56 protein-coding genes (1 of these 56 cut by a window edge) are annotated in these 54994 nt (G+C 66.4%); 29 read left to right on the top strand and 27 right to left on the bottom strand.

What is annotated here, in order from left to right:
* The 3 genes in view from ybaK to HV681_RS25460 are tightly spaced (at most 32 nt apart) and all read right to left on the bottom strand, a layout consistent with a single transcriptional unit that may run on beyond the window.
* Nucleotides 1-314 carry the 5' portion of a Cys-tRNA(Pro) deacylase gene (gene ybaK / locus HV681_RS25470; protein WP_175125901.1) on the bottom strand. Its footprint begins 175 nt before the window's first position, so only the first 314 of its 489 coding nucleotides appear in the window; the start codon lies at nucleotides 312-314; its stop codon lies off the left edge, out of view.
* A gap of 32 nt (nucleotides 315-346) precedes the next feature.
* Nucleotides 347-1330 (bottom strand): site-specific tyrosine recombinase XerD, encoded by a 984-nt coding sequence (xerD, locus tag HV681_RS25465; RefSeq protein WP_175125900.1) that lies wholly within the window; start codon nucleotides 1328-1330, stop codon nucleotides 347-349.
* A gap of 9 nt (nucleotides 1331-1339) precedes the next feature.
* Nucleotides 1340-2266 carry a LysR substrate-binding domain-containing protein gene (locus tag HV681_RS25460; RefSeq protein WP_175125899.1) on the bottom strand — a complete coding sequence of 309 codons (927 nt, stop codon included), beginning with the start codon at nucleotides 2264-2266 and terminating at the stop codon, nucleotides 1340-1342.
* 165 nt (nucleotides 2267-2431) lie between these two features.
* On the opposite strand from HV681_RS25460, the gene HV681_RS25455 reads away from it, so the two are divergent.
* From HV681_RS25455 to HV681_RS25445, 3 genes are all read left to right on the top strand, one after another.
* Nucleotides 2432-4114, top strand: coding sequence for a thiamine pyrophosphate-binding protein (locus tag HV681_RS25455; RefSeq protein ID WP_175125898.1), 1683 nt, complete (start codon nucleotides 2432-2434; stop codon nucleotides 4112-4114).
* Nucleotides 4115-4257: 143 nt separating this feature from the next.
* Nucleotides 4258-5451, top strand: coding sequence for an acyl-CoA dehydrogenase (locus HV681_RS25450; protein ID WP_056570859.1), 1194 nt, complete (start codon nucleotides 4258-4260; stop codon nucleotides 5449-5451).
* Nucleotides 5452-5621: 170 nt separating this feature from the next.
* The gene (locus tag HV681_RS25445; RefSeq protein WP_175125897.1) at nucleotides 5622-6608 is read left to right on the top strand and encodes a TRAP transporter substrate-binding protein; all 987 of its coding nucleotides are present in this window, start codon (nucleotides 5622-5624) and stop codon (nucleotides 6606-6608) included.
* Nucleotides 6609-6621: 13 nt separating this feature from the next.
* Here the strand turns inward: HV681_RS25445 and HV681_RS25440 are convergent, their stop codons facing one another.
* The 5 genes from HV681_RS25440 to HV681_RS25420 form a co-directional block, all read right to left on the bottom strand.
* Entirely contained in the window at nucleotides 6622-7065 is a 444-nt protein-coding gene (locus HV681_RS25440; RefSeq protein WP_175125896.1) for a MaoC family dehydratase, read from the bottom strand.
* Between the two features lie 70 nt (nucleotides 7066-7135).
* A complete protein-coding gene (gene boxA, locus HV681_RS25435) occupies nucleotides 7136-8386 on the bottom strand; it encodes a benzoyl-CoA 2,3-epoxidase subunit BoxA (RefSeq protein ID WP_175125895.1) in 1251 nt (416 codons plus the stop codon).
* A gap of 42 nt (nucleotides 8387-8428) precedes the next feature.
* Complete coding sequence (boxB, locus tag HV681_RS25430) at nucleotides 8429-9856, bottom strand: benzoyl-CoA 2,3-epoxidase subunit BoxB (protein WP_056570867.1); 1428 nt, start codon at nucleotides 9854-9856, stop codon at nucleotides 8429-8431.
* A gap of 111 nt (nucleotides 9857-9967) precedes the next feature.
* A complete protein-coding gene (gene boxC, locus HV681_RS25425; protein WP_175125894.1) occupies nucleotides 9968-11638 on the bottom strand; it encodes a 2,3-epoxybenzoyl-CoA dihydrolase in 1671 nt (556 codons plus the stop codon).
* A 206-nt stretch (nucleotides 11639-11844) separates the two neighbouring features.
* On the bottom strand, nucleotides 11845-12753 hold the full coding sequence (locus tag HV681_RS25420; protein WP_175125893.1) for a helix-turn-helix transcriptional regulator: 909 nt from the start codon (nucleotides 12751-12753) through the stop codon (nucleotides 11845-11847).
* Nucleotides 12754-12925: 172 nt separating this feature from the next.
* Here HV681_RS25420 and HV681_RS25415 point away from each other — a divergent pair, with 172 nt between their 5' ends.
* The 8 genes from HV681_RS25415 to HV681_RS25380 all read left to right on the top strand — a co-directional run bounded on the left by HV681_RS25415 (nucleotide 12926) and on the right by HV681_RS25380 (nucleotide 20598).
* Nucleotides 12926-13399 carry a DUF4863 family protein gene (locus HV681_RS25415; RefSeq protein ID WP_056570873.1) on the top strand — a complete coding sequence of 158 codons (474 nt, stop codon included), beginning with the start codon at nucleotides 12926-12928 and terminating at the stop codon, nucleotides 13397-13399.
* 80 nt (nucleotides 13400-13479) lie between these two features.
* The gene (locus tag HV681_RS25410) at nucleotides 13480-15039 is read left to right on the top strand and encodes a benzoate-CoA ligase family protein (RefSeq protein WP_175125892.1); all 1560 of its coding nucleotides are present in this window, start codon (nucleotides 13480-13482) and stop codon (nucleotides 15037-15039) included.
* A complete protein-coding gene (locus tag HV681_RS25405) occupies nucleotides 15036-15857 on the top strand; it encodes an alpha/beta fold hydrolase (RefSeq protein WP_175125891.1) in 822 nt (273 codons plus the stop codon). The genes HV681_RS25410 and HV681_RS25405 overlap by 4 nt, the downstream gene beginning before the upstream one ends.
* Before the next feature lie 55 nt (nucleotides 15858-15912).
* Complete coding sequence (locus HV681_RS25400) at nucleotides 15913-17073, top strand: ABC transporter substrate-binding protein (protein ID WP_175125890.1); 1161 nt, start codon at nucleotides 15913-15915, stop codon at nucleotides 17071-17073.
* A gap of 33 nt (nucleotides 17074-17106) precedes the next feature.
* A complete protein-coding gene (locus tag HV681_RS25395) occupies nucleotides 17107-17988 on the top strand; it encodes a branched-chain amino acid ABC transporter permease (RefSeq protein ID WP_175125889.1) in 882 nt (293 codons plus the stop codon).
* Nucleotides 17989-18018: 30 nt separating this feature from the next.
* Nucleotides 18019-19137 carry a branched-chain amino acid ABC transporter permease gene (locus HV681_RS25390; RefSeq protein ID WP_175125888.1) on the top strand — a complete coding sequence of 373 codons (1119 nt, stop codon included), beginning with the start codon at nucleotides 18019-18021 and terminating at the stop codon, nucleotides 19135-19137.
* Complete coding sequence (locus tag HV681_RS25385; protein WP_175125887.1) at nucleotides 19130-19888, top strand: ABC transporter ATP-binding protein; 759 nt, start codon at nucleotides 19130-19132, stop codon at nucleotides 19886-19888. The genes HV681_RS25390 and HV681_RS25385 overlap by 8 nt, the downstream gene beginning before the upstream one ends.
* Nucleotides 19888-20598 (top strand): ABC transporter ATP-binding protein, encoded by a 711-nt coding sequence (locus HV681_RS25380; RefSeq protein ID WP_175125886.1) that lies wholly within the window; start codon nucleotides 19888-19890, stop codon nucleotides 20596-20598. Before HV681_RS25385 ends, HV681_RS25380 begins: the two co-directional genes overlap by 1 nt.
* 55 nt (nucleotides 20599-20653) lie before the next feature.
* Here the strand turns inward: HV681_RS25380 and HV681_RS25375 are convergent, their stop codons facing one another.
* From HV681_RS25375 to HV681_RS25355, 5 genes are all read right to left on the bottom strand, one after another.
* The gene (locus tag HV681_RS25375) at nucleotides 20654-22213 is read right to left on the bottom strand and encodes an acetolactate synthase large subunit (RefSeq protein ID WP_175125885.1); all 1560 of its coding nucleotides are present in this window, start codon (nucleotides 22211-22213) and stop codon (nucleotides 20654-20656) included.
* A gap of 200 nt (nucleotides 22214-22413) precedes the next feature.
* Nucleotides 22414-24819 (bottom strand): TonB-dependent siderophore receptor, encoded by a 2406-nt coding sequence (locus HV681_RS25370; RefSeq protein ID WP_175125884.1) that lies wholly within the window; start codon nucleotides 24817-24819, stop codon nucleotides 22414-22416.
* Between the two features lie 97 nt (nucleotides 24820-24916).
* On the bottom strand, nucleotides 24917-25879 hold the full coding sequence (locus tag HV681_RS25365; RefSeq protein ID WP_056570890.1) for a FecR domain-containing protein: 963 nt from the start codon (nucleotides 25877-25879) through the stop codon (nucleotides 24917-24919).
* Nucleotides 25876-26394: a sigma-70 family RNA polymerase sigma factor gene (locus HV681_RS25360; RefSeq protein WP_056570892.1), complete on the bottom strand. Its 519-nt coding sequence runs from the start codon at nucleotides 26392-26394 to the stop codon at nucleotides 25876-25878. Before HV681_RS25360 ends, HV681_RS25365 begins: the two co-directional genes overlap by 4 nt.
* A gap of 187 nt (nucleotides 26395-26581) precedes the next feature.
* Nucleotides 26582-27604 (bottom strand): amino acid ABC transporter substrate-binding protein, encoded by a 1023-nt coding sequence (locus HV681_RS25355; protein ID WP_175125883.1) that lies wholly within the window; start codon nucleotides 27602-27604, stop codon nucleotides 26582-26584.
* Nucleotides 27605-27957: 353 nt separating this feature from the next.
* On the opposite strand from HV681_RS25355, the gene HV681_RS25350 reads away from it, so the two are divergent.
* From HV681_RS25350 to HV681_RS25335, 4 genes are read left to right on the top strand one after another with little or no spacing between them, the layout of a single operon-like run.
* Nucleotides 27958-28977 (top strand): Bug family tripartite tricarboxylate transporter substrate binding protein, encoded by a 1020-nt coding sequence (locus HV681_RS25350; protein ID WP_175125882.1) that lies wholly within the window; start codon nucleotides 27958-27960, stop codon nucleotides 28975-28977.
* Between the two features lie 43 nt (nucleotides 28978-29020).
* Nucleotides 29021-29701 carry a 3-oxoacid CoA-transferase subunit A gene (locus HV681_RS25345; RefSeq protein ID WP_175125881.1) on the top strand — a complete coding sequence of 227 codons (681 nt, stop codon included), beginning with the start codon at nucleotides 29021-29023 and terminating at the stop codon, nucleotides 29699-29701.
* Nucleotides 29702-29726: 25 nt separating this feature from the next.
* Entirely contained in the window at nucleotides 29727-30368 is a 642-nt protein-coding gene (locus HV681_RS25340) for a 3-oxoacid CoA-transferase subunit B (RefSeq protein WP_175125880.1), read from the top strand.
* Nucleotides 30368-31195 (top strand): IclR family transcriptional regulator domain-containing protein, encoded by an 828-nt coding sequence (locus HV681_RS25335; RefSeq protein ID WP_175125879.1) that lies wholly within the window; start codon nucleotides 30368-30370, stop codon nucleotides 31193-31195. Before HV681_RS25340 ends, HV681_RS25335 begins: the two co-directional genes overlap by 1 nt.
* A 12-nt stretch (nucleotides 31196-31207) precedes the next feature.
* On the opposite strand, the gene HV681_RS25330 is transcribed toward HV681_RS25335, so the two are convergent.
* The 6 genes from HV681_RS25330 to HV681_RS25305 all read right to left on the bottom strand — a co-directional run bounded on the left by HV681_RS25330 (nucleotide 31208) and on the right by HV681_RS25305 (nucleotide 35908).
* Nucleotides 31208-32257: an L-threonylcarbamoyladenylate synthase gene (locus HV681_RS25330; RefSeq protein ID WP_175125878.1), complete on the bottom strand. Its 1050-nt coding sequence runs from the start codon at nucleotides 32255-32257 to the stop codon at nucleotides 31208-31210.
* Between the two features lie 11 nt (nucleotides 32258-32268).
* Nucleotides 32269-33459, bottom strand: coding sequence for a 5-(carboxyamino)imidazole ribonucleotide synthase (locus tag HV681_RS25325; RefSeq protein ID WP_175125877.1), 1191 nt, complete (start codon nucleotides 33457-33459; stop codon nucleotides 32269-32271).
* Nucleotides 33460-33464: 5 nt separating this feature from the next.
* On the bottom strand, nucleotides 33465-33986 hold the full coding sequence (purE, locus tag HV681_RS25320; RefSeq protein ID WP_175125876.1) for a 5-(carboxyamino)imidazole ribonucleotide mutase: 522 nt from the start codon (nucleotides 33984-33986) through the stop codon (nucleotides 33465-33467).
* 103 nt (nucleotides 33987-34089) lie between these two features.
* The gene (locus HV681_RS25315; RefSeq protein WP_175125875.1) at nucleotides 34090-34662 is read right to left on the bottom strand and encodes a disulfide bond formation protein B; all 573 of its coding nucleotides are present in this window, start codon (nucleotides 34660-34662) and stop codon (nucleotides 34090-34092) included.
* Nucleotides 34663-34672: 10 nt separating this feature from the next.
* A complete protein-coding gene (locus HV681_RS25310) occupies nucleotides 34673-34831 on the bottom strand; it encodes a DUF5993 family protein (protein WP_175125874.1) in 159 nt (52 codons plus the stop codon).
* 195 nt (nucleotides 34832-35026) lie between these two features.
* Nucleotides 35027-35908, bottom strand: a complete 882-nt coding sequence (locus HV681_RS25305) for a phosphoribosylaminoimidazolesuccinocarboxamide synthase (protein ID WP_175125873.1) — start codon at nucleotides 35906-35908, stop codon at nucleotides 35027-35029.
* Between the two features lie 243 nt (nucleotides 35909-36151).
* Here HV681_RS25305 and HV681_RS25300 point away from each other — a divergent pair, with 243 nt between their 5' ends.
* A complete protein-coding gene (locus HV681_RS25300; protein ID WP_175125872.1) occupies nucleotides 36152-36604 on the top strand; it encodes a GFA family protein in 453 nt (150 codons plus the stop codon).
* A 105-nt stretch (nucleotides 36605-36709) separates the two neighbouring features.
* On the opposite strand, the gene fba is transcribed toward HV681_RS25300, so the two are convergent.
* A complete protein-coding gene (gene fba / locus HV681_RS25295; protein WP_056326713.1) occupies nucleotides 36710-37774 on the bottom strand; it encodes a class II fructose-bisphosphate aldolase in 1065 nt (354 codons plus the stop codon).
* Between the two features lie 216 nt (nucleotides 37775-37990).
* On the bottom strand, nucleotides 37991-38890 hold the full coding sequence (locus HV681_RS25290) for an SMP-30/gluconolactonase/LRE family protein (protein ID WP_175125871.1): 900 nt from the start codon (nucleotides 38888-38890) through the stop codon (nucleotides 37991-37993).
* A 271-nt stretch (nucleotides 38891-39161) separates the two neighbouring features.
* Between HV681_RS25290 and HV681_RS25285 the strand changes: the two genes are divergently transcribed.
* Together HV681_RS25285 and HV681_RS25280 are read left to right on the top strand one after the other, a co-directional pair.
* Nucleotides 39162-40475, top strand: coding sequence for a dicarboxylate/amino acid:cation symporter (locus tag HV681_RS25285; protein ID WP_175125870.1), 1314 nt, complete (start codon nucleotides 39162-39164; stop codon nucleotides 40473-40475).
* A 137-nt stretch (nucleotides 40476-40612) separates the two neighbouring features.
* Nucleotides 40613-40999, top strand: a complete 387-nt coding sequence (locus HV681_RS25280; RefSeq protein WP_175125869.1) for a hypothetical protein — start codon at nucleotides 40613-40615, stop codon at nucleotides 40997-40999.
* Between the two features lie 45 nt (nucleotides 41000-41044).
* Here HV681_RS25280 and HV681_RS25275 read toward each other — a convergent pair whose 3' ends face one another.
* Entirely contained in the window at nucleotides 41045-41479 is a 435-nt protein-coding gene (locus HV681_RS25275) for a hypothetical protein (RefSeq protein ID WP_175125868.1), read from the bottom strand.
* A 186-nt stretch (nucleotides 41480-41665) separates the two neighbouring features.
* On the bottom strand, nucleotides 41666-42634 hold the full coding sequence (locus tag HV681_RS25270) for a LysR family transcriptional regulator (protein WP_175125867.1): 969 nt from the start codon (nucleotides 42632-42634) through the stop codon (nucleotides 41666-41668).
* 112 nt (nucleotides 42635-42746) lie between these two features.
* Here HV681_RS25270 and HV681_RS25265 point away from each other — a divergent pair, with 112 nt between their 5' ends.
* From HV681_RS25265 to HV681_RS25235, 7 genes are all read left to right on the top strand, one after another.
* Entirely contained in the window at nucleotides 42747-44582 is a 1836-nt protein-coding gene (locus HV681_RS25265; protein ID WP_175125866.1) for a gamma-glutamyltransferase family protein, read from the top strand.
* 57 nt (nucleotides 44583-44639) lie between these two features.
* The gene (locus tag HV681_RS25260; protein ID WP_175125865.1) at nucleotides 44640-45614 is read left to right on the top strand and encodes a Bug family tripartite tricarboxylate transporter substrate binding protein; all 975 of its coding nucleotides are present in this window, start codon (nucleotides 44640-44642) and stop codon (nucleotides 45612-45614) included.
* The gene (locus HV681_RS25255; RefSeq protein WP_175125864.1) at nucleotides 45611-46117 is read left to right on the top strand and encodes a GAF domain-containing protein; all 507 of its coding nucleotides are present in this window, start codon (nucleotides 45611-45613) and stop codon (nucleotides 46115-46117) included. The genes HV681_RS25260 and HV681_RS25255 overlap by 4 nt, the downstream gene beginning before the upstream one ends.
* Nucleotides 46118-46393: 276 nt before the next feature.
* Nucleotides 46394-46846: a GFA family protein gene (locus HV681_RS25250; RefSeq protein ID WP_175125863.1), complete on the top strand. Its 453-nt coding sequence runs from the start codon at nucleotides 46394-46396 to the stop codon at nucleotides 46844-46846.
* Between the two features lie 36 nt (nucleotides 46847-46882).
* Nucleotides 46883-47422: an SRPBCC family protein gene (locus tag HV681_RS25245; protein WP_175125862.1), complete on the top strand. Its 540-nt coding sequence runs from the start codon at nucleotides 46883-46885 to the stop codon at nucleotides 47420-47422.
* Nucleotides 47423-47956: 534 nt separating this feature from the next.
* Nucleotides 47957-48220, top strand: coding sequence for a translation initiation factor IF-1 (infA, locus tag HV681_RS25240; RefSeq protein WP_056570934.1), 264 nt, complete (start codon nucleotides 47957-47959; stop codon nucleotides 48218-48220).
* A 159-nt stretch (nucleotides 48221-48379) separates the two neighbouring features.
* The gene (locus HV681_RS25235; RefSeq protein WP_175125861.1) at nucleotides 48380-48667 is read left to right on the top strand and encodes a hypothetical protein; all 288 of its coding nucleotides are present in this window, start codon (nucleotides 48380-48382) and stop codon (nucleotides 48665-48667) included.
* 77 nt (nucleotides 48668-48744) lie between these two features.
* Here the strand turns inward: HV681_RS25235 and HV681_RS25230 are convergent, their stop codons facing one another.
* The 3 genes from HV681_RS25230 to mog all read right to left on the bottom strand — a co-directional run bounded on the left by HV681_RS25230 (nucleotide 48745) and on the right by mog (nucleotide 50724).
* Complete coding sequence (locus HV681_RS25230; RefSeq protein WP_175125860.1) at nucleotides 48745-49611, bottom strand: peptidoglycan DD-metalloendopeptidase family protein; 867 nt, start codon at nucleotides 49609-49611, stop codon at nucleotides 48745-48747.
* A gap of 5 nt (nucleotides 49612-49616) precedes the next feature.
* Nucleotides 49617-49955 carry a hypothetical protein gene (locus tag HV681_RS25225; protein WP_175125859.1) on the bottom strand — a complete coding sequence of 113 codons (339 nt, stop codon included), beginning with the start codon at nucleotides 49953-49955 and terminating at the stop codon, nucleotides 49617-49619.
* A gap of 136 nt (nucleotides 49956-50091) precedes the next feature.
* Nucleotides 50092-50724 (bottom strand): molybdopterin adenylyltransferase, encoded by a 633-nt coding sequence (mog, locus tag HV681_RS25220; RefSeq protein WP_175125858.1) that lies wholly within the window; start codon nucleotides 50722-50724, stop codon nucleotides 50092-50094.
* 362 nt (nucleotides 50725-51086) lie between these two features.
* Between mog and HV681_RS25215 the strand changes: the two genes are divergently transcribed.
* The 4 genes from HV681_RS25215 to HV681_RS25205 all read left to right on the top strand — a co-directional run bounded on the left by HV681_RS25215 (nucleotide 51087) and on the right by HV681_RS25205 (nucleotide 54657).
* On the top strand, nucleotides 51087-52211 hold the full coding sequence (locus HV681_RS25215) for a D-alanyl-lipoteichoic acid biosynthesis protein DltD (RefSeq protein WP_175125857.1): 1125 nt from the start codon (nucleotides 51087-51089) through the stop codon (nucleotides 52209-52211).
* Entirely contained in the window at nucleotides 52208-52333 is a 126-nt protein-coding gene (locus tag HV681_RS28060) for a hypothetical protein (protein ID WP_255595213.1), read from the top strand. Before HV681_RS25215 ends, HV681_RS28060 begins: the two co-directional genes overlap by 4 nt.
* Before the next feature lie 83 nt (nucleotides 52334-52416).
* The gene (locus HV681_RS25210) at nucleotides 52417-53892 is read left to right on the top strand and encodes an inorganic phosphate transporter (protein WP_175125856.1); all 1476 of its coding nucleotides are present in this window, start codon (nucleotides 52417-52419) and stop codon (nucleotides 53890-53892) included.
* 108 nt (nucleotides 53893-54000) lie between these two features.
* Complete coding sequence (locus HV681_RS25205) at nucleotides 54001-54657, top strand: DsbA family protein (RefSeq protein ID WP_175125855.1); 657 nt, start codon at nucleotides 54001-54003, stop codon at nucleotides 54655-54657.
* A gap of 9 nt (nucleotides 54658-54666) precedes the next feature.
* On the opposite strand, the gene HV681_RS25200 is transcribed toward HV681_RS25205, so the two are convergent.
* Entirely contained in the window at nucleotides 54667-54876 is a 210-nt protein-coding gene (locus HV681_RS25200) for a glutathione S-transferase C-terminal domain-containing protein (RefSeq protein ID WP_254595067.1), read from the bottom strand.
* Nucleotides 54877-54994: the final 118 nt, after the last annotated feature.

The raw sequence follows: 54994 nt of genomic DNA, 5'->3' as shown, positions 1-54994 counted from the left end.
CCCACCTGATAGCCGGAATGGCGCTGCGCAACCTCGGGCTTGCAGGGCTCGACCTTTTTCAGGCCGGCCTGGCGCGCAAGGTTCTTGGTGGAGACCTCGCGGTCGCCGTGCATGACCACGATCAGCGGCTTGGCCGATTCGTCCTCCATCACAAGCGTCTTCACGACAGCGTGCGGGTCCAGACCGAGCTGGCGCGCGGCTTCGCCGGCGCCGCCGTGATCGACGTAGTCATACGTGTGTTCGGAATAGGCCACCTTGTGCTGCTTGAGGAATTGGGTGGCGGGCGTTTCGGAGACGTGGCGGGCTTTGCTCATTTTTGTGCCGGTGGGTAGGGAGATGGCGGCGGTCAGCCGCGTGGGTGATGGGCCGCGTGCAGCGCCTTCAGGCGTTCGCGCGCCACATGGGTGTAGATCTGCGTGGTGGAAATGTCCGCGTGGCCCAGCAGCATCTGCACGACGCGCAGGTCGGCGCCATGGTTCAGCAGATGCGTGGCGAAGGCGTGGCGCAGCACATGGGGCGACAAGGGCGCATTGACGCCGGCGAGCACAGCGTACTTCTTGACGAGTTGCCAGAACGCCTGCCGCGACATCGCCTCGGCGCGGCTGGTGATGAAAAGCGCATCGCTGACGCGGCCGGCGGCCAATTCGGGGCGTGCCGTGGCCAGGTACTGCGAAATCCAGTGCGCGGCTTCGGCGCCCAGCGGCACGAGGCGGTCCTTGCCGCCCTTGCCCAGGACCACGCGCACCACGCCTTCGTTCAGGCTGACGTCCAAGGCACGCACGCCGACCAGCTCGGACACACGCAGGCCCGTGGCGTACAGGGTCTCGAGCATGGCGCGGTCGCGCAGCCCGCGCGGCTGGCTGACGTCGGGCGCGCGCAGCAGCGCGTCCACCTGTTGCTCGGACAGCGTCTTGGGCATGCGCGGCGGCTGCTTGGCGGCGACCAGCGTCAGGCAGGGATCACGCTCGGCGCGGTGTTCGCGCAGCGCCCAGGCGTAGAAGCGGCGCAGCGCGGCCAGCCGGCGGTTGGCGGTGGTGGCGCGGGTTTCTTCGTGACGGAAGGCAAACCAGGCCTCGATATCGGCCTTCTGCGCATCGCGGATCGGCTTGGCCGGGCCGGCGGGCAGCATCTGGGCACGCGCCGGCTCGCCGTGCCGGTCGGCCAGTTCCCGGGCGTAGGCGTCGGGGTCTTCAAGCCAGCGGGCGAACCCGGTCAGGTCGCGCCGGTAGGCGGCCAGGGTGTTGGCGGACAGGCCGTCTTCGAGCCACACGGCGTCGATGAAGGCGTCGATATCGGCCTGGGAGGCAAGCGGCTGGCGGGCGGTGGACATGGCGGGATTCTACGGCGCGGCGCGGCCGGGCAGGCGCTCGCCCACGCCTGCGGCGGCGGACTTGAGCCAGGCCTCGAATACCTTCAGCGCATCGGACCGTTCGCTGCGTTGCGGATAGCCGAAGTAATACCCCTGGCTGACCGCCAGCGACTGCGGCACCGGCATGGCAAGCGCGCCCTGGTCCAGCGCGGGCTGCGCCAGAAAGCGCGGCATCAGCCCGACGCCAAGCCCGGCCTGCACTGCCGCCATCACCATGGTGAAGAGCTCGTAGCGCGGGCCGCCAGCCGCCTGCGGTCCATACAGATATCCATTGGCCGTGTACCACTGGCGCCAGGCGTCGGGCCGCGAGGCCAGATGCAGATGTGTCATCCCGGTCAGCGCGCCGCCGCCCTGCTCCGCCACGCGCGCCGCCAATTCGGGGGCGCAGACCGGCACCAGTTCGCGTTCCGGAAACAGCAGCCCACCCTGCGTGCCGGGCCAGAGTCCGTCCCCGTGATACAGCGCGCCGTCGAACGGCTGGTCCTTGAATTGAAACGGCAGGGTGCGCACGGACAAGCTGACGGTGATGTCGCCGTGCTCGCGCTGGAAGTCGGCCAGACGCGGGATCAGCCAGGTGGTGGCCAGCGTGGGCACGACGGCGATGTGGATGCTGCGCCCCATGCCGGTCCGGCTGACGAGACCAAAGGTGTCCTTTTCGATCTGATCAAGATGGTGACGGATCCGGCCGGCGTATTCGGCGCCGTGATCGGTCAGCACGATGCGGCGGCGCACCCGCGTGAACAGTTGCACGCCCAGCCGCGCTTCCAGGCTGGCCACCTGACGGTAGACGGCGCTGTGCGTCAGCGACAGTTCTTCGGCGGCGCGCGAAAAGCTGCCCAGCCGGGCCGAGGCCTCGAACGCCTGCAGGGCCGTCAGATTGGGGATGCCGTTTCTCATGGAAATACCGCCGGAAGTCCGGCCCGCCGCCGTGCGCCCGCATGCTGCGGCGCACCAGCCGCCACGTGCCGGGGGATCAACAGAATGTGCAATTTTATCAATTGCGTTGTGCGCCCAGGGAACATATGCTCGGGAGTTCTACCCTAGGCTAACCACGACACCACCATGCCCCAGCAAGATTCCCGCCTTGGCGGTCACATTCTGGTCGACCAACTGGTCGCCCATGGCGTCAAACATGTCTTTTGTGTCCCCGGCGAAAGCTATCTGGCGGTGCTGGACGGCCTGCACGATGCCGACATCAAGGTCACGGTGTGCCGTCAGGAAGGCGGCGCGGCCATGATGGCCGACGCGCACGGCAAGCTGACCGGCGAGCCCGGCATCTGCATGGTGACGCGCGGTCCGGGCGCCTCCAATGCGCTGGCCGGTGTGCACATTTCCAAGCAGGACTCGTCGCCGATGATCCTGTTCGTGGGCCAGATCGAGCGCGGCATGCGCGAGCGCGAAGCCTTCCAGGAAATGGACTACCGCGCCGTGTTCGGCACGCAGGCCAAGTGGGTAACCGAGATCGATCAGGTCGAACGCATTCCCGAACTGATCTCGCGCGCCTTCCACATCGCCACGTCCGGCCGCCCCGGCCCGGTGGTGATCGCGCTGCCGGAAGACATGCTGGTCGAGGCCGCCAAGGTGGCCGACGCGCCGCGCTACGAAGTGATTGAATCCGCCCCCACCGCCGGCCAGCTGGCCGACCTGGAAAAACTGCTGGCCGATGCGAAGAACCCGGTCGCCATTCTGGGCGGCACGCGCTGGGACGCGCGCGCCGTGCAGGAGTTTGCCGACTTCGCACAACGCCATGCGCTGCCGACCGCCGTGTCGTTCCGCCGCCAGATGCTGTTCCCGGCCGATCATCCGTGCTTCATCGGCGACGTGGGCCTGGGCATCAATCCCGCCCTGCTCAAGCGCGTGGCCGACGCCGACCTGATCCTGCTGGTGGGCGGCCGCATGTCGGAAAACCCCAGCCAGGCGTACACGCTGCTGGATATTCCGGTGCCCAAGCAAAAGCTGGTGCACGTGCATCCCGATGCCGCCGAGCTGGGCCGGGTGTACCGCCCTACCCTGGCCATCAACACATCGCCGTCCGCCTTTGCCGCGTCGCTGGCGGACCTGAAGGCGCCCGCCACTCCGGTCTGGGCCGATGGCACCAAGGCCATGCGCGAGTCGTACCTGAAATGGAGCGACCCCGAAACCGTTACCACGCCCGGTGCGCTGCAGTTGGGCCAAGTGATGGCGTACCTGGAAAAGACGTTGCCGGCCGATGCCATCATGACCAACGGCGCGGGCAACTACGCCACCTGGCTGCATCGCTTCCACCGCTTCACGCGCTTTGGCACTCAACTGGCCCCCACATCCGGATCCATGGGCTACGGCCTGCCGGCGGCCGTGGGCGCCAAGCGCGTGTGGCCCGACAAGACCGTCGTGTGCTTTGCGGGCGACGGCTGCTTCCTGATGCATGGCCAGGAATTCGCCACGGCGGTGCAGTATGACCTGCCCATCGTCGTGATCCTGGTGGACAACGGGATGTACGGCACGATCCGCATGCACCAGGAAAAGCACTATCCGGGCCGCATTTCCGCGACCGAGCTCAAGAACCCCGATTTCGCCGACTACGCGCGCGCCTTTGGCGGCCACGGCGAACGCGTGGAAACCACCGAACAGTTCGGTCCGGCCTTTGAACGGGCATTGGCCAGCGGCAAGCCCGCGATCCTGCACTGCTTCATCGACCCGGAAACCATCAGCCCGTCCACGACCCTCGAGAAGATCCGCGAGGCGGCGCTGAAGGCCCAACACTGAACCCTGCACGGGCGGAATAGCCGGCAACCCCACCGGCGGGGCGCCCAGGCGCACCGCCGTGCAAACCCCAACTTGCCGCCCGAATTATTTTAAGTTTAAACTTTCCAGATTCCGATCACGGAAATCCATAGCGGAGACCCAGCATGTCCTCGAACCCCTCATTCCACTGGCAAGATCCTCTGTTGCTGGACCAGCAACTGACCGACGAAGAGCGTATGGTGCGCGATGCCGCCTACGCCTACTCGCAGGACAAGCTGGCTCCCCGCGTGCTCAACGCCTTCCGCAACGAGAAGACCGATCCCGAGATCTTCTCCGAAATGGGCGAACTGGGCCTCCTGGGCGCCACGATCCCCGTCGAATACGGTGGCGCCGGCCTGAACTACGTCAGCTACGGCCTGATCGCCCGTGAAGTCGAACGCGTCGACTCCGGCTACCGCTCGATGATGAGCGTGCAGTCCTCGCTGGTGATGGTGCCGATCAACGAATTCGGCTCCGAAGAACAAAAGAAGAAGTACCTGCCCAAGCTGGCGCGCGGTGAATGGATCGGCTGCTTCGGCCTGACCGAACCCAACCACGGCTCCGACCCCAACGGCATGGAAACTCGCGCCGTCAAGACGGCCGACGGCTACAAGGTCAGCGGCAACAAGATGTGGATCACCAACTCGCCCATCGCGGACGTGTTCGTGGTGTGGGCCAAGTGCGTCGGCGGCGACTTCGACGGCAAGATCCGCGGCTTCATCCTTGAAAAGGGCATGAAGGGCCTGTCGGCCCCCGCCATCCACGGCAAGGTCGGCCTGCGCGCGTCGATCACCGGCGAAATCGTCATGGACGAAGTGGAAGTGTCCGCCGACCAGATGATGCCCGGCGTGTCCGGCCTGAAGGGTCCGTTCACCTGCCTGAACTCCGCCCGCTACGGCATCGCCTGGGGCGCTGTCGGCGCCGCCGAGGCCTGCTGGCACACCGCCCGCCAGTACACCCTGGACCGCAAACAGTTCGGCCGCCCCCTGGCCGCCAACCAGCTCATCCAGAAGAAGCTGGCTGACATGCAAACCGAAATCACGCTGGCCCTGCAAGGCTGCCTGCGTCTGGGCCGCATGAAGGACGAAGGCACCGCCGCCGTCGAAATCACCTCGATCATGAAGCGCAACTCGTGCGGCAAGGCGCTGGACATCGCCCGCCTGGCGCGCGACATGCTCGGCGGCAACGGCATCTCCGACGAGTTCGGCGTCGCCCGCCACCTGGTGAACCTGGAAGTGGTCAACACCTACGAAGGCACCCACGACGTGCACGCCCTCATCCTGGGCCGTGCGCAGACGGGCATCCAGGCGTTTTATTGATCGCCTGCCTCATGTAGCGAAGAAAGCCGCCTGCTTAGGCGGCTTTTTTATGTCCGAATGCAATAAGCCATACGCCCGATCCCGCCCCGCCTGCCCATTGCCGTAAGCCCGACTAGGCGTACGCCTGTACACCTCGTACGCTTTACCGGTCCCTTTCCGAGGAGTCGCGCATGCAAGGCATCACCCCCCTGCGCCTGGCGGCAGTCATCGCCATGGCTTTCGTCGCCCACGGCGCTCAGGCCGCCACGACGCTCACCATGACCACCGAGTACCCGGCGACTTCCATGCCGGGCCAAGGCGTGTCCACGTTTGCCGAGCTGGTGCGCGCCAAGTCGGCGGGCAACGTCATCATCGACACGAGTTTCGACGCGGCCAAGGGCATCAAGTCCGGCGACATGATTGACGCGGTTCAAACGCGCAAGGTGGATGCGGGCGACGCCTTCGCCGGCGCGCTGGCCACGAAGTATCCGCTGTTCGGCGTGTCGTCCCTGCCCTTCCTGGCGGACTCGCTGTCCAAGGCGCGCAACCTCAACAAGGCCGCCCGTCCGGCGTACGAGAAGCTGCTGGCTGCGCATGGCCAGAAGCTGCTCTACACCACGCCGTGGCCGGCGTCGGGCATCTGGTCCAAGCAGAAGGTGGACAGCGTGGCGGCGCTGAAGCGCCTGACCATCCGCACCTATGACGCCACGTCGCAGGACGTCATGCAGCGCGCCGGCGCGCGCGCGGAGAACATCTCGTTTGCGGACGCCATGCCACGCATCGCGTCGGGCGAGGTCAATGCGGTGCTGTCCTCCGGCGACGGCGGCGCGGGCCGCAAGTTGTGGGAGTACCTGCCCCACTTCGCGGAGATCAACTACGCCATGCCGATCTCGGTAGCGACAATGAATCTGAAGGCGTACGAGGCGCTGGATGCGCGGTCGCGCAAGGCCATCGACCAGGCGGCCGCGCAGACCGAGACCGAGCAGTGGAAACGCATCGAAGGCCGCCTGCAGCAGAACTACGCCAACATGCGCAAGAACGGCGTGGCCATCAACACTGCCGTGCCGCCCGCGGTGCGCAAGGCGTTGCAGGACGCATCCAAGGAATCCATCAATGCCTGGAAAGCGGCGGCCGGCCCGGAAGGGGCCGCCATTCTCAAGCAGGCGAGCAAGCGGTAGACGAAAGCCGCGCCTAGTTGTTGCCGGACAGGTCGAACAGGCTGGTCGCGTCCATTTCCAGCACGCTTTCGTCGTGCTGGTTCACGACCGTCCACGCCCAGTTGATGATGCCCAGATCCGGGCGCGAGGACGAGTGGCGCGCGCCTTGCACGCGCGCGTGCAAGTGCAGGGTGTCGCCAGGACGGACCGGCGTGCGCCAGCGGACTTCGCCCAGGCCGGGCGAACCGAAGGACTCGGAATCATGCAGGGCGGCGTCGACCGCCATGCGCATGGCCAGCGCGCAGGTGTGCCATCCGCTGGCGATGAGGCCGCCCCACCGGCCTTCCGCGGCGCGCTGCGGATCGGTGTGAAACCACTGGGGATCGAATTGGCGGGCAAACGCCAGGATCTCCGCTTCCGTCACGGTGACCGGCCCGCCTTTGATCACCATGCCGTCCTTGAATTCCGCGAACTTCATGTTGTTTTTCCCCGTGCAAACGAAACCGGCGCGCCCAGGCGCGCCGATCGTCACGCAACTGTTGTTGTGGTCAGTAAGTCTCGAAGTGCAGCCGGCCTTCACGGCGCAGCGCTTCATGCAGGATAGACCAATCCTCGCCCGACTGCACCACCACTTCGCGCAACGCGTCCAGCACGCCGACCTCCATGCCCTTCAGGCCGCAGACGTAGATGCAGGTGTTGCGGTCCGTCAGCAATCCACGGACCTGCGCGGCGCGCTCGCGGATCAGATCCTGCACGTAGCGCTTGGGCTGGCCGGGTTCGCGCGAGAGCGCCAGGTTGATGTCGATGAAATCACGCGGCAGCTTCATCAACGGCCCAAAGTACGGCAGTTCGCGTTCAGTGCGCGCGCCGAAGAAAAGCATGAGCTTGCCGATGTCCGCCGTGCCGATCAGGCGGCGGCTGCGCTCCGTCATGGCGCGCATCGGCGCAGAACCCGTGCCCGTGCAGATCATGATGAGGTTGGCCTTCGGATGATTCGGCATCAGGAAGGTGTGGCCGAACGGGCCAATCACTTGCACCGTGTCGTTCTTCGCCAGGTCGCACAGATAGTTTGAGCAGACGCCGTGCGCGGCCTCTCCACCGTGATCCTGCGTGACGCGCTTTACCGTCAGCGACAGGTTGTTGTAGCCCGCGCGTTCGCCATCGCGCGGGCTGGCCAGCGAATACTGGCGCGCGTGATGCGGCCGGCCCATCGCGTCCACGCCCGGCGGCAGGATGCCGATCGACTGCCCTTCCAGCACCGGAAACGGCTGCTCGCCGAAATCCAGCACGATGTGGTGGATGTCGCTTTCCGTGTCGGCGCCGGTGACGCGGTAGTTGCCCACCACCGTCGCGGTAATCGGCGTCTTGTGCGTGTAGAGATTCACATAGGGGTGCGCGGCAGACCACGGGGGGACGGCCGCGCCGGGCGTCACAAGCGTCGCCGGCGGCGTTGCCGGTTCAGCCTGCGGGTCCGCGGCGACCTGCTGCGCGGCATCGTCGGCACCAGCAGCATCCAGCGGCAACGACTTTTCCTGCGGCAGCTCTTCCCAGCCAAACTGGTCCTGCACGGAATAGGCCTCGGCGCGCACCACCAGCCGCCAGTTGTCGATGGAACCCGTCGGGCACGGCGGCACGCAGGCCATGCAGCCGTTGCAGATCTCCGGATCCACCACGTAGTTGTTCGAATCGTGCGTGATCGCATCGACCGGACAGGTCTCTTCGCAGGTATTGCAGCGGATGCAGATCTCGGGATCGATCAGATGCTGCTTCAGGACTTCCACCGGTAATGGGGCGTTCATCGCCGTCCTCCCAAACGCGCGGGCGCGCGGCCCGCGCGGCTATCAGTTGAAACGCACGTACTCGAAATTCACCGGCTGGCGGTTGACGCCCATGACGGGCGGCGCGATCCAGTTGGCGAATTTGCCCGGTTCCGTGACCCGGCCCATCAGCGACGCGACGAACGCGCGATCTTCCGGCGTGGGCAGCCACTTGTGCTGGTTGGCCTGCCATTGCGATTCGGACACGATCTCGCCTTCGGGCGACATGCGGATGCCGGCCAGCGTGCCGATCTGGCGGTTGAACGCCTTGTGCGGCACCTGCAGGCGAAAGGCCAGGCCGCTCTTTTCGATGACCTTGTTCCAGCGGCCGATGCCGGCCACCGAGTCGCGGATGAAGTCATCGCGCAGCACTTCGTTCAGCGCGTTCAGCATCGGCACCTCGATCTCCGTCAGCTTGCCGTTGCTGACGTTCAGCACGCGGTACGTGTCGTTCTTGAGCTGATGGTCGTCGTTGCGCTTGGTCTCTTCGTAGCGGCCCTTCAGGCCCGATCCGTAGAAGATGGCGGCGTTGGACGACTGGTCCGCGCCGAAGAGGTCAATGGTGACGCTGTAGTGGAAGTTCAGGTAGCGCTGGATGGTGGGCAGGTCGATCACGCCGGCCGCGCGCACAGCTTGCGGATCGTCGGTCTTCAGTTCCTTCATCACTTCGCAGGTGCGCTGGATGACGCGCGAGATGCCGGACTCGCCGACGAACATGTGGTGCGCTTCCTCGGTCAGCATGAACTTGGTCGTGCGGGCCAGCGGATCGAAGCTGGATTCGGCCAGCGCGCACAACTGGAACTTGCCGTCGCGGTCGGTGAAGTACGTGAACATGTAGAACGCCAGCCAGTCGGGCGTCTTCTCGTTGAAGGCGCCCAGGATGCGCGGGTTGTCGGAATCGCCCGAGCTGCGCTGCAGCAGCGCATCGGCTTCCTCGCGTCCGTCGCGTCCAAAGTAACGGTGCAGCAGGTACACCATCGCCCACAGATGCCGCCCTTCTTCGACATTGATCTGGAACAGGTTGCGCAGGTCGTACTGCGACGGCGCGGTCAGGCCCAAATGACGCTGCTGCTCGATCGACGCCGGTTCCGTGTCGCCCTGCGTGACGATGATGCGGCGCAGGTTGGCGCGGTGCTCGCCCGGCACGTCCTGCCACACGTCGCGGCCGATGTTCTCGCCAAAATGGATCTTGCGCTGCCCGTCCTGCGGCGCCAGGAAGATGCCCCAGCGGTAATCCGGCATGCGCACATGGTTGAAGTGCGCCCAACCGTCGGGCTCGACGCTGACCGCCGTGCGCAGATAGACGTCGAAACCATGCGAGCCATCAGGCCCCATGTCCTGCCACCATTGCAGGTAATTGGGCTGCCAGTGCTCCAGCGCACGCTGCAACGTACGGTCGCCGGACAGATTGACGTTGTTGGGAATCTTGTCGGTGTAGTTGATGCCGGACATGTCTCTCTCCTGATTCTTGGAATGGGGCGCCAGCCGCGCGGCGCTTGAGTCTCAGGACCAACGGGCCGGCGCGCATGACGCCTGGCCGCCCGTTGGCCGAACGCTTGCCGCCTAGACGCGGTTCCAGTCGAATGCCGCCTGCTCGCCCTTGCCGTACAGCTTGAGCGCGCCCTTGTCGCCCGCTGCATTGGGGCGGTTGAAGATCCAGTTCTGCCAAGCGGTCAGCCGGCCGAAGATGCGGGTTTCCATGGTTTCCTGCCCGCCGAAGCGCAAGTTGGCTTCCAGGCCGGTCAAGGCATCCGGCGACAGCGCGCGGCGCTCTTCCAGCGCCAGCCGCACTTCGTCGTCCCAATCGATGCTGTCGGGCGCGTAGGTAATGAGGCCCAGCTCCAGCGCGGCAGATGCCGGCAGACTGCGGCCGGCCTGCGCGCGCACCGCTTCCAGCGGCTGCGCCTCGCCGTAAAAGCGCCGTTGCAAGCGGCTCTGGCCGTTCACCATGGGGTACGCGCCAAAATTGCGCTCGCCCACCACGATCTGCGGCGGCGGGGCGTCGATGGCTTCGTCGTCCTCCACGTCCAGCATGTAGCTGCGGTCCGCAGCCAGCGCCAGTTCCAGCAGCGTGCCCGCAAAGCACGAGCCCGGTTCGATCAGCGCGAACATGCTGCGCGACGTCACGTCCAGCCGCGCCAGCGTGCGGCGCAGCATGCCGGCGGTCTCGCGCACGAACCAGTGGTCGGCGTGCCGTTCCAGCGCCGCGTCGGCCGCAAGCACCGCCTCGGCATCGCCCTCCGTCTTTAGGATCCAGGTGCCGATGTCCAGCTCGTTGGTGCGCATCGACAGGATGGCGTCATCCAGTTCGCGCGCCATCTGCAGCGGCCACCAGGCGGCGCCCGCGGCAACGATGTCCTGCAGTTCCGTTTCGACGCGGCCTTGCGGCGCGCGAACCGTCCACGTCGCCTGACGCTTTTCGCGATCGAGCTGCACGTCGACGTAGCGATAGGACAGGCTGGTCTCGGTCTCGGTGCGTTGCAGCGGCGTCAGCGACACGCCCTGCTCGTCCGCCGGGCGGTGGCTGTCCTGCGCCAGCGCCAGGGCGCGGGCGCGGACTTCTTCCTCGAAGCGTGCGGGCTTGACCACGTCGTCCACCAGCCGCCAGTCCTTGGCGCGTTGCCCGCGCACGCCCTCGACCAGCGTGCAGAAGATATCGGCATGATCGTGCCGCACGCGGCGCTTGTCGGTGACGCGGGTCAGACCGCCCGTGCCGGGCAGCACGCCCAGCAGCGGCACTTCGGGCAGGGCCACGGACGACGAACGGTCGTCGATCAGCAGGATTTCGTCGCAGGCCAGGGCCAGTTCGTACCCGCCGCCCGCGCACGCGCCGTTCAGCGCGGCAATGAACTTCAAGCCGCCGTGGCGGCTGGAGTCTTCAATGCCGTTACGGGTTTCGTTGGTGAACTTGCAGAAGTTCACCTTCCAGGCGTGGGTGGACAAGCCCAGCATGAAGATGTTGGCGCCGGAACAGAAGATCCGGTCCTTCATGCTGGTGACGACCACGCTGCGCACTTCGGGGTGTTCGAAACGAATGCGCTGCAGGGCGTCATGCAGTTCGATGTCGACGCCCAGGTCGTACGAATTGAGCTTGAGCTTGTAGCCGGGGCGCAGGCCGCCGTCTTCGGCGACATCCATGGCCAATGTCGCGACCGCACCGTCGAAGGCCAGGCGCCAATGCCGGTACTGGGCGGGATCGGTTCGAAAGTCGACCCGGCTGATGGGGCTGCTCATAGTGTGTCTCCTCATACGCCCTGTGCTCGGACAGGAAAAATACTGCACCACATGAATTATTATGCAGATTAGTGCAGGCGATTTGGAGCGTCAAGCGGAATATGCAGAAAAGTGCAGGTCGCGAAGGACGGGAGGCGGAAAGCAAAAAGCCGCCCTCGAAGGGGAGGCCTTATCGCACATCAACCGCGCGAGCGGGCGGTGCAGCCCTATAGCGGCAGCCCGCAAGCTTTGCGCACCTGCGTACGCAGACCGGCAAAGCTTTCGGGCACTTCCAGATTGCTGGTCACCCAGGTCAGATCGGCCTTGGCATAGAACGCTTCGCGTCCAGCCAGGATGCGCTTCAAGTCAGCCATCGCTTCGTTGTTGCCCGACATCGGGCGGAAGTCGCCCTGCGCCATGACGCGGCTCATGTGCTCTTCGGGCGTGGCGCGCAGCCAGACCGTATAGCAATGCGTCAGCAGCAGGTTCAAGGTTGCGGGTTCGGACACGAGACCGCCAGGCGTCGCCAGCACCATTTCCGGGTAGATCTGCACGGCCTCTTCCAGCGCGCGCCGTTCGTAGCGGCGATAGGCATTGGGACCGTAAAGGTTGTGGATCTCCAGGATGCCGCAGCCGGCCACCCGCTCGATCTCGCGGTTCAGTTCCACGAAGGGGTAGCCAAGATCGTCGGCCAGCATCTGACCCAGCGTCGACTTGCCCGCACCGCGCAGGCCGATGAGCGCCACGCGCTGCGTGCGATTCGGGCGCTGGGCTCCGGCGCCCACGCCAAACAATTGCGTCAGCGCCTCGCGCGCACGCTGCAGATCGGATTCGGTGCGCCCGCTGAGCAATTCCCGGATCAGCAGCCAATCGGGCGATTCCGTGGTCACGTCGCCGACCAGTTCGGCCAGCGCGCAATTGAAGGCGCGCGCAATCTGCAGCAGCACCAGGATCGACGCATTGCCGACGCCGTGCTCCAGATTGGCCAGGTGGCGTTCGGACACGCCGGTCGCCTGGGACAGCCCCTTGCGCGTCATGCCGCGGATGGCGCGCAGGCGGCGCACGCGCTCGCCCAGGGCGATCAGAAAGGGCTCGCGCCGGGGTTCGATGGGCGCCGTGTCTAGCGCTTGATTCATGGTTCGACTGACTCCGCAAAAACCCTGATTACCGCTCTTTTATGCACTATAGTGCTTGACCCACATCAACGGAAGCACTATTTTTCCATCCAACGAGTCACAGCCGATCCGGTGCAAAAAAACAGCAGTCCAACAGGACTGCCGAGCGCCGACAGTGTAAAGGAGCCGCCTGGTGAGTACGCCTGACCAATTCCATGCCCTGATGCGCGACGTGACGCGTCTGACGGCCGGCCAGCCGCTGGATGCAGCGCTGCAGGCCCGGCTCAATGACGCGGCCGGTCCGGACAGCGCGCTGTTCCAGGACATCTTTGCCACCTGTAGGCAGGGCGTGGCCGACGGCTGGATGTGCAACCGCGAAGGCGGCGGCATCAAGTACGGCCGGGTCATCAAGCCCGCCGATGACCTGGGCGGCTGCTCGGTGGACGTCGTCGACATGATCGACCTGGCCGGCCCGCACCACGCGCATCCCAATGGCGAGATCGACATGATCATGCCGCTCACCGAAGACGCCCGCTTTGATGGCCACGGCGCCGGCTGGCTGGTCTACGGCCCGGGGTCGGCGCACCGTCCCACCGTGACGCAGGGCCGCGCCCTGGTGCTGTATCTGCTGCCCGGCGGGGCCATCGAATTCACGCGCCCCGGCTGACAGCCGGTCCGGACACCCGCCCTGCCGCCAACAACAACCACAGGCACGGCGTCCGCCCACCAGGACATCAGGAGACAACCGTGAACACCTGCCCCGCCGAACTGAATTTCGCCAGCCACCTTGCCGCGCTGAACGCGCCGCGCGCCGCCAAGCTGGCCTACATCGACGACACCCGCCAGCTCACGTACGGAGATCTGGCCGAGCGCGTGGCCCGCATGGCCGGTGCGCTGCGCAATCTGGGCCTGCGCCGCGAGGAACGCATCCTGCTGCTGATGCAGGACACGGCCGACTGGCCGGTGGTGTTCCTGGGCGCGCTGCACGCCGGCGTGGTGCCGGTGGCCGTGAACACGCTGCTCACCGCCGACGACTACGCCTACATCATTGCGCACAGCCGCGTTCGGGCCGTGTTCGTGTCGGGCGCATTGCTGCCGGTCCTGCAATCGGCGCTGGCCCAGGCCCCGGCGGATATCGAACACCTGGTCGTTTCGCAGCCGGGCGCAAACCTGCCGGACGGCGCCCACGAATTCGAATCCCTGCTGGCGGCCGCCCCGCTCGCGCCCGCCGCGCGGACGCTGTCCGACGAGATTGCGTTCTGGCTGTACTCGTCCGGGTCCACGGGCAAGCCCAAGGGCGTGGTGCACACGCACGGCAATCTCTGGCACACGGCCGAACTCTATGCCAAACCCGTGCTCGGCATCCGCGAAGACGACGTGGCGTTCTCGGCCGCGAAGCTGTTCTTTGCGTACGGCCTGGGCAATGGCCTGACGTTTCCGCTGTCGGTGGGCGCCACCGTCGTGCTGATGGCCGAGCGCCCCACGCCGCAGGCCGTGTTCCAGCGTCTGGTCCGGCATCGTCCCACGGTGTTCTATGGCGTGCCGACACTGTACGCCAGCATGCTGGCCTCGCCCGACCTGCCCGCCCGCGAACAGGTGGCCATGCGCGTCTGCACGTCCGCCGGCGAAGCCCTGCCGCGCGACATCGGCGAGCGCTTCACGCGCCATTTCGGCTGTGAAATCCTGGACGGCATCGGTTCGACCGAGATGCTGCACATCTTCATTTCGAACCGCGCGGGCCAGTTGCGCTACGGCACCACGGGCAAGCCCGTGCCCGGCTACGAGGTGCAATTGCGCGACGACAATGGCGCGCCGGTCGCGCCGGGCGCCATCGGCGATCTCTACATCAAGGGCCCTAGCGCCGCGCTGATGTACTGGAACAACCGCGACAAGACGCGCCAGTGCTTTCTGGGCGACTGGCTGAAAAGCGGCGACAAGTACGTGTGCGATCCAGACGGCTACTACACCTATGCCGGCCGCAGCGACGACATGATCAAGGTCAGCGGCCAGTACGTGTCGCCGGTGGAAGTCGAGAACATCCTGATCCAGCACGAGGCGGTGCTGGAAGCCGCAGTGATCGGCGTGCCGGATCACGACGGCCTGGTCAAGACGAAGGCCTACGTGGTGCTGCGCGCCGGCTTCGAACCCGACGCGCAGACCGGCGCCGCCTTGCAGCATTACGTGAAGCAGCATCTGGCGCCGTTCAAGTACCCGCGCCAGATCGATTTCCTGGAAGAACTGCCCAAGACCGCCACCGGCAAGATCCAGCGGTTCCGCTTGCGCGCGCTGGAAGAGGCCGCGCTATGACTGCCGCCGAGGCCGCCACAGTCTTTGCCACCCTCCACGCGCGCGGCCGAGACATGCGGCTGGAATGCGCGTGGATCGCCCCGGAACGCGCCGATGCGCCGCTTATCGTGTTCCTGCACGAGGGGCTGGGATCGGTGTCGATGTGGAAGGACTTTCCGCAACGCGTCTGCGCGGCGGCCGGCTGCCGCGGCCTGGTGTATTCGCGCTACGGCTATGGCCAGTCCACCGCGCGCCCGCTGCGCGAAGCCTGGGCTGTGGACTTCATGCATCGCGAGGCGCACGAGGTGCTGCCCGCCCTGCTTGAAGTCCTGGGCGTGAACGCGCACCACGACAAGCCCGTGTTGTTCGGCCATAGCGACGGCGGCTCGATCGCATTGCTGTACGCCGCGCGGTATCCGGATAAGGTCGCCGGCGTGGTCGCGGCCGCGCCCCACATCTTTGTCGAGGACATCTCGGTGGCCAGCATCGCGCAGGCGCGGCAGGCCTATCTGGAATCGGACCTGCATGCGCGGCTGGGGCGTCATCACCGGGATGTGGACTCGGCATTCTGGGGCTGGAACGACATCTGGCTGAAGCCCGAATTCCGCGGCTGGAACATCGAAGACGAGCTCGCCCGTATCACCTGTCCCGTGCTGGCCATCCAAGGCACGGACGACGAATACGGCACGCTCGAGCAGGTGCGCGGCATCCGTCGGCGCGCGCCGCAAACCGAATTGCTGGAGATACCGGACTGTGGGCATTCGCCGCACCGGGATCAGCCCGCCACCGTTGTCCAGGCCGCCGCACGCTTTGTGGGCGCGCTGGAAAAACCCGGTTGACCCTGGCCCTGCTACCGGCCCAGGCGTCCGCCCATAACAAGCACGGAGACAAACCATGAACCACGTCCTGACCCGGGCCGCGCTGGCCGCCGCCCTGACGATCGCCGCAAGCGGCGCGCATGCCGACGACAAGCTCAAGGTCGGCTTCATGCTGCCCTACAGCGGCACCTTCGCCGCGCTGGGCAACGCCATCGAGAACGGCTTCAAGCTCTACGTTGCCGAGCAAGGCGGCAAGCTGGGCGGGCGCGAGATCGAATACTTCAAGGTGGACGACGAATCCAACCCGGCCAAGGCCGCTGAAAACGCCAACCGCCTCATCAAGCGCGACCAGGTGGACGTGCTGATCGGCACGGTGCATTCGGGCGTGGCGATGGCGCTGGCCAAAGCCGCCAAGGATGCCGACACCACGCTGATCGTGACCAACGCCGGCGCCAACGCAATCACCGGCCCGCTGTGCGGCCCCGGCATCTTCCGCACCTCGTTCACGAACTGGCAACCGGCCTATGCGATGGGACCGGTGGCCTATGCCAAGGGCCACAAGACGGCCGTGACCATCACGTGGAAATACGCGGCGGGCGACGAAGCCATCGGCGGCTTCAAGGAAGGCTTCGAGAAGGCCGGCGGCAAGGTCGTGCGCGAACTGAGCCTGCCGTTTCCCAACGTGGAATTCCAGTCGCTGCTGACGGAGATTGCCGCGCTCAAGCCGGACATGGTCTTCACCTTCTTTGCGGGCGGCGGCGCGGTGAAGTTCGTGCAGGACTATCACGCCGCCGGCCTGGACAAGACGATTCCGCTGTACGGCTCGGGCTTCCTGACGGACGGCACGCTGCAGGCGCAGGGCGCGTCCGCGCAGGGGCTGCTGACCACCCTGCACTACGCCGACGGGCTGAACACGCCGCGCGACAACGCGTTCCGCGCCGACTATTCCAAGGCGTACAAGATGCAGCCGGACGTCTATGCGGTGCAAGGCTATGACGCCGCGCAGCTCATGCAGTCGGGCCTCACGGCCGTGAAGGGCGATTTCTCGAAGAAGGAAGCCTTCCGCAGCGCCATGCGCACGGCAACCGTGGACAGCCCGCGCGGCTCGTTCACGCTGTCCAAGGCGGGCAACCCCGTGCAGGACATCTACCTGCGCCGCGTCGACGGCCTGGAGAACAAGGTCGTCGAAGTCGCGGTTCAGAAGCTGGCCGACCCCGCGCGCGGCTGCAAGCTGTAACGCCACGCACCGCGTCCGCCACAGGGAGGCCCCATGGACATCAGCATCCTGCTCATTCAGAGCCTGAACGCATTCCAGTACGGCTTGCTGCTGTTCCTGGTGGCCAGCGGACTCACGCTGATCTTCGGGATCATGGGCATCATCAATCTGGCCCACGGCAGTTTCTACATGATCGGCGCGTACATGGCGTTTGCGCTGGGTCCGGTGGTGGACCGCTGGCTGGGCGGCGGCTTTCTCACGACGCTGGCGGTCTGCGTGCTGGCCGCCGCCGTACTGGGCTACCTGCTTGAAGCCGCGTTCTTCAGCTACCTGTACAAGCGCAATCACTTGCAGCAGGTGCTGATGACCTACGGCCTGATCCTGGTGTTCGAGGAGCTGCGCAGCATTCTTGTTGGCAACGACGTGCACGGGGTGCCGCTGCCATCGTGGCTGCAGGGCAGCATTGCGCTGGGCGACGTGATGACATATCCCGTCTACCGGCTCTTCATCTCGGCCGTGGGCATTGCGGTGGCGATGCTGCTGTACTGGGTCATATCGCGCACCCGGCTGGGCATGATGCTGCGTGCCGGGGCCAGCAACCGCGAGATGATCAGCTCGCTGGGCATCGACATCAACAAGCTGTACCGCGTGGTGTTCGCGGCGGGCGTGGCGCTGGCGGCGCTGGCCGGCAGCATTGCCGCGCCCGTGTCGTCGGTCTATCCCGGCATGGGCAACGGCGTGCTCATCATCTGCTTCGTGGTGGTGGTGATCGGCGGCATCGGGTCGATCCGCGGCGCCTTCCTGGCCGCGATGCTGGTGGGCTTTGCCGAGACCTTCGGCCAGGTGCTGTTCCCTTCCGCGGCGGGCGTGCTGGTCTATCTGCTGATGGCCTTCATCCTGCTATGCAAGCCCGAAGGGCTGTTCAAACAGGGCTAGGTCCTGTCGACATCAAAAGGACCCTCTCGCATGCGCACGCCTCTGCTCAACCGACTTCTACCCTTCGCCGCGCTGCTGGCGCTGGCCGCCTTTTCGTTCAGCGGCAGTGATTACTACACCGGCCTTGCGGTGAAGATCATGATCTACGCGATCTTCGCGCTGAGCCTGCAACTGCTGGTCGGCGGCGCCGGGCTGGTCAGCCTGGGACACGCCGCGTTCTTCGGCATCGGCGCGTACGTGGCGGCGCTGCTGTCGCCGGAGTCTGAAGCGGCCGGGCTGTGGTGGCTGCTGCCAGCCGCCCTGTTCGCGGCCGCCGCCTATGCGCTGGTCACCGGCGCGCTCGCGCTGCGCACGCGCGGCGTGTACTTCATCATGGTCACGCTGGCCTTCTCGCAGATGGCCTACTACGTCTTTCACGACACCAAGATCGGCGGCGGCAGCGACGGCATCTATCTGTACTTCCGGCCCGAACTCTCGCTGGGCGGCTGGATGCCGTTCGATTTAAGCAATGGCAGCACGTTCTACTTCTTCGTCCTGGCGTGCCTGGCGCTGGCGTGGGGGTTTCTGGCGCTGCTGCGGCGCTCGCCCTTCGGCGCGGCGCTGGCCGGCATTCGCATCAACGAACAGCGCATGCGCGCGGCGGGCTATTCGACCTATCCGTACAAGCTGGCCGCGTACGTCGTCGGGGCCACGTTGGCGGCGCTGGCGGGCTTTCTGTTTGCGTTGAAGGACGGCTTCGTCACGCCCGAATTGCTGGCGTGGGAACAGTCCGGCTTGGTGCTGCTGATGGTCATCCTGGGCGGCATGGGCAGTCTGGGCGGCGCGGTGCTGGGCACGGTGACGATGGTGCTGCTGCAGGAACTGTTCCAGTCGCAGGAGTTGTTTGGCGACTACGCGCGCCACTGGCATCTGCCGCTGGGCATCGCGATCATTGCGCTGGTGGCGTTGCTGCCGAACGGGCTGGCAGGATTGCCGGCGCAATGGCGCGAGCGCCGGCAGGCGCGCTTGGCGGATGCCGGAAAGGGCGCAGGCAAGGACACCCGAATCGACTCCCGAATCGACTCCAGCCGGGACGCCATCACGCCGTCACGCGCGCCATCCAAGACGCCCGCCCCCCGCCTGCCGATTCAGGGAGAACGCCATGTCTGATGTCCTGCTTGCCGCCACCGCGGTCACGCGCCGTTTCGGCGGTCTCACGGCGGTCAACGGCGTGTCGCTGCAATTGCAGCGCGGCCAGGTGCACGCCGTCATCGGCACCAATGGGGCGGGCAAGTCTACGCTCATCAACATCCTGTCGGGCGAACTGGCGGCCAGCAGCGGGCAGGTCACGCTGGCGGGCCGCGACATCACCGCCTGGCCGCAGCCCGAACGGGCACGCGCCGGGCTGGGCCGCAGCTACCAGCGATCCACGATCTTTCCGGAACTCAGCGTGTTCGAGAACTGCCGGCTTGCGGCGCAGGCCAGCCGGCAGCGCTTCTGGCACTGGTGCCGTGACGCCGCGAGCTGCCGCCGCAGCGCCGACCTGGCCGGCGAGGCGCTGGACCGCACGGGCCTGACGGGCGACGCGATGCAACCCGCCGGTCTGCTGGCCCACGGCCGCAAGCGCCAGCTGGAGATCGCGATGTGCCTGGCGGGCGAACCGCAGGTGCTGCTGCTGGACGAACCGCTGGCGGGCATGGGCCCCGAAGAAACCGACCGCATCCTGGACCTGCTGCAAACGCTCAAGACCGGCCATGCGATCCTGCTGGTCGAGCACGACATGGACGCCGTGTTCCGCATCGCCGAAACCATCACCGTGATGGTCAACGGCAGCGCAATCGCCAGCGGCGCGCCCGCGCAGATCCGCGCCAATCCCGAGGTGCGCACCGCCTACCTGGGCGAAGACGAAGGAGCGCATTGATGCACACGCTGATCGAAGCCGGCGGCCTGCACGTGTACTACGGCGCCAGCCATGTGCTGCGCGGCGTGGACATGCACATCGCGCCAGGAGAATCCGTGGGTCTGGTGGGCCGCAACGGCATGGGCAAGACCACGCTCATCCGCAGCCTGATGGGCCACGTGAAAAGCGCGCAGGGCAACGTGCGGGTGCGGGGCAGCGACTGCACGCACGCGCAGCCGCACGCGATTGCTCGCATGGGCGTGGCCTACGTGCCCGAGGGGCGCGGCATCTTTCCCAACCTGAACGTGCGCGAGAACCTGCAGGTCGCCGCAAGGCCGGGCAAGCGCGCCGGCCAGGACTGGACGTATGCGCGCGTGCTGGACACGTTTCCGCGCCTGCGCGAGCGCCTGGGTCACGGCGGCCAGCAGTTGTCGGGCGGCGAGCAGCAGATGCTGGCCATCGGCCGGGCGTTGATGACCAATCCCGACCTCTTGATCCTGGACGAGGCCACCGAAGGCCTTGCGCCGCTGATCGTGGCAGAGATCTGGCGCATCATCCGCGACATCCGCGCGACCGGCATGTCCACGCTGATCGTGGACCGCAACTACCGCGCGGTGCTGGAACACACCGATCGGTGTCTGGTCATGGAGAAGGGATTGATCGTGCAGGATGGCGATAGCGCGTCGCTGGCCCGGCAGCCGGAGCAGTTGACGCGCTATCTGGGGGTGTAGCAGCGGGGCGCGTGCGAAGACTGTTCGCCAAGCGCCCGCGCCAATGCGGCAATCGTCAGATCACCGCTTCGATCAGGAACGGGCCGCGGCGCTTCAAGCCTTCGGCCAGCGCGCGCGCAAAGCCTTCGACCGTATCCACGCTGACCGCTTCAACGCCCATGCCGCGCGCCAGATGCGTCCATTCCAGATGCGGATCCTGCAGGTCCAGCATGCGGCGCGCGTTGCGGCCCGGTTCCTGCACGCCCACGTTCTTCATCTCGCCGTGCAGCGTGGCGTAGGAACGGTTGGCCAGGATGATGGTCAGGCAATCCAGATTCTCGCGCGCCTGCGTCCACAAGGCCTGCAAGGTGTACATGCCGCTGCCGTCCGCCTGCAGGGTCACGACCTTGCGATCGGGGCACGCCACCGCCGCGCCCGTCGCCATCGGCAGGCCGATGCCGATGGCGCCGCCGGTCAGCATCAGCCAGTCGTGCGGCGCGCTGTTGACGCTGTAGAGCGGAAATTCGCGGCCCTGCGTGATGGACTCGTCGCAGACGATGGCCTGTTCGGGCAGGTGGTGCGCGACCAGGATGTTGACCGCGGCGCCGGTCAGCTTGCCGGACGCAGGCACTTCGTAGCTGGGCGCGGGCGCCACCAGCCGCGGCGCGTCGGCGGCGATGCCCAGTTCGTCGGCCAGCCATTCCAGCGCGTGCGGCAGGTCCTGGTCGGCCGTGGCCAGCACGAGCTGGTTGCTGTCCTGCGGGGCCAGCAGGCTGGGCTTGCCGGGATAGGCAAAAAAGCCGACCGGGGATTTGGCGCCCGCCAGCACCAGATGCTTCACGTCCTTCAGCTTGGCCACGGCCATGTCGATCGGATACGGCAGGCGGTCCACGGGGGTGCGCGAGCCGCCGCGTTCGATGCGGCGGTTAGACGTTTCCGACACCAGGCGCACGCCGGTGGCGCGCGCGATGCGGCCGGCCGCGTTCAGGGCGCGCTCGCGCAGCGCGGCGCCGCCCAGCATCAGCACGGTGACTTCGCCGGAACGGATGGCGGCGGCGGCGGCGCGCACGGCGTCGGCGGTGGTCTGCACCAGCGGCTCGTCCTTGGCCACGATGGGCGCGGGCGCGTTATCGGGCAGCTCGGTCCAGGCCGTGTCGGCCGGCAGGATCAGCGTGGCGATGTTGCCCGGCGAACGGCGCGCCACGGCCACGGCCTCGGCGGCATCCGCGGACAAGGCCGATGCCGTCATCGTGCGCTTGACCCAGTGCGACATCGGCCGCGCCACGCCTTCCACGTCGCTGGTCAGCGGCGCGTCGTACTGCACGTGATAGGTGGCGTGGTCGCCCACGATGTTGACCATCGGCGTGCGCGCACGCTTGGCGTTGTGCAGATTGGCAAGGCCATTGCCCAGGCCCGGGCCCAGGTGCAGCAGCGTGGCTGCCGGCTTGTCGGCCATGCGCGCGTAGCCGTCGGCCGCGCCCGTCACCACGCCTTCGAACAGGCCCAGCACGCAGCGCATCTTGGGCTTGCGATCCAGGGCCGCCACAAAGTGCATCTCGGATGTGCCCGGATTTGCAAAGCAAACGTCCACATCATTGGCAAGCAAGGTGTCGCAAAGGCTATCGGCGCCGTTCATCGTTGTTTCCCTGGTAGTTATCAATGGCAGTAGCGGGTGGCAAGGCCACCCGCGCAACGGACATCATAGGGAGCCTGGCGGATTCGCGATAGTGCCATTTCCGCTTGCGCGCATGGAACCATTCCGGGCAGTGTTCCGCCTGGCGGAACATAACAGGGCGGCGCCCGGGAAGCAGACGGTCGCCCCCGGTTCGCATGCCGTCAGAACGTGGCGCGCAGCGCGAGGCGGAAAGTGCGCGGCTGGCCGAAGTAATTGAAGTAGTCGGTGTTGCCCACCGACTGGTAGTAATTCCGGTCGAAGAGATTGTCCACATTGAACTGCACCGCCAGGTTCTTGTTGACGTCGTAGACCGCATGCAGGCCGACCAGCGTGTAGGCGCCCTGCGAAATCCTGTAGTCGACTCCACCCGTCGTGCCGGTGTTGAAGATGCCGCTCTGCGCATAGACCGAGCCGCCCACGCGCAGCTTGTTCCATTGGTCCGGCAGTCGGTAGTCGGTGGACACCTTCAGCAGGTGACGCGGAAAGGTGCTGGCAAATGTCTGGCCGGCGAGCGGACCCTGCGCATATTTGGACTGCGTGTACGTGTAGCCCAGGCTGACATTCCAGGCCGGCGTGATGGCGCCGTTGATCTCGAAGTCCACGCCCCGGTTGCGCACCTTCTCGGCAGCGCGAAAGCACGAAAGGACGCCCGGCGGGCACAGGTCCATGTCGTAGATCCGGTCGGCCCGGCCCTTCTGGTCCGTCTGGAACAGCGCCAGCGCGGCGTTCACCCGGCGGTCCATGAACTCGCCCTTCAGACCAATCTCGTAGTTCTGCCCCGTCATCGGCGGCAGCACGCTGCCGTCGACGCCAATGTTTTCCTGCGGCTTGAAGATTTCGGTATAGCTGGCGTACGCCGACAGGTTCTCGTTCAGGTCCTGCACCACACCAGCGTACGGCGTGACCTTGCCGCGCTGCTCATAGCGGCTTCCTGTGCGCACGGTGGTCTGCGCAAAGCGGTCGAATTCGAACCAGCTCATGCGCGCACCGACGAGGAAGGTCGTGCTGTCGGTCAGGCTGAAGCGGCCGGCGGTGTAAATCCCTTGCTGCTTCTGCGTGATGTTGTACTGCCACATGTCCACGTCCAGCCCGGTCGGCACGGGCGGATCGAAGGCGCTCAGGTCGTTCATGTCGACCACGTAGCGATAGCTGGCGTCGCGCCCACCGTGATAGTCGAAGTCGTCCTTGCGCGTGGAGGCGCCCACCACCAGCTCATGCTGGCGGCCCAGCAATTGGAACGGGCCCGATGCATACGCGTCCACGCCCCACTGCGTATCGTTGAAATGGAAGAGGCGCGGGTTCAGTGTGAAAAGGTCGCCGGTGGTGCGCTGCGTGTAATTTCCCAGGAAGTCCGACTTGGCGGACAGCCAGTTCCCGGCCAGGGTGAACTTCCAGCCGTTGTCGAATTCATGCCTGATGTCGGCGAACAGGTTGGTGTTGCGCTTGTTCACGTAGTTCCAGTCGCCGACCAGGCTCGTCTTGCGCGACATCGGGTAGAACGAACCGTCGGTCCGCGTCGGCAGGCCGGACCAGTCATAGCCCTGGTTGCGGTCCTTCTGGTAGGTCAGGCCCGCCGTCACCGTGGTGGCGGGCGTGATGTCGGCCTCCAGGATGCCGTAGAAGAGCGTGTTCTCCTTGCCCGCATGTTGCTGGAAGTCGCCTGAATTGGTGTAAGCCATCACGGCGCGTCCGCGCAGCGTCTTGGCGTCGTTCAAAGGCGAGGACACGTCGAGCATGGTGCGGTAGTCGTCCCACGATCCCGCCGACACCGTCATGACCCCCGTCGTCTCGTAGCCGGGCCGCTTGCGCACCAGGTTGATGGCGGCCGCCGGGTTGCCGGCCCCTTCCAGCAGGCCCGTGGCGCCGCGCACGACCTCGACCCGGTCATAGATCTCGGTGGTGGGTTTGTTGATGGCGTCGAACGAATACGGGTTGGTGATGTTGACCGGCACGCCGTCGATTTGCAGGTTGTCGATCTGTTGGCCACGCGCCTGGTAGGTCGAGCGCTCCGAACCGCTCTGAACCACCGAAATGCCGGTGGTCGCCTGCAACACGTCGTCCAGGTTCCGCATGGACTGGTCATCCATGCGCTGGCGCGTCACCACCGTTACCGATTGCGGCGTCTCGCGCTGCGACAGGTTCAGGCGCGTGGCGCTGTTCGTCACCTGCACGACGTAGGTGTCACTGGTATCCACGGGCGGCAAATTACCGGACACCGTGACCGGTGCGAGCGTGGGGGTCTGAGGCGGCGCACGCCGCAGGGTCAGCGTGCCGTCCGCGGCCTGTGTGGATTCGAGTCCGCTGCCCGCCAGGGCGGCGCGCAGCGCAGCGTCCGTGGTGTATACGCCCCGCACCGCGGGGGCATTCAGGCCGCGCACGAGCTGCGGATCGTAGGAAACGACGGTCCGGCTCAACCTCGCAATCTCGGTCAGCGTTGCGTCCAGGCTGCCAGCGGGCAGATCGAACGCGATGGGCGCCCGCGGCTGGGCCTGGACGGGCTGGCCAAGGCTGGACGCCGCCAGGACCACGGCGATACTCAGGACATGGGGAACAGGCAAAACGCGCATGAAGCTCTCCGATACGTTGCGCACAGTGATATCTGGGTATGTGCCGCGAGATCGGAAAAGTGACAGTCCTCGTGCGAAAAAAAGTGAAAAAAACCGGTCAGGCCGGACGGACGTCGATCAAAGTGAGCCAGCGCGTATAGCGGCTGACCGTGATCGGCAGCGTGTGTTCCAGCGCGCTCAGCGCGCGGTCGGTGTCGTCCAGCGGATAGAGACCGGACACCGCCAGGCGGGCGGCCTGCGGGCTGACGCGCAGCACGCCCGTGCGGTAGCTGGCCAGCGCCGCGGCAATCTCGCCCAGCGGCTGGTCGCGCACCTTCAGCCATCCCTCGCGCCACGACGCGGCGTCTTCCATCGCTTGCGGGCGGTCCGCCCAGGCGGCGCCAAAACGCGCGCCCTGCCCCATCGCCAGCGTCAGCGGCGACGCATCGCGCGGAAGCACTTCGACGCTGCTCTGCAACGCCACGGCCAGGCTGGCTTCCTCTTCCAGCCGCACCATGCAGCCCGCGCCCGCGCTGCGGACCTGCCCGTGCGCCGTGTGCACCGCAAACATCGCCGTAAGGCCGGTGCGCGGCTGCACCACCAACGCGCCCTCCAGCAGCCGCACGCTGCGCGCGTCCGCCGTGAAGTCCAAGTCCACCCGGCTGCGCGCATCCAGGGTCAGCAGGCTGCCGTCCGGCAGCGTGTAGGTCCGGCGTTCCCCCGTGGCGGTGCCCAGATCGGCCGTCAGATTGCCCAGCGGGGAAATGCGGTTGGCCACCCAGCCGCCGGCCGCGGCGGCGCCGGCCAAGGCGGCCGCGTTGAGAAGCACGCGGCGGCGCGCCGGACGCACCAGCGTGCGCCGCAGCGCGTGATGCTCGTTCTTCATGACCGATTCCAGCCGTCCCACCGACTGGCTCAGGCCCTGCTGCAGCCGCGCCCAGGCATGTTCGTGGGCCGGGTCAGCCGCGCGCCAGGCGGCACAGGCGGCGTGATCGGCGTCCGTCGCCTCGCCCGAGGTCAGCTTGACCCAGAAGCCGATCGCGCGGTCCCCGGCCTCGGCCACGGTTTGCTCGCGGCTCATTGCGCATCCGCCAGCGCGTAGCAGCGCTGCAGCGCCTGCGAGATGTACTGGCGCACCATGCTCACCGACACGCCCAGCGCGGCGGCGATTTCCTTGTGCGTCAGGCCGTCGAGCTGGCTGTACAGGAACGCGGCGCGCGCCTTCGCAGACAGGCCGTCGAGCATCTGGTCCACCTGCTGCAGCGTCTGCAGGATGGCAAGCTGTTCCTGCGGCGACGGCGCAAACTGCTCGCCCTGATGAAACAGGCTTTCCAGCCACGCGGCTTCCAGCTCGCGGCGGCGCCACAGTTTCCAGACCAGGCGTTTGGCGATGGTGATGATGAGCGCGCGCGGCTCGCGCACGGAGGCGAGACGCGGCGTCTGGATGAGCTGCACGAACGTGTCGCCCGCGACGTCTTCGGCGTCTTCGAGGTTGCGCAGCCGGGTGTAAAGGCGACCCAGCAGCCATGGCCTGTCTTCGGTGTAGATCCGGGCCAGCAGAGGATGGTCCGAGGTAAGCGTGGAAGGCGGAAGCATGGCGCGGCGGGCGGTTATCTGCAAATGGGAATCGCTCGCATTCTATCGCAGACGTGCCAAGGCGTCCCCTTTCCGAGGCACGCCTCGTTCCCGTTCGGGTCGCACCCGGAAACAGCAAGGCCTCCCGAAGGAGGCCTTGCACGATCACATCCGACGGGTTTGTCCGTCCGCTATGGGTGATTACCCATCAACGGATCGGCCACGGATACATCGCGCCGCCCTGGTTCCACAGCGCGTTCGTGCCGCGTTGCAGGCCCAGCTTGCTGTCCTTGCCCACATTGCGCTCAAACACCTCGCTGTAGTTGCCCACCGCCTTGATGGCGTTGTAGGCCCACTTCTCATCCAGGCCCATGTTCTTGCCGGCGCCCGGCGTCACGCCCAGGATGCGCAGCACGTTGGGGTTCTTGCTCTTGAGCATGTCGTCCACGTTCTTCTGCGTGATGCCGTATTCCTCGGCTTCCAGCAGCGCAAACAACGTCCAGCGCACGATGCCCAGCCAGTTCTCGTCGCCCTGTCGGACCATGGGACCCAGCGGCTCCTTGGAGAAGCGTTCCGGCAGGATCTCGTAGTCGTTGGGGTTGGCGACCTGCGTGGCGCGCACGGCGGCCAGTTGCGAGGCGTCGTCGGTGAAGGCGTCGCAACGGCCGGATTCAAAGGCGCGCACGACTTCGGTCACCTTGTCGATCACGACCGGCTTGAACTCGATGTTGTTGGCGCGGAACCAGTCGGCCAGGTTCAGTTCGGTGGTGGTGCCGGGCTGCACGCAGACCGTGGCGCCGTTCAGTTCCTTGGCGCTCTTGACGCCCAGTTTCTTGCTCACCAGGATGCCCTGGCCGTCATAGAAACTGGCGGCAACTGCGGACAGGCCCAGCGACGTGTCGCGCGTCTGGGTCAGCGTCACGGTGCGCAGCAGCACGTCGACCTCGCCCGATTGCAGCGCGGTGAAGCGTTGCTGGGTGGACAGCGCGGAGCCCTTGAATTTCGAGGCATCGCCGAACACCGCCGCCGCCACCGCGCGGCAGATATCCACATCCATGCCTTCCCATTCGCCCTTGCTGTTCGTCGCGGAGAATCCGGAGACGCCGTCCGTCAGGCCGCATTGCACGAATCCCTTCTTTTTCACCGCGTCCAGCGTGGGACCGGCCATCGCCGCCTGGGACGCGCAGGCCAGGGCAATCGCGCCGGCCGCAACCATCAATTTCCGCTTCATGTTCTGCTTCTCCTGAGATAGATGACCGCCCTGGGCTTGTAGCCGGGGACAGTTGAAACCAGGTCCTGCCTTACCGGACCGGCCGCCAGATTAAGGCATGTCCACAGCGTGAACAACGCGCCGGTCCCTAGTGAAAACCCGTAAAAATGGCGCACTGGTGAACGCGAACCCCTTGTCCGGTGATCGAACTTTTTTGGCGGGGACATGCGCCGTCGTGCCGATTTCCCCGTGCCATACTTTTTTTGCGTCTTTGTCCGATAGCCGGCAAAGCCGCAGACCCTTAAAAGCCGTCGCGTCACATAAAAACCCGGACGCGCAGCGGCAATCGGCCGATTCATGGAGGAGACAAGTCCATGGCACATGCATGCAAGTCGCAGCCTCATCACCCGGCGGCCACTGACCGCCGCCGCGTTATCAAACACGTGCTGTTCGCCACGCTGGCGGCGGCCGGCCTGGCCACCGGCCCCGCCCACGCGGCCGATAATTGGCCCAGCAAGCCGATCAAGATCATCGTGCCGTACACGCCGGGCGGTTCCACTGACATCGTGACGCGCATCGTGATGGAAAAGCTGGGACCGCGGCTGAACCAGACCATCGTCGTCGAGAATCGCCCCGGCGCAAACAGCAGCCTGGGGTCGGCGCTGGCCGCCAAGGCGGAACCCGACGGCTATACGTTCCTGTCGATGCTGCCGGCCTACATCATCAACTTCCATCTCTACAAGCTGGGTTACACGCCCGCGGACCTGACGCCCGTTGTGCAGATGGCGGACCTGCCGCTGTTCCTGTTCGTGGCAAACGAGCTTCCCGTCAAGACCGTGGCGGAGCTGGTCGCGTATGCCCGCAAGAATCCGGACAAGCTCACCTACGCGTCCAGCGGCAACGGCTCCAGCGCGCACCTGACCGGCGCCGACTTTGCGCTGCAGAACAAGATCACGATGACGCACGTGGCGTACAAGGGCAGCGCGCCGATCCTGACCGACATCCTGGGCAACCGCGTAAGCATGGTGTTCGATCCCGTGCTGGTGCCGATGCAATACGTGAAGCAGAACCGCCTGAAGGCGCTGGCGTTCACGGGCAAGGAACGCTGGCCCACGGAGCCGGACATTCCCACCATGGAAGAAGCCGGCATGCCGGGCTTTGTCACCGGTTCGTGGGCCGGCCTGATGGCGCCGGCCAACACGCCCAAGCCGATCATCGAACGTATGGCGCGCGAGATCAGCGAGATCGTCAAGGAGCCGGACGTGCGCCAGAAGTTCGTGGATGCGGGCTTTCTGCCGGTGGGCGGCACGCCGGCAGAGTTTGCCGATTTGATGAAGAAGGACTCGGCACGCTACGCCGAGATCATCAAGCAGGCCAACATCACCGTGAACTGAGCGGGGCCGGGCGCCGCGGCGTCCGCCTCATCGGAGCCCTCCCATGATCGACAAGTTCATCGACACGCCGGAAGCCGCCGTTGCGGATGTGCATGACGGCGCCATCGTGCTCATCAGCGGGTTCGGCGGCGCCGGCATGCCCACCGAACTGATCCACGCCCTCATCGACCAAGGCGCGCGCGAACTCACCGTGGTCAGCAACAACGCCGGCAACCGCGAGACGGGCCTGGCCGCGCTGGCCAAAGCCGGACGCGTACGCAAGGTGATCTGCTCGTTTCCGAAGGCTTCGCACTCCTGGGTCTTCGACGAACTCTACCGGCAAGGCCGCATCGAGCTCGAATGCGTGCCGCAAGGCACCATCGCCGAACGCTTGCGCGCGGCCGGCGCGGGACTGGGCGGCTTCTTCACGCCCACCGCCTACGGCACCGAGCTTGCGCGCGGCAAGGAGACCCGCATCATCAACGGCCGCGGCCACGTGTTCGAGGAGCCGCTGCATGGCGACTTTGCGCTGGTCAAGGCCGACCGCGGCGACCGCTGGGGCAACCTGACCTACAACATGAGCGCGCGCAACTTCGGCCCCATCATGTGCATGGCCGCCAAGACGACCATCGTGCAGGTGCGCGCCAAGGCTGAATTGGGCGAACTGCCGCCCGAGGCCGTGGTGACGCCGGGCATCTTCGTCAAGCGCGTGACCGAAGTGCCTAACGCCGCCTTTTCCAGTTGACGCCATTCCGCTTGAAGGAGTCCGCATGTTTCATCCCCTGACCCGCGAAGCCATGGCGCGCCGCCTGGCCTTGGACATTCCCGACGGCAGCTACGTGAACCTCGGCATCGGCATGCCGGTGCTGGTGGCCGCCCATCTACCCGAGGGCCGAGAGATCGTGCTGCACAGCGAGAACGGCATCCTCGGCATGGGGCCGCCCCCGGCCGAGGCCGACATCAACCTGGACCTCATCAACGCCGGCAAGCAACCGGTGACCCTGCTGACCGGCGGCTCGTATTTCCATCACGCGGACTCGTTCGCGATGATGCGCGGCGGCCATCTGGACATCTGCGTGATGGGCGGCATGCAGGTTGCGGCCAACGGCGATCTGGCGAACTGGTCGCTGAACAAGCCCGGCGAAGCGCCGGCCGTCGGCGGCGCGATGGATCTGGCCGTGGGCGCGCGCAGCGTGTTCATCATGATGGAGCACAACAGCAAGAACGGTGATCCCAAGATCGTCGAGCGCTGCACCTATCCGCTGACCGGCGCGGGCGTGGTGGACCGCATCTACACGGACCTCGCGGTCATCGACGTCACGCCAGACGGCCTGGTGGTCCGGGATATGATCGACGGCATGACGCTAACCGAACTGCAGACGCGCACCGGCGCGCCCCTGCGCGCAGCCTGATGCTGCCCAACCTGCCCGCTCCCGGCTACGCCGCGCCGCCCACGGCCGAAGACCATCCGGACCAGTTGCGCGGCGATCCGGACTATATGCTGACGCTGGCGCGCGGCCTGCACGTCATCCGCGCCTTCGGCACGCGCCGCCATCCGCAGACCGCGGCCGAACTGAGCCGGCGCGCCGGCCTGCCGCGCGCCGTCGTGCAACGCTGCCTGCACACGCTGATCCTCTTGGGCATGGCCGAGCAGCACGGCAGGCTCTACGTGCTGACGCCGCGCATTCTGGGGCTGGGCTACGCGTACTTTTCGTCCACGCCGTTCGTTTCGCTGGCGCAGCCGGTGCTGGAAGAATTGAGCGCGACCGTGAACGAGACCTGCGCGCTCGCCATCATGGAAGGCCACGAAATGCTTTACCTCGCGCGGTCCGAGGTGAACCGTCTGCTGGCCACGTCGATGGGGTTGGGAAGCCGCCTGCCCGCGTATTGCACGTCGATCGGGCGCGTACTGCTGGCGGAACTGCCGGAGCCTGCGCTGGCGCGGTATTTCGCGGCGACCGACCTGCAGCCCTATACCGAGTTCACGCTGACCACCGAGGCAAAGCTGCGCGCGGAACTGGCGCGCATCCGCGAGCAGGGCTATGCGGTCGTCGACCAGGAACTGGAATTGAATGTGCGCGCGATCTCGGTGGCCGTGCGATCGGCCAGCGGCAAGGCCTGCGGGGCGGTGAATGTCAGCGTGAAGGCGGCGCGCGTGCCGCTCAGCCGCCTGCAGGATGACTTCCTGCCGCCTTTGCGGCAGGCCGTGGAACGGATCGGGGAATTCCTGGCCGCGTGAGCGGCCGGCAGGTTACAGGCCGGTGGTGTCCAGCGTGAAGGCCGCGGCGGCGCGGCCGATGCGGTCGTTGACCGCGTGCCAGTCATCGGTGGCGGGCGGCGCCTGCACAATGATGCGCGCATAGCCCTGACCATCCAGATCGCGCAGCAGGCCGTACAGCGCCTGCGCATAGCGCGCCGGGTCCGCGGATACCGGTTGCCACTGCACGCGGGGATCGGCTGCGGCGGGTTGCGGGCCGTAGGCCACCAGCACCACGCGGCCTTCGGGCAGATTGCGTCCGGCCAGCACATCGTTCATGCGGGCCTCGTTGGCCAGTTCCAGCGGCGTGCGCGGCGCGTAATGGGCCTTCAACGTGCCGGACGCGCGCGGCGCCGCGGCGTCGGGCGCAAAGACCTGCACGCCCAGCACGGCCTCGATCTGCGCGGCGCTGATGTGGCCGGGCCGCAGCAGCACGGGCCCCGCGCCGCGATCCAGGCGCGACAGGTCGAGAATGGTGGATTCGATGCCAACGTCCGACGCGCCGCCTTCCAGCACGGGCATGCCGGCCGCGACTTCGTCGGGGAACTCGTTACGGACGTGCTCGGCGCGGGTGGGCGACACCTGGCCGAACTTGTTGGCCGATGGCGCCGCCACCCCGCCCTGCCCGTTCGGCTTGCCTGCCGCAAACGCCGCCAGCAGCGCCTGCGCCACCGGATGCGACGGACAACGGATGCCGATGCTGTCCTGCCCGCCGCTCACCGTGTCGACGATGTGCGGCGCGCGCTTCAGGATCAAGGTCAGCGGACCCGGCCAGAACGCGTCGATCAACAGTTGCGCTTCAGGCGGCACATTCGCCGCCCAATACGCCACGTCGCCGTGAGGCGCAATATGCACGATGACGGGATGGTTCGAGGGCCGGCCCTTGGCCGCGTAGATCTTGGCGACGGCCTGCGGGTTTTCAGCGTCCGCGCCCAGGCCGTAGACGGTCTCGGTCGGAAAGGCGGCCAGTTCGCCGTCCAGCATGCGCTGGGCGGCGTGGGCGATTTCCGCGGCGCTGGCGGAGGCGGACGGAGATGAAGACATCGGTTTGCCGTTTACTCGGGCGCCTGCATGCCCAGCGCGGCGGCCACGCGGGCAGCGTCGTCGCGGGCCTGCTGCAAGGTGGATGCCACGATCGTGATGTGGCCCATCTTGCGGCCACGGCGCGCCTCGCGCTTGCCGTACAGGTGCAGCTTGGCCGAGGGCACGGCCAGCGCGGCCGCCCAATCGGGCTCGCGTTGGGCGTCACCCGTTGCGCCGGCGTACCAGATGTCGCCCAGGATGTTCAGCATGACGGCGGGCGCCAGCAGGTCGGTGCCGCCCAGCGGCAGGCCGGCCATGGCGCGCGCCTGCTGCTCGAACTGGCTGGTGACGCAGGCGTCGATCGTGTAGTGGCCGCTGTTGTGCGGACGCGGCGCGATCTCGTTGACGATCAGACTGCCGTCCTTGAGCACGAAGAATTCCACGCACAGCACGCCGTGATAGCCCAGCCCCTGCGCGATGGCCTGCGCGGCTTCGGTGGCGCGGGCCTGGCGTTCGGCGTGGGCCGCGTCCTGCTGCACGGGCGCCGCGGTGGACACGGCGAGGATGCCGTCGACATGCACGTTGCGCGCCACGGGAAACACCACGCTGGCACCATCAAAGCCGCGCGCCAGCACGACCGAGATTTCGTAATCCAGCGGCATCAGCGCTTCCAGCACGCAAGCCACACCGCCGAATTCCGCGAAAGCGGCAATCGCCTCTTCGCGCGTGTTGATGCGAGCTTGGCCCTTGCCGTCGTATCCCAGGCGCGCCACCTTGAGGATGCCGGGGAACAGCGCGTCTGATGCGGCGTTCAGATCGGCTTCGCTGCGGATGGCGGCGTGCGGCGCGACCGGGATGCCTTGCGCGGCAATGAAGGTCTTTTCAGCGATGCGGTCCTGCACGATGGCCACGGCGTCGCCAGCCGGGCTGACGCGGCATTGGGTCGCCAGCGCGCGCAGGCTGTCTGCGGGAACGTTTTCGAATTCGGTGGTGACGGCCTGGCACGTCTGCGCCAGGCGGGCCAGACCGGCCTCGTCGTCATAGGCGGCCTGGATGTGCAGGTCGGCCACCATGCCGGCCGGGCATTCTGCGGCCGGGTCCAGCACCGCGACCTTGTAGCCAAGGCTTTGCGCGGCGTGACAGAACATGCGGCCCAGTTGGCCGCCGCCCAGCATGCCCAGCCAGCCGCCGGGCGCGATGAGGAAAGGAGTCGATTGAGTCATTCGGATCAGGCCTCGGGCGGAACCTTCATGTCGCGCGCGACCTGCGTCTGGCGGGCGCGGAACGCCACCAGCTTTGCGTGCAGGCCGGCATCGGTGCCCGCCAGCGTGGCGATCACGTGCAGCGCGGCGTTGGCGGCGCCGGCTTCGCCGATGGCAAAGGTGGCCACCGGCACGCCCTTGGGCATCTGCACGATGGACAGCAGCGAGTCTTCGCCGCGCAGGTATTTGGAGGGGACCGGCACGCCGAACACCGGCACTTCGGTCAGGGCAGCCATCATGCCCGGCAGGTGCGCCGCGCCGCCGGCGCCGGCGATGATGCCGCGCAAGCCGCGCTGGTGCGCCGCGGCGCCGTACTCGGCCATGTCCTGCGGCATGCGGTGCGCGGAGATGACGCGCGCCTCGTAGGCCACGCCGAAATCCTCCAGCATCGTCACCGCGTGCTTCATGACCTCCCAATCGCTGGAAGATCCCATAATCACGCCCACCACGGGGGAGGCTTGCGCCGCTGCGGAAGTCTGGTCTGTCATAACCGGTGTCTAGTAGTTGAGACACGGCGCACGCGCCGCGAAATGTCGGGGGACCGCGGGACCGGCCCGCGAAACCCGCTATTTTACCCGGCGCTGAAGACTGCTACGGCAACGTGGCGCTTTTCAGCCAAAGGTAGGTGACCGGATCGTCCGGGCACGGTCCGAAACCGCACTGCAGCGTGGTGCTGCCGGCATTGGCCAGGGCGACGACGAAAAACAGGGCCATGACCACCATGCCCAGCATCGAGACGGGCTTTTTGAGCATGCTGTCGCCCCACTTGCGGTCCACGCACAGCATGACGACGCAGAACACGATGATCGCCGTGAAGGCAACGAACGCCCAGGTATAGAAGTGCACGCCCAGAAAGGGCGTGCCGTAGCCCGCGTCGCCCGGGGCAATGTGCAGCAGCACCTGGCGTCCCGCGGCCAGCATGCCGGCCAGCGCGCCGGCAATGCTCATCGCATAGTGCATCGGCGACGGTCCGAGTCGCAGGTTCAAGAGGAAACCCACACCCGCAAGGATCAGCGCCACGCGCTGCAGCAGGCATAGCGGGCACGGCAATTCGTCGTAGGCGAATTGCCAGGCGAAGGCGATGCAGAGGATGCCGGTGACCCCGAGCAGCGCCAGGGCATTGAGGATGCGCGAGCCGCGCGCCGGATTGCTGGAAAAGATCATCGCTGCCGCTTCACAGGGACATCGCCAGCGGACTGGTCATGTGGTATTTGCACCAGGCGGCGAAGATGGCCAGGGTCAGCAGCCAGAAGGTAACGCACGGACGGCGCCGGCCCACGAGCCCAAACCATACTGCCAGCGTCCCAGTCACAAAGGGCAGCATCATCACCATGCGGCGCTCCTTTTCTCGGAAATCCCGTATCAAGCAGCGGTCGAGTATAGCGTAACAATCCGAAATAATTTCGCGCTGAAAATGCGGGTTTGCCCGAGGGGTTGCGTCAGCCTGCGGCGCCACGTCAAGACCTGCCGGCGAAAAAAAACCGCTCGGACGACGAGCGGCTTTTTTGGTGTGGACGCGATCAGGCGATCAGGCGATCAGGCGGTCCAGGGCTTCGCGGTATTTCGCGGCCGTCTTTTCCAGCACTTCCTGCGGCAGGCGCGGCGCGGGCGGGGTCTTGTCCCACGTTTGCGTCTCGAGCCAGTCGCGCACGAACTGCTTGTCGAACGACGGGGGGCTGATGCCGACGCGGTAGCCGTCGGCGGGCCAGAAGCGCGACGAATCGGGCGTCAGCACTTCGTCCATCAGGTGCAGCGTGCCGTTGTCGTCCAGGCCGAACTCGAACTTGGTGTCGGCGATGATGATGCCCTTGGTGGCGGCAAAGGCGGCGGCTTCGGCGTACAGCTTGAGCGTCACGTCGCGGATGCGCTCGGCCATTTCCTGGCCGACTTCCTTGACCACGTGCGCGAAGTCCACGTTCTCGTCGTGCATGCCGAACTCGGCCTTGGCGGCGGGCGTGAAGATGGGCTCGGGCAGCTTGCTGGCCTGCTGCAGGCCGGCCGGCAGCTTGATGCCGCAAACCGCGCCGGTCGCCTGGTAGTCCTTCCAGCCCGAACCGATCAGGTAGCCGCGGGCAACCGCTTCCACCAGGATGGGCTTCAGACGCTTGACCACCACGGCGCGGCCGCGCACCTGATCCACTTCGTCGGGCGCCACCACGTCTTCGGGCTTCACGCCGGTCGAGTGGTTGGGCAGGATGTGCGACAGCTTCTGCAACCAGAATTCGGTCAGTTCGGTCAGCACCTGTCCCTTGCCGGGAATGGGGTCGTCAAGGATCACGTCAAATGCGGAGATGCGATCCGACGCGACGATCAGCAACTTGTCGTCGCCGACCGCGTACATATCGCGCACCTTGCCGCGTCCCAGCAGCGGCAGGGACTTGATGCTGGATTCATGCAAAGCAGAAGTCACGGGAATGGCCTATGGCAAAAATGAACATTCCCGCCGCGGGCAGGCGCCAGGGCGGGAAGGGAAACGAAATCGGGCACCAGGCGGAGGCGGCGCCGGACGGCAGCTTCCGCAAAGCGCATAGATTACTGCAAATAAGTTCGTCTTGCCGCCGCTCCGGGCGCGGGGTAGGCTTTCTTTCCCATCCATGATTCGCGCCGGCCGCCCCGAGCGTCACGGCGCAACACCGCCCGGAGACAAAGCCGTATGCAGGATGCTTCCCCCAAACGCATGCCCCACGCCGACGCGCAGGTCCACATGACAGGCGGCTGCCAGTGCGGCGCCATCCGCTACGCCCTCACCGACGAGCCCATCACCGCCGCCACCTGTCACTGCCGCGACTGCCAGTACTCCAGCGGCGGCGCGCCGGCCCACGCCCTGATCTTTCCCGCGGGCGCCGTCACGCTGCTGCGCGGACAACCCAAGGAACACCGCTACCAGGGCGACTCCGGCCACACCGTCATGCGCAGCTTCTGTGCGGCGTGTGGCACGCCGCTGTTCGGCAATTCGGAAGGCATGGGCTACGAAGTCGTGCGCGCAGGGTCGCTGGATGACCCCGAAGCGTTTCATTCCCAGGCAAGCCTGTGGACGGACTCGGCGCCGTCATGGCATCACGTGGATCGGTCGGTGCCGAGCTTCGGGAAGAATTCGCCGGGGTAGGACGCGCGTCCGTCATGGCCGCAAAAACAAAAAGAGCTGGCCCGCGAGGACCAGCTCTTTTTCTGCCTGCGCCGCCTTCGCAAGAAGGCGGCATGGGCGTGGACCTTATTGCACCACTTGCGACAGCTTGCCCGAGGCGTACTGCGCGGCGATTTCGGTCAGCGGCAGCGGCTTGATCTTGCTGGCGTTGCCGGCGGTGCCGAATTCCGTGTAGCGAGCGACACAGATCGCCTTGGCGGCGGCGCGGGCGGGCTTGAGGTATTCGCGCGGGTCGAACTTTTCAGGGTTCTCGGCGAAGAAGCGGCGGATCGCGCCGGTCATGGCCAGACGGATATCGGTGTCGATATTGATCTTGCGCACGCCGTACTTGATGGCTTCCTGGATTTCCTCGACGGGCACGCCGTAGGTTTCCTTCATGTTGCCGCCGAATTCACGGATCTCGGCCAGCAGTTCCTGCGGCACGCTGGAGCTGCCGTGCATCACCAGGTGGGTGTTGGGCAGGCGGGCGTGGATTTCCTTGATGCGGGAGATCGACAGGATGTCGCCGGTGGGCTTGCGCGTGAACTTGTAGGCGCCGTGGCTGGTGCCGATGGCGATTGCCAGGGCGTCCAGTTGCGTGCGGCGCACGAAGTCTGCGGCTTGTTCCGGGTCGGTCAGCAGCTGATCCATGGTCAGCTTGCCGTCGGCGCCGTGGCCGTCTTCCTTGTCGCCTTCCATGGTTTCCAGGGAACCCAGGCAGCCGAGTTCGCCTTCGACGGTCACGCCCAGCTTGTGCGCGATGTCCACGACCTTCTTGGTGACTTCGACGTTGTAGTCGTAGTCGGCGATGGTCTTGCCGTCTTCTTTCAGCGAGCCGTCCATCATGACGCTGGAGAAGCCCAGGTCGATGGCGCCCTGGCAGATCTTGGGCGATTGGCCGTGATCCTGGTGCATGACCACGGGGATGTGCGGGTAGGACTCAACGGCGGCCTGGATCAGGTACTTCAGGAAGCCTTCGCCCGCGTATTTGCGCGCGCCGGCCGAGGCCTGCATGATCACCGGGCTGTCGGTCTCCGCCGCGGCTTCCATGATGGCCTGGACCTGTTCCAGGTTGTTGACGTTGAAAGCCGGAATGCCGTAGCCGTGCTCGGCGGCGTGGTCGAGCAACTGGCGCATGGAGACTAGGGCCATGAGTGGTCCTCCTTAGGTACTGTCTATTGAGAGATGGTTGAAGCCTTGCTGAATGGCGTGATTTTACGGGGGAATCGAAGAAAGGTCTTGCAACGGCCGGTATCCTATCCATTCAGGTGAAACCGGACGCCCTAGCCCGGCTGATATCCGCCTTGCGGCCCAGCCCATGCGGCCCACGGCCGCGGCGCCCTTGCCCTGCTTTCCCCCGCTTGTGGCCTAGGGCCTGCCCGCGTGCGGCACATCCACCCGGGTCATCAGGATGCGGGCCTGCGGCTTGGCGCGCCGGTTGGCTTCCACGAAATCCGGCGCGGCCGCCATGAAAAGCGTCTTGCCGTCCGGTCCGCCCAGCGCGGCCGCGAAGATGCCGAATTCGCCGGTGTCGATCTGCTCGAGAATCCGTCCACCACGTTCAACGCGCACGATGCGCTTGCCGATGGCGTCGCCCACCCACAACGCGCCCTCTTCGTCCAGCGCGCCGCCGTCCGGCGCGATTTTGGACGCCGCGATCACGGCGGTCAGGTCGTCGGTTTCAGGCAGCTCACCGAAATTGGCCCAGTCGCGGCGCGGCCCCAGCACGCCGTTGGGCTCGATGTCGAATTCGGAAATGCGGTTGGCGAAGGTCTCGTTGACGATCAGGGTCTTACCGTCGGGCGTGATGAACGAGCCGTTGGGAAAGCACAGGCCGTCCGCCACCACCTGCGCCACACCGTCCGGATCCACGCGCACCAGCGTCGTCGTGCGCACGGGTTCGCCCGCCATGATGTCGAATCCGAAATTGCCCACGTAGGCGCGGCCCTGCGCGTCCACCACCATGTCATTGATATGGCCGCCGGTCAGCGCGGACAGGTCGGCATGCACCGACAGCGTGCCGTCCGCCTCGCGCCGCAGCACCTTGCGGTCTTTCATGGACGAGATCAGCAGGCGGCCGTCGGGCAGCCAACCCAGTCCCGACGGTTGCTGCGGGACCAGACAGACGCGGTCCACCGCCCCCTGGAGCGTCACGGTGATGACCTGCCCCGTGTAGAAGTCCGAGGCCCACAGGCGGTTTTCGTGCCAGCGCAACCCTTCCAGATAGGTGTAGCCGGAAGCCAGTACGGACAATTCGCGATTCGGCATTGCTTTGTCTCCTTTGTCGCCCCGCGCGGGGCTGGTTCCCAGGTGGCGCCCGGCCTTCCTGACGAGGCCGGAAGGGGCATTCTGGCACGGCTGATCTGTCCCCGAACTGACAACTGGCTGTCAGGTTCACGGCGTTAACATCGCGCCCCAAGGGTTAACCCGAGCAGCACCTGGACCCTGGCATGTCCGTCACCGGACCGTCTGCCCCGCCTCATGCCGGCGGGCCTGGCCCTCTGGGCCAAGCGGCGGCTCCCCGTTATCCCGTTTTCAAATGAACACTAAGAAGCTGACGCGTTATATCGGCATCGCCATGGTGCTGGGCATCGTGGTGGGCTATGTCTGCAACAAGTTCGCGCAGACCCCGGAAGAGGCGAAGCAGATCGCCTCGTACTTCAGCCTGATCACCGACATCTTCCTGCGCATGATCAAGATGATCATCGCGCCGCTCGTGTTCGCCACCCTGGTGACCGGCCTGGCCAGCATGAGCGACGCCAGCGCGGTGGGCCGCATCGGCATGCGCGCCATGATCTGGTTTATCGCCGCCTCGGCGATTTCTCTGCTGCTGGGCCTGGCGCTGGTCAACATCTTCCAGCCCGGCGCGCACATGAACCTGGCGATTCCGGACGCGGGCGTGACTTCGGGCCTGAAGACGGGCGATTTCACGCTGAAGGCGTTCATCGCGCACGTGTTCCCCAAGAGCATTGCCGAAGCGATGGCCAACAACGAGATCCTGCAGATCCTGGTGTTCTCGCTGTTCTTCGGCGCGGCGCTGTCGTTCATCCGCGGCAAGGGCCACAACACCATCTACAACATGATCGATGAACTGGCCAAGATCATGTTCCGCGTGACCGACTATGTGATGCGCTTTGCGCCGCTGGGCGTGTTCGCCGCCATGGCCGCCGCCATCACGACCGAAGGCCTGGGCGTGCTGGTCAGTTACGGCAAGCTGATCGGCGAGTTCTACCTGGGTCTGGCGCTGCTGTGGGCCATTCTGTTCGGCGTCGGCTACCTGTTCCTGGGCAAGTCCACGTTCCGCCTGGGCGGGCTCATCAAGGAACCGACCTTGCTGGCGTTCTCGACCGCGAGCAGCGAATCGGCCTATCCGAAGACGATTGAGGCGCTGTCGCGGTTTGGCGTGTCCAAGCGCATCTCGGGCTTCGTGCTGCCGCTGGGCTATTCGTTCAACCTGGACGGCTCGATGATGTATCAGTCGTTCGCCGTGCTGTTCATCGCGCAGGCCTACAACATTGAGATGAGCTTCACGCAGCAACTGACCCTGCTGCTGGTGCTGATGGTGACCAGCAAGGGCATGGCCGGCGTGGCGCGCGCCTCGCTGGTCGTCGTGGCCGCGACGCTGCCGATGTTCCATTTGCCGGAAGCCGGCCTGCTGCTCATCATGGGCATTGACCAGTTCTTCGACATGGGCCGCACCGCCACGAACGTGGTCGGCAATAGCCTGGCCACGGCCGTGATCGCCAAGCTGGAAGGCAAGGAAGAAGGCAGCGAAGAAGGCACCGATGATGCCGCGTCCGCGCAGGCTGCGAACGAGGCGCCGCCCAGCCGGCCCGCCAGCCAGAACGCATAAGTAAAACGGGCCGCAATGGCCCGTTTTGCATGGGAGGCGCCCGCTTGACCGGCGCGGGCGGCCGGGCGCAACATAAAGGCCCATTTCGACCACGTACCGGCGCGGCGCGCATGGTCGCCGCGTCTGGCCCGCACACCATGAATCTTCTGTCTACCCGGGCGGCCGCTGCCGCCACGCTTGCCGCCGGCCTTTTTGCGGCGGTACCCCCCGCGCATGGCTGGACCCGCATTTCGTGCGACCTTGCCGGCACCGTTGCCACGTTTCCCACCACCTTCCGCCAATTCCGCACCGACGGCACGGAACTAACACAGGTGCTGTTCAAGCTGAAGGTGAAGGCTGCCGACATACCGGACGGCGAGCGAGCGGACACCGACTGCGCCGAATTCGTGAACAAGGACGTCGACGTGGTGCTGGAGAACGTGGCCGCGCGCAACATTATGCGCGGCAAGGCCTTGAAGGTGCGCTACAAGTACGACGAATCGCTGGGGCAGACGCTGGCGACCAAATACGAACTGGCGCGCTGAGCCTGCCCCTCCCGGTGTCCCGGCAGCGGTATCAGTCGCGCGGTATCAGTCATTAACCGAGCAGGACACGGGCGCGCCGTCTTCGAATTCCACGTCGTAGGTGTGCACCGGATCCCAGGGCAGCGTGAACCACAGTTCGTAGCCGTCGCCGTCTTCGTCGAACAGCCACAGCGCGCGCAGCACGGCTTTTTCGGCCATGGCTTCGGCGGTTTCTTCGGCCAGGAGCTGGTCGTCTTCAATGCCCAGCTTTTTGTAGTGCTCGTACGAATAGTTGTCGAGGAGGAACTCGGCCGCGGCAAGAATCTGTTCGTCCAGGTTGTCAATGATGGCCTTGACCACCTTGGAGGCGCCGGCAAGGGGCTCTTCGCCGTCGGTCTGGATCATGACGTGAATGGGGGGCCGACCCTCTCCGGCGGGGACGTTTTCCGCCGCCCACAGATCGGGTTCTTCGAGGTCCTGGGTGAAATTGAATCGTGCCATCGGGGGCTCCGTAAATTGAAACGGCAAGCCGGAAAAGGCAGCGGCTTGCCCTAGGCCGTGAGACCTTTCAGCCATTTAACCAGATGCCGGCTCCTGCGTCTGTGGCGGGAAGCGACGTTTTTGCGCCTAGGACATGCGCACGTCTTGCCAGACCGGCGCGGGGCAAGGCGCGGACCGCCCCTGGCGTTATCTGCCCTCGTCTCCCGCCTGCGCAGGCGCCGCCGCATTCGCGCACAGGTCCAGCAGAATGTCGGAAAACTGTGATTCCGCCGTCAGCGCCTGTTCCCGCTTGCGCCGGATCAGGTTGATCGGCGGCAGCTCCCAGCCGAAATCCCATGGCACCATGCCCAGCCTGCCGCGCTGGCACAGTTCGCGCGCGATGTCCTCGGGCACCACCGAGATCGACGACTCGTTCAGCGACAGGATGCCCTCGATCACGTCCGTGGAGTAGGCCTCCAGCACCGGCGACGGCGGCTGCAGCCCGGCGCGGATGAAATGCTCCACGATCAATTGCCGCGTCGGCGTGTTGGCCGCCGGCAGCACCCAGTCCAAGGCCGCGACGGCAGCCCAGTCCGGCTTGCGCCGCGCCAGCCGCTGGGCCAGCCTGCCATGCGCTATAAGACGGGGCCGCTGGCGATACAGCACGCGATGCATCAGGTCTTCGTGCATCACCGTGGACGTGGCGCGGCTGATGATGCAGTCCAGTTCGTGCTGGCGCAGCATCGGCACCAGGTGATCCGTCGTGGCGCGGTGCAGGCTCAGCGTCACGCCGTGGCGCTGATGCAGGCGGCTGATGGCGGCGGTCAGCAAGGCGCTGGACACGTACGGCACCACCCCCACGTGCAGATGCGCCGACCGTCCGGCATGCAGCGCCTCGACCTCGCGCTCCCATAGATCCAGGTCACTGAGCATGTGCCGCGCGCGCACCAGCGCCAGATTGCCCAGCGCGGTGGGCTGCAGGCCGCTGCCGGTGCGCAAGAACAGCGGCGCGCCAAAGATGTCCTCCATTTCGGCCAGCGCCTTGGTGACCGCAGGTTGACTGATGCCGGTCTGCGCGGCGACCCGCGTCAGCGATTTAAGGCGGTCGATGTTGACCAGCAGCGTCAGATGACGGTGCTTGAGTCGGTTGGCAAGACGGACGGCATCCGGGCTCATGGCAGTTTTCTCTATAACCGTCTGGTTATGCAATTATGCCAACAAAGATAAAACCAGTTATTTCAGGCACCTATACTGCTTGCATCCTCTTCAGTCTTGCGGGAACCGCCCGATGAATCCGTCCTTCACCACCCGACCTGAAATACGCGGCACGTTCGGCGTGGTGTCGTCCACGCACTGGCTGGCATCGCAAGTAGCCATGAGCGTGCTGGAACGCGGCGGCAATGCCTACGACGCCGCCGTGGCCGGCGGTTTTGTGCTGCAGATTGTCGAACCGCACCTGAACGGGCCGGGCGGCGAAGTCCCCATCCTGTTCTGGAGCGAGCGCGAGCAACGCATGCGCGCGCTGTGCGGACAGGGCCCGGCGCCCGCGCTGGCGACGCCGACGTACTTTCGCAAGATGGGGCTGGACCTGGTGCCGGGAATCGGCCTGCTGCCGGCGACGGTGCCCGGCGCGTTCGGCGCCTGGCTGACGCTGCTGCGCGACTACGGCACGTGGGAGCTGGCCGACGTGCTGCAGCCGGCCATCGGCTATGCGCGCGACGGATTTCCGCTGGTGCCGCGGATCTCGCAGGCGATTCTGGCGGTGCAGGCGCTGTTCCGCGACGAATGGAAAAGCTCGGGCGACGTCTGGCTGCCGGGCGGCCGCGTGCCCGCCCCCGACGCGCTGTTCCGCACGCCCGCCATCGCGGCCACCTACACCCGCATTCTTGATGAAGCGCACGCCGCCAGCACCGACCGGCGCGGCCGCATCGACGCCGCGCTCGACGTCTGGTATCGCGGTTTCGTGGCCGACGCCATCGACAGCTTCTATACGAACGAGGCCGTGCTCGACACCACAGGGCAGCGCAACCCCGGGCTGCTGCGCAAATCGGACCTGGCCGACTGGCGCGCCACGTACGACGAACCGCTGACCACGCAATATGGCCGCTACACGGTGGCCAAATGCGGTGTGTGGTCGCAAGGGCCGGTGCACCTGCAACAGCTCGCGCTGCTGCGCCATCTGGACGTCGACAAACTGGACCCGCTGTCGCCGCAGTTCGTGCACCGCGTCGCCGAGGCCGCCAAGCTGGCGTTCGCCGACCGCACCGCCTGGTATGGCGATCCCGATCACGTCCAGGTGCCGCTCGCGGCCCTGCTCAGCGACGACTATGCGCGAGCGCGCGCCGCCGGCATCGGCGAACGCGCCTCGGCCACGCTGCAGCCCGGCAGTCCCGGCGGACTTGCGCCGCGCCTGCCCGACCTGGATGCCGCGATCCGCACGCTGGCCGCGTCGGACACGCGCTACGGCGTGGGCGAACCGACCTTTGCCGCGTTGCCGCCCGTCTCGGAATGGGCGACGCGCGAACTGTTCGTGGGCGACACCTGCCAGATCGACGTCATCGACCGCGACGGCAACATGGTGGCCGCCACGCCATCGGGCGGCTGGCTGTCGTCCAGCCCCGTCGTGCCCGAGCTGGGCTTTTCGCTGACGACCCGTCTGCAGATGACCTGGCTGGACGACGGCGTGCCGGGCCAGTTGCAGCCGGGCAAGCGTCCCTGCACCACGCTGTCGCCCGGCCTGGCGCTGCGCGACGGGCTGCCGTACATGGCATTCGGCACGCCCGGCGGCGACCAGCAGGACCAATGGACCGTCGCATTCTTTCTGCGCCATGCCATGGGCATGAACCTGCAGGCGGCCATCGACGCGCCGTCCTGGCACATTGATCACTTTCCCGGCTCGTTCTGGCCGCGTTCGCAGACGCTGAACCGGCTGACGGTGGAATCGCGCATGCCCGACGCCACGCTGGACGCGCTGCGCGCCGCCGGCCACGACGTCAAGGTCGGGCCGGACTGGTCCGAAGGCCGCATCAGCGCCTGCACGCGCGAGCCGGCCGCGGGCGGACAGATGCTGCTGCGCGCGGCGGCCAATCCCCGCGGAATGCAGGGATACGCCGTCGGCCGCTGAATCGATTTTCATACGACCGGCTCTCAGAAGCCGGACACAACGCAAGGGGTAAACACCATGACACTGCACTTCAAACGACTGCTGCGCACGTTCGCGCTGGGCCTGGCGATGGCCGCGCCCGCCCTATCGCACGCCGCCTGGCCCGAAAAGCCCATCACGCTGGTCGTGCCGTGGGCCGCCGGCGGCTCCACAGACATCCTGGCGCGCGTGCTGTCCGAAGGCCTGACGCAATCGCTGGGCCAGCCGGTCATTGTCGAGAACCGCTCGGGCGCATCGGGCAACATCGGCACGGCCTTCGTCGCGCGCGCCAAGCCGGACGGCTACACGCTGCTGGTGGGCTCGATGAGCACGCACACGATGAACCAGGCGCTCTATTCCAACATGCCGTTCGACGGCGTGAAGGACTTTACGCCCATCGCCGAGCTGGCCCTTGTGACCAACACGATGGTGGTGCATCCGTCGGTGCCGGCATCCAACCTGAAGGAATTCATCGCGTACGCGAAGGCCAATCCCGACACCGTGGCGTATGCCTCGGCGGGCCAGGGCTCGACCAACCACCTGAGCGCGGTGCTCTTCGAAAAGGCCGCCGGCGTGAAGATGATGCACATCCCGTATCGCGGCGGTGCGCCTGCGGTTCTGGATACCGTGGCAGGCCGCACGCAGGTGCTGTTCAGCGCCGGCACGCAGACGCTGCCGCACGTGCAGTCGGGCAAGCTCAAGCTGCTGGCCGTCACCGAGGAACAACGCTCGCCGCTGCTGCCCGACGTGCCCACCGTGGCCGAAACGCTGCCGGGGTATGAGCTGGCGGTCTGGTACGGCGCATTCGGTCCGGCCGGCATGCCGCCGGAACTGGCTGCCAGGCTGAACCGCGAGATCAACGTGATCCTCAAGCGGCCCGACGTCATCAAGAAAATGGGCGACATGGGCGTGCTGCTGACCGAAACCACGCCCGAGCAGTTCGGCCAGATCCTGGCGCGCGATGCCGACAAGTACGGCAAGCTGATCAAAGAACTGGGAATCACGGCGGAATGACGGACGCATCTCCCAGCCCGGCGCTGGCCGGCGTGCAGGCCATCGCCCGCGCCTACGCGGACGGCCTGCCGGCCGCCGCCTTCCAGGCAATCGACGACTATGCGCGCCTGCACCTGGCGCACGCGTTGTGCACCGTGAATCGCTACGATGCCGACGCCATGCGCGTGGTGCGCCTGTACAGTTCGAACCCGCAGGCGTACCCGCCGGGCGGCAGCAAGGACAAGACCGGCACGGCATGGGGCCGGCAGGTGTTGCTGGAACAGCGGGTGTTCGTGGGCGAGGGAGAGGCGGCCATCCGCGAATTCTTCAACGACCACGATGCGATCCGCAGCCTGGGACTGCAATCGGTCATCAACGTGCCGGTCGCGTATGACGGCGTGTGCCTGGGCACGGTCAACTTCCTGATGCCGCGCCCGGCGGTGTCGGACGAAGACATTCACGCGGCGCGCGTGGCGGGTCTGCTGGCGCTGCCGGCGTTCCAGGCGCTGCAACGGGCGGCGTGAAGGGGGAGGCGCGGATGCCGTGAACGTTACGGTATCTGCCGCCGACGCCCGCCGTCGGAAACTTCCGCCGTCAGCAACTCCCGCCTCGGAAACGCCCGCCTCGGAAACGCCCGCCTCGGAATCGTCCGCCGCGGGAATCGCCCGCCGCGGGAAAGGCCCGCCCCGGGAAACGCCCGCCCCGGCAACGATCTGAAAGACATCTGTCACAAATGCCGAAGTCGCGGGACGGCGCCGCAGGTATATTGGACCTATTTCCCCCATTGCCTGGCGCTCATCATGATCAAAGGTTCCTGCCTCTGCGGCCGCGTTGCCTACGAGATCAACGGTCCGCTCACCGATGCCCTCAACTGCCATTGCGTGATGTGCCGCAAGACGCACGGCGCGGCCTTCCGCAGCCGAGCGACGGTCCAGTCGAAGGATTTCGCCTGGACACAGGGCGAAGACCACGTGACCTGGTACGCGTCGTCGCCCGGCAATTACCGGGGTTTCTGCGAGGCTTGCGGCACACCGCTGCTCAGCCGCTTTGACCAGACGCCCGACGTCTACGGCCTGCCGCTCGGCGCGCTGGACGACGATCCGGGCGTCAAGCCCCTGGCGCATTACCACGTCGCCAGCAAGGCTCCCTGGCACGACATCACGGACGCACTGCCCCAGCACCCCGGCGCCATGGACGACGCCCCGGAGCACGAGCCGCAGGTATCGCCGCTGACCTTTTCGCACGGAAGATGAACCCACGTCCGGCTCCGGACTTCACAGGAGACTGATATGAGCGACTACGGCGTCGTACTGGACCCGACCACCTTGCAATTCACGCGCAGGCTGCCTGCGAGCGTGCAGGAGGTGTGGGCCTGGCTGACGGAATCCGACAAGCGCGGCCAGTGGCTGGCATTCGGCGACATGGACCTGATGGAGGGCGGCGGCGTCACCCTGCGGTTCCTGCATGCCGACCTGTCCTCCGTGCGCGAACCGACGCCCGAGGCCTACAAGCCCTACGAGGAAGGCCTGACCACGCAGGGCCTGATCACCCGGTGTGAACCGCCGCACGTGCTCAGTTACACCTGGGGCGGCTCGGCGGGCGCCCCGTCCGAAGTGACCTTCGAAGTGTCCCCTGAAGACGACGGCGCGCGGCTGGTGCTTACGCATCGCAAGCTCGCCACGCGGGATGACATGGTGGACGTGGCGGGCGGTTGGCACACGCACTTGAACGTGCTGGCAGCCCGTCTGGCCGGACGCGATCCGGGCCCCTTCTGGTCGGCCAACGCCGCCTGGGAAGCGGAATACCAGCGCCGCATCCCGCGCCGATAGAGTCGTTCAAGCGCAACTATCGCGGCCGAATCCGGGATAAAAGCTGGCTAAACCGCCGGCTTTGCGGTAACATAAACCCGTGATTTTTCCGCAAAAACCGGACTTCGGTCATCCTGCGTGCCAACCTGTAGCGCCCAAGAAAGGGCGCTACTGAATGAACGTCAGCGACGCGAACGAGATCCGGTTTTTTATTGGGGCCGCCCCTGTTGGGTGCACCCCGTCACTGCCCAGAACGCCGCTGCAGTCCCCGTGGCGCCCGGCGTTGCCGCAGACTCGGCAACCCCGCTTCATCCGGCAAGGTGCCCGCAGCACCCCCGCCGCGACCACCGCGCGCATCGCGCGCACTTACCTCAGGGCGCGAGTATCCGCCATTTCAGACATCCGCCCGGATGCCGTGGCCCATACCCACGCTTGCCCGAACGTTTTTTTGCGTTCAAACCGCTGGACCGGTTTATCCGAGTCCGACGCGCTTGCCGCCTTGCGCGGCGCGACATGCCGCAGGCATGCCTGCGCGTTTTGATCAAGGAGTAGAAGATGGCTAAAGAAGAACTCATCGAATTGGATGGCATCGTTGACGAAGTGCTGCCCGATAGCCGCTACCGCGTCAAACTGGACAACGGCATCGAAGTCGGCGCCTACGCGTCGGGCCGTATCCGCAAGCACCGCATCCGCATCCTCGCGGGCGATCGCGTCACCCTGGAAATGTCCCCGTACGACCTGACCAAGGGCCGTATCAATTTCCGCCACAAGGACGAGCGCGCCCCCACGATGCAGCGTCCCCAGCACCACCGCCGCTAAGCCGGCCGCCCGGGCCGGCTTCTTGCCGGCGCCCGGCTCCCTCTTTTCGCGGATCCTTAAGCAGGATTCGCGCACTGCCGTAATGCGTGGATCGCCTGTTCATGAAAGAATGGCGCTCCTCGCCTGGCGCAACGCCAGGCCGGATACGCACGAAGCACGATGGACCTGAAAGAAGAATTGCAAGCCGCCGCAGACCAGCTTGCCCTCTCGCGAAGACGTTTCGCAAAGGGCGAGGAAGGCCTGCGCCTGCTGCGCCAGTCGCGCGAGGCGTTCATCAACAGCCTGCGCAATACCGGCCTGACCTACGCCGAAGCCAAGACCAAGTACGACAACTGCCTGGACGACCAGGAAGCCGGTCAGCGCAACGTGCAACAGCAGATGGAATACGCCGAGCGCATGCACCAGTATGTGCTCAAGCGCATCGCGCTCGAGGCCGAGAAGGCCTGAGCGTCGCCGCCCCGTCAGAGCGGCACGCGTCAGAGTTTGGACGCATCAAACCTTGAACGCGTCAAAGCCCATACCAGTCAGGGCTTGAACGCCCCGATGAAGATCGCCGGATCGATGCGCGCATCGTTCAGGCTGACGTTCCAGTGCAGGTGCGGGCCCGTCGCCCGCCCGGTCGCCCCCACCTTGCCCACCACGCCGCCGCGCGGCACCTCGTCGCCGACCTTCACCGAGATCGCCGACATGTGGCAGAACATGCTGACGAAACCCTGGCCATGGTCCAGGAACACCGTCTTGCCATTGAAGAAATAATCCCCCACCAGCACCACCACCCCGGCCGCGGGCGCCTTGATGGGCGTACCGGCCGGCACGGCGAAATCCAGGCCCGAATGCGGATTGCGTTCCTGGCCGTTGAAGAAGCGGCGCAGGCCAAAGGGGCTGGACAGGCGACCGCCGTCGACCGGACGATCCAGGATCAGGTTGCTGGGCGTGACGCCCGCGCGAAAGCCGCGGTAGGCTTCGACCTGTTCGGCCAGTTCCCGCTCAATGCGCTTGAGGTCGTCCGGATTCGGATCCACCTGACGCCGGTTCTTGAGCGTGATGTGCTGCGCCACGTAATCCTTGGCGCCGACCGTGAACGCCACCTGACGCGTGCCGCCGCCGTCCTTGACCTGCACCTGTTCCTGGCCAGGCTTGACGGTAAGCGGAATGCCGACCACGGCGATCCACTGCTTGCCCGCTTCCCGCACCACCAGCACGGGCCGGTCCAGGTAGGTGACCTGGGGCGCGGCCGCGCCGTCGCCCAGGCTCAGCACGGCCACGCCGCCCGGCACGCGGGCGTCGAGCTTGCGGGTGATGTAACTGGCCTGCTGCGCCCGCGCGGGCCAGGCCAGGCACAGGGCAGCGGCGGCCAGCCCGGCGCGCAGGACGTCGCGGCGGGCAACCATGACGTTTACAGGCACAGGTTGGCCGGTTCAATGATGGTCTGGTCGCGGCGGGCAATGCGCGTCGACAGCCGCGCCTCGGTCTTGCCCTTCCAGTGCGTGGTCGTCAGGACGGCCTCGACGCCCAGGCTGCCGTGCAGGACGAGCTCATACCCGTTGCGCACCGGCTTCTGTTCGAAGTTGACGTCCAGTCCCTTCCAGGCTTCCGCCACGCATTGCGTGTAGTCCTGGGCGGTGCGCTGCGTGGATCCGTAGAACACGGGATCGCGGTCGCGGACGTCTTTGACATTGGCGCAGGCCGTCAGGGCAGCCAGGGCGGTAAGGGACAGGATGGTACGAACCTTCATGACGATGAAAACTCTCGGTCAGCAGGGGTTGATCGGGGCGGCCAACTATACCGCACGGTCTTGGCGGGGCGAGGCCCGCCATGGTGTGCCGCAACGGCCAGCCACCGCGCAAGGCAATGCAGCGTTGTCGCCCGCGCTACGCTTGCGCGGGCCGCCGGGCGGACTTGGGGCGGAAGGCCGCGATGACCTCGGAGCGCGTTTCGGCGTACGGGCCGCCGATGAGGTCGATGCAATACGGAATGGCGGCGAAGATGCCGGGCACCAGCACGGCGCCGTCGTCGTCCTTGAGTCCTTCCAGCGTCTCACGGATAGACTTGGGCTGGCCCGGCAGGTTCACGATCAGGGCGGCATGGCCGTCCGTTTCGCGAATGACTGCCACCTGCCGCGACAGGATGGCCGTGGGCACGAAACGCAGGCTGATCTGGCGCATCTGCTCGCCAAAGCCCGGCATTTCCTTGGTGCCGACCGCCAGCGTGGCCTCGGGCGTGACGTCGCGCCGGGCGGGGCCGGTGCCGCCGGTCGTCAGGACGAGGTCGCAGCCGCAGCCATCGACCAGTTCGATCAGGGTTTCGGAGATGCGGGCGGGCTCGTCGGGAATCAGCCGCTCCACCGCCTGCCACGGCGACACCAGCGCGCCGCCCAGCCATTCGCGCAGCGCGGGCAGCCCCTGATCCTGATAGGCGCCGGTGGAGGCGCGGTCGGAAACGGACACCAGCCCTACGATGAGTTCGTCGGGGTGGCTGCGGGCGATACGGGCAAGGTCGGTCATGGCGTAAGGGGAAATCCGGCGGTGAAGCGCCGCGGCGGCGGCGGCAGGCGGTGCGGCGGGCCAGGGGTCCGGGACGGCCGCGCGACATCGATGCTATCGCATTCTGCTGGGCGGCATGCGGCGGGCGCGGGCGGCGTCTGAGCGGAGTGCGACCGGGACGGTCCGAGTGGCCGGGGTGGCTGGGGTGGCTGGGGTGGCCGGGTGGCTGGGGCGGGACGGGGGGGGCCGGGACCAAGTGTCGCAAAAAGGGGAATTGGCGCGCCGCCCAGGGTTTCCCGCGCTTGTTTGCGTCATGGCCGCTGGATAACATCCGCTAACAATACCGCCCCTTTGTCCCGGCGCGACGCATTTTCGGGTTTCCCATGTTCAAACGCACCCTTCGGCAGCACGCGCTTGCCGCGGCGCTGACCTTGTCCGCCGCGGCCGTGGCCGGCTGGGCGGCCCTGCACACGCTGGCCCTGAAGACCGAACCGGTGCCCGCGGCCGCACCCGGCATCTACATCCCCAACCTGGGCAATACGCTGGACGAACAGACACGCAATCTGTCGCGGCTCAGCCAGGCGCTGCGCACGGGCGATCGCCTGGTGATCCTGGGGTCGTCGGAGCTCACCAGCAACGACCTGCGCTTCGTGCCCTACCGCTTCCTGGCCGACGAGCTGCAGATGCCCGTCCTGGCGTACGGCCATTCCGGGTTCCAGTCGATGGGCATGCAGTTCGTGCTGGCGGCGCTGGCCGATGATCTGTCGCCGGCCTCGCGCGTGGTCGTGATGCTGTCGCCGGGCTGGTTCGACGGAGAGGGCGGATTGGGGCCCGACGAGTTCAAGGAGCACGCCAACCCGCTGCTGCCCCGGCTGCTGCGCCAACCCGATGGCAGGTCGGAAGTCTTGCGGTGGCTGGACGCCAAGGGCGACGCGGGCGTGTACTGGTCGATGGCGGCCGAGCAGGCATACGTGTTCCGTCAACGGCTGGCCAGCCTGTGGGCGCCGGCTTACGCCGCCCCCATTCCCGAACGGGAACGCGAAGGCCCCGCGGCGGCGGCGCGCGTGGTGGACTGGGACGCCTTGGCCGGTCAGGCGCAGGCCGCCGAGCAGGCGCTCATGACGGACAACCGCTACGCCGTGCGTGACGACTTCTTCAACAAGTACCTGCGCAGCATCCCCGAGGGCGGCAAGACCGCCTACCAGCCCCAGCCCCTGACCGGCCGCGACGAATTGCGCGAACTTGACGCCCTGATGGCGCTGCTGCACCAGCATCACGTCAATGCGCTGTTCGTCATGCAGCCGCTGCACCCGATGGTCTTCAACGACCTGGCCCGGTTCGACCCGATCCAGCAGCAGGTCGCCGGCCTGTGCCAGCGTTATGCGATGACCTGCATGGACATGTACGACGCGCCCTTCGAGGTCGGCACGCTGCGCGACGTGCAGCATCTGGGCGAGCTGGGCTGGCTGCGCGTCAACCAGAAGATCGCCGAGGTATTCCGCCCATGAAAAGAACGCTGTGGCTCTGCATGCTGTATCTGGGAATCCTGGCCGTGATGGTCATCCAGGCGGATACGTCCGCCAATCTGGGCAAGCCCATGGAGATCGAATTCCAGTATTCGAAGTTCTAAGATTTGGGGGCCGCTTCATTCAGGGACAGGTCATAAATCTGCAATAATCGGGGCATTCTCGCCGGAACCTCGCCCCCTCCCCCATGTTCGACCTCTTCCACGGCCTAGACCTTTGGGTTGGCCTCAGTCTTGTGCTGGCCCTGACATTCGTCCTGGCCTTCGAATTCATCAACGGCTTTCACGACACGGCAAACGCCGTGGCAACGGTCATCTACACCAAGGCCATGCCGCCGCATCTGGCGGTCGTCCTGTCCGGCATCTTCAACTTCCTGGGCGTCTTGCTGGGCGGCGTGGGCGTCGCGTATGCCATCGTCCATCTGCTGCCCGTCGAACTGCTGATCAACGTGGACACCGGCCGCGGGCTGGCAATGGTCTTCGCCATGCTGGCGGCGGCCATCGCCTGGAACCTGGGCACCTGGTACTTCGGCATTCCGGCGTCCAGCTCGCACACGCTGATCGGCTCGATCCTGGGCGTAGGCCTGGCCAATGCGCTCATCACCGACCTGCCGCTGGGCGAAGGCGTGAACTGGGGCAAGGCCATCGATATCGGCCTGTCGCTGGTGGCCTCGCCCATCGCCGGGTTTGCGGTGGCAGGCCTGCTGCTGCTGGCGCTCAAGCGCTGGCTGCCGCTGTCCAAGATGCACAAGACCCCCGAACAGCGCCGCGCCATCGACAACAAGAAGCACCCGCCGTTCTGGAACCGCCTGGTGCTGGTGCTGTCGGCCATGGGCGTGAGCTTCGTGCACGGCTCGAACGACGGCCAGAAGGGCATCGGCCTCATCATGCTCGTGCTGATCGGCATCGTGCCGGCCAACTTCGTGCTGGACACCCACAGCACCACCTACCAGATCGAACGCACCCGCGACGCCGCCAACCACCTGATGGTGTTCTACCAGCGCAACGAAGCGCTGCTGGGCGATTTCCTGGCGCTGCGCCGCGTCGACATCCAGGAAGACCTGCCCGCCAATTTCCGCTGCGACCCCGCCCTGACCGTACCGACCATCATGGCGCTGCAAAAGGACCTGCACGGGGTTTCCAACTACGCCGACCTGTCCGCGCAAAAGCGCATCGACGTGCGCCGCTACCTGCTGTGCCTGGACGACACCGCCAAGAAGGTGGCGCGCCTGGAAGGCCTGCCCGCCCGCGAGGCCGCCGACCTGCAACGCTTGCGCGCGGACCTGACCGCCACCACCGAATACGCGCCTTTCTGGGTGATCGTGGCCGTGGCGCTGGCGCTGGGCGCCGGCACCATGGTCGGCTGGCGCCGCGTGGTCCTGACCGTCGGCGAAAAAATCGGCAAGCAGGGCATGACCTACGCGCAGGGCATGTCGGCGCAGTTGACCGCCGTGGGCGCCATCGGTCTTGCCAACGTCTTCAGCCTGCCGGTGTCCACCACCCACGTGCTGTCCTCGGGCGTGGCGGGCACCATGATCGCCAACAAGACGGGGCTGCAGGGCAACACGGTGCGCAACATCCTGCTGGCCTGGGTGCTGACGCTGCCCGCCTCGATGCTGCTGGCCGCCGGCCTGTTCTGGATCGGCGTGCAGATCGCGGGCTGATCGCAGCCTGACGGATTCGGCCGTGCAGGCAATCTGCACGGCCGCTGCAACACTCTGGGTAGCGCGCCGGCCTATGCGCCCGCGCCCGGCGCCGTCTACGATGGCGCCATGACACCCGCATCCCCTACCCTGCATTACATCTTCGATCCGCTTTGCGGCTGGTGCTACGGCGCCGCGCCGCTGGTGGAGGCCGCCCGCGCCGTGCCGGGCCTGAACATCGAGCCGCATGGCGGCGGCATGATGACCGGCAGCAACCGCCAGCCGGTCACCGACGCCCTGCGCCGCTACGTCATGCCGCACGACGAGCGCATTGCGGGCCTCACGGGCCAGCCGTTCGGCGCCGATTACTTCGACGGCCTGCTGCGCGACAGCGGCGCCGTGTTCGATTCCGAACCGCCCACCACCGCCATCCTGGCCGCGCAAACGCTGGCGGGCCGCGGCCTGGACCTGCTGCACCGGCTGCAGCGTGCGCATTACGTGGAAGGCCGGCGCATCGCCGATCCCGCCGTGCTGCGGGCGCTGGCTGTGGAGATCGGCCTGGACGCCGAGGCCTTCGACGCTGCCTACGCACAGGCACAGGGCGCCGAGACTGCCGCCCACATTGCCGCCAGCCGCCGGCTGCTGGCGCAAGTCGGGGGCACGGGCTTTCCGACGCTGGCGCTGGAGCGCAACGGCGCTTTCACGCTGCTGGAACCCAGCCGGTACCTCGGCCGTCCCGAGCAATGGCGCGACCACCTGACGGCGCGCATCCAGGGCGGCGCCTGACGCCCCGGATCAGGACTCTTCGATATCGCCGTCGCGCTGCAAGGCGCGATGCATCGCCGGACGCTCACCCAGGCGTTCGGCGTACGCATTGAACACGGGCGTTTCGGGCACGATCTTCATCCGCATCATGTATTGCAGCGAGCCGCCCAGCACGATGTCCACAGCGGAGAACCTGTCGCCCAGGAAAAACGGCCGCGCCTGCAGCACCCGCGTCAGCACCTCTTCGACCTTGTATGGTGTGGATGCGTCTTTCGAAGAAGAAAGGCGCTGGGGTAAGGGACGTCTTCAACCATCAGCCGGTTGCACCCGGACTGCCACTACGAGAGCATCCCACCCC

It is taken from the genome of Achromobacter animicus (assembly GCF_902859585.1).
In the GTDB taxonomy this organism is placed as follows: Bacteria; Pseudomonadota; Gammaproteobacteria; order Burkholderiales; family Burkholderiaceae_B; genus Achromobacter; species Achromobacter animicus.
Note: the sequence above shows the minus strand (reverse complement) of the source record. Positions and strands in the feature narration are given on the sequence as shown.

Excerpts from the sequence above, each read along its gene's own strand:
- xerD (WP_175125900.1), bottom strand. The coding sequence starts at position 1,330 with ATGTCCACCGCCCGCCAGCCGCTTGCCTCCCAGGCCGATATCGACGCC.
- HV681_RS25460 (WP_175125899.1), bottom strand. The coding sequence starts at position 2,266 with ATGAGAAACGGCATCCCCAATCTGACGGCCCTGCAGGCGTTCGAGGCC.
- HV681_RS25455 (WP_175125898.1), top strand. The coding sequence starts at position 2,432 with ATGCCCCAGCAAGATTCCCGCCTTGGCGGTCACATTCTGGTCGACCAA.
- HV681_RS25450 (WP_056570859.1), top strand. The coding sequence starts at position 4,258 with ATGTCCTCGAACCCCTCATTCCACTGGCAAGATCCTCTGTTGCTGGAC.
- HV681_RS25445 (WP_175125897.1), top strand. The coding sequence starts at position 5,622 with ATGCAAGGCATCACCCCCCTGCGCCTGGCGGCAGTCATCGCCATGGCT.
- HV681_RS25440 (WP_175125896.1), bottom strand. The coding sequence starts at position 7,065 with ATGAAGTTCGCGGAATTCAAGGACGGCATGGTGATCAAAGGCGGGCCG.
- boxA (WP_175125895.1), bottom strand. The coding sequence starts at position 8,386 with ATGAACGCCCCATTACCGGTGGAAGTCCTGAAGCAGCATCTGATCGAT.
- boxB (WP_056570867.1), bottom strand. The coding sequence starts at position 9,856 with ATGTCCGGCATCAACTACACCGACAAGATTCCCAACAACGTCAATCTG.
- boxC (WP_175125894.1), bottom strand. The coding sequence starts at position 11,638 with ATGAGCAGCCCCATCAGCCGGGTCGACTTTCGAACCGATCCCGCCCAG.
- HV681_RS25420 (WP_175125893.1), bottom strand. The coding sequence starts at position 12,753 with ATGAATCAAGCGCTAGACACGGCGCCCATCGAACCCCGGCGCGAGCCC.
- HV681_RS25405 (WP_175125891.1), top strand. The coding sequence starts at position 15,036 with ATGACTGCCGCCGAGGCCGCCACAGTCTTTGCCACCCTCCACGCGCGC.
- HV681_RS25400 (WP_175125890.1), top strand. The coding sequence starts at position 15,913 with ATGAACCACGTCCTGACCCGGGCCGCGCTGGCCGCCGCCCTGACGATC.
- HV681_RS25395 (WP_175125889.1), top strand. The coding sequence starts at position 17,107 with ATGGACATCAGCATCCTGCTCATTCAGAGCCTGAACGCATTCCAGTAC.
- HV681_RS25390 (WP_175125888.1), top strand. The coding sequence starts at position 18,019 with ATGCGCACGCCTCTGCTCAACCGACTTCTACCCTTCGCCGCGCTGCTG.
- HV681_RS25385 (WP_175125887.1), top strand. The coding sequence starts at position 19,130 with ATGTCTGATGTCCTGCTTGCCGCCACCGCGGTCACGCGCCGTTTCGGC.
- HV681_RS25380 (WP_175125886.1), top strand. The coding sequence starts at position 19,888 with ATGCACACGCTGATCGAAGCCGGCGGCCTGCACGTGTACTACGGCGCC.
- HV681_RS25375 (WP_175125885.1), bottom strand. The coding sequence starts at position 22,213 with ATGAACGGCGCCGATAGCCTTTGCGACACCTTGCTTGCCAATGATGTG.
- HV681_RS25370 (WP_175125884.1), bottom strand. The coding sequence starts at position 24,819 with ATGCGCGTTTTGCCTGTTCCCCATGTCCTGAGTATCGCCGTGGTCCTG.
- HV681_RS25365 (WP_056570890.1), bottom strand. The coding sequence starts at position 25,879 with ATGAGCCGCGAGCAAACCGTGGCCGAGGCCGGGGACCGCGCGATCGGC.
- HV681_RS25360 (WP_056570892.1), bottom strand. The coding sequence starts at position 26,394 with ATGCTTCCGCCTTCCACGCTTACCTCGGACCATCCTCTGCTGGCCCGG.
- HV681_RS25355 (WP_175125883.1), bottom strand. The coding sequence starts at position 27,604 with ATGAAGCGGAAATTGATGGTTGCGGCCGGCGCGATTGCCCTGGCCTGC.
- HV681_RS25350 (WP_175125882.1), top strand. The coding sequence starts at position 27,958 with ATGGCACATGCATGCAAGTCGCAGCCTCATCACCCGGCGGCCACTGAC.
- HV681_RS25345 (WP_175125881.1), top strand. The coding sequence starts at position 29,021 with ATGATCGACAAGTTCATCGACACGCCGGAAGCCGCCGTTGCGGATGTG.
- HV681_RS25340 (WP_175125880.1), top strand. The coding sequence starts at position 29,727 with ATGTTTCATCCCCTGACCCGCGAAGCCATGGCGCGCCGCCTGGCCTTG.
- HV681_RS25335 (WP_175125879.1), top strand. The coding sequence starts at position 30,368 with ATGCTGCCCAACCTGCCCGCTCCCGGCTACGCCGCGCCGCCCACGGCC.
- HV681_RS25330 (WP_175125878.1), bottom strand. The coding sequence starts at position 32,257 with ATGTCTTCATCTCCGTCCGCCTCCGCCAGCGCCGCGGAAATCGCCCAC.
- HV681_RS25325 (WP_175125877.1), bottom strand. The coding sequence starts at position 33,459 with ATGACTCAATCGACTCCTTTCCTCATCGCGCCCGGCGGCTGGCTGGGC.
- purE (WP_175125876.1), bottom strand. The coding sequence starts at position 33,986 with ATGACAGACCAGACTTCCGCAGCGGCGCAAGCCTCCCCCGTGGTGGGC.
- HV681_RS25315 (WP_175125875.1), bottom strand. The coding sequence starts at position 34,662 with ATGATCTTTTCCAGCAATCCGGCGCGCGGCTCGCGCATCCTCAATGCC.
- HV681_RS25310 (WP_175125874.1), bottom strand. The coding sequence starts at position 34,831 with ATGGTGATGATGCTGCCCTTTGTGACTGGGACGCTGGCAGTATGGTTT.
- HV681_RS25300 (WP_175125872.1), top strand. The coding sequence starts at position 36,152 with ATGCAGGATGCTTCCCCCAAACGCATGCCCCACGCCGACGCGCAGGTC.
- fba (WP_056326713.1), bottom strand. The coding sequence starts at position 37,774 with ATGGCCCTAGTCTCCATGCGCCAGTTGCTCGACCACGCCGCCGAGCAC.
- HV681_RS25290 (WP_175125871.1), bottom strand. The coding sequence starts at position 38,890 with ATGCCGAATCGCGAATTGTCCGTACTGGCTTCCGGCTACACCTATCTG.
- HV681_RS25285 (WP_175125870.1), top strand. The coding sequence starts at position 39,162 with ATGAACACTAAGAAGCTGACGCGTTATATCGGCATCGCCATGGTGCTG.
- HV681_RS25280 (WP_175125869.1), top strand. The coding sequence starts at position 40,613 with ATGAATCTTCTGTCTACCCGGGCGGCCGCTGCCGCCACGCTTGCCGCC.
- HV681_RS25275 (WP_175125868.1), bottom strand. The coding sequence starts at position 41,479 with ATGGCACGATTCAATTTCACCCAGGACCTCGAAGAACCCGATCTGTGG.
- HV681_RS25270 (WP_175125867.1), bottom strand. The coding sequence starts at position 42,634 with ATGAGCCCGGATGCCGTCCGTCTTGCCAACCGACTCAAGCACCGTCAT.
- HV681_RS25265 (WP_175125866.1), top strand. The coding sequence starts at position 42,747 with ATGAATCCGTCCTTCACCACCCGACCTGAAATACGCGGCACGTTCGGC.
- HV681_RS25260 (WP_175125865.1), top strand. The coding sequence starts at position 44,640 with ATGACACTGCACTTCAAACGACTGCTGCGCACGTTCGCGCTGGGCCTG.
- HV681_RS25255 (WP_175125864.1), top strand. The coding sequence starts at position 45,611 with ATGACGGACGCATCTCCCAGCCCGGCGCTGGCCGGCGTGCAGGCCATC.
- HV681_RS25250 (WP_175125863.1), top strand. The coding sequence starts at position 46,394 with ATGATCAAAGGTTCCTGCCTCTGCGGCCGCGTTGCCTACGAGATCAAC.
- HV681_RS25245 (WP_175125862.1), top strand. The coding sequence starts at position 46,883 with ATGAGCGACTACGGCGTCGTACTGGACCCGACCACCTTGCAATTCACG.
- infA (WP_056570934.1), top strand. The coding sequence starts at position 47,957 with ATGGCTAAAGAAGAACTCATCGAATTGGATGGCATCGTTGACGAAGTG.
- HV681_RS25235 (WP_175125861.1), top strand. The coding sequence starts at position 48,380 with ATGGACCTGAAAGAAGAATTGCAAGCCGCCGCAGACCAGCTTGCCCTC.
- HV681_RS25230 (WP_175125860.1), bottom strand. The coding sequence starts at position 49,611 with ATGGTTGCCCGCCGCGACGTCCTGCGCGCCGGGCTGGCCGCCGCTGCC.
- HV681_RS25225 (WP_175125859.1), bottom strand. The coding sequence starts at position 49,955 with ATGAAGGTTCGTACCATCCTGTCCCTTACCGCCCTGGCTGCCCTGACG.
- mog (WP_175125858.1), bottom strand. The coding sequence starts at position 50,724 with ATGACCGACCTTGCCCGTATCGCCCGCAGCCACCCCGACGAACTCATC.
- HV681_RS25215 (WP_175125857.1), top strand. The coding sequence starts at position 51,087 with ATGTTCAAACGCACCCTTCGGCAGCACGCGCTTGCCGCGGCGCTGACC.
- HV681_RS28060 (WP_255595213.1), top strand. The coding sequence starts at position 52,208 with ATGAAAAGAACGCTGTGGCTCTGCATGCTGTATCTGGGAATCCTGGCC.
- HV681_RS25210 (WP_175125856.1), top strand. The coding sequence starts at position 52,417 with ATGTTCGACCTCTTCCACGGCCTAGACCTTTGGGTTGGCCTCAGTCTT.
- HV681_RS25205 (WP_175125855.1), top strand. The coding sequence starts at position 54,001 with ATGACACCCGCATCCCCTACCCTGCATTACATCTTCGATCCGCTTTGC.